The organism is Pseudoalteromonas aliena (assembly GCF_038155085.1).
Taxonomy (GTDB): Bacteria; Pseudomonadota; Gammaproteobacteria; order Enterobacterales; family Alteromonadaceae; genus Pseudoalteromonas; species Pseudoalteromonas aliena_A.
Map to the genome: position 1 here is coordinate 1 of NZ_JBAKAU010000003.1, position 57671 is coordinate 57671.

Below are 57671 nucleotides of genomic sequence, written 5' to 3' on the forward strand. Positions count from 1 at the left end.
ACCTGGCTACGAACCAGGCGGTCGGAGGTTCGAATCCTCCTGCGCCCACCACTTTCTATTACTATTTAAGTTAATAGAAAAGAAACCGACGAAAGTCGGTTTTTTTATGTCTAAAATAAAGTTATTACTCTCCTGTAGACGTAGAGTTTGCTCACGTGAGAAGCGCAGCTTCTAATTACTTATGTACCTACTCAAAACCATTCACTGCTCTTTAACTTAAGCTGTGGTATTTTAAACACCTTGTTTAAAAGGATCTTGCTGTATGTTTAAAGCCGTATTTATCACCTTTGTGTTACTATTTAGTTGCTTATTTAATGTAAGCGCTAAGCAAAGCGAAGCGCAAAATTTACCTGTTGTTGGCGCTGCGCAGTTCGCACATTATTTACCACAATTACAAAATAAACGCGTTGGGCTTGTAGTAAATCAAACATCACTTGTCGTAAATACGCATTTAGTAGATGCGTTACTCACTAAAAATATAAACATAACCAAAATTTTTGCACCTGAGCATGGCTTTAGGGGCGATCACGATGCCGGTACCCATGTTAAAAATGCAGTTGATAGCAAAACCGGTATCCCGCTTATTTCTATTTATGGCAAAAACAAAAAGCCAAGCGCAGAAGCCCTTAGCAATGTAGATGTTATTATTTTTGATATACAAGATGTGGGCGTGCGCTTTTATACCTACATAAGCTCTATGCATTACATGATGGAAGCCGCAGCGGAGCAAGGTACTGACTTTATTGTGCTTGATAGGCCAAACCCCAATATTGCCTACGTTGATGGGCCAATACTTGAGCGCGACTTTAAATCGTTTGTAGGCATGCACCCAATACCCGTGCTGCACGGCATGACGGTAGGCGAGCTTGCAAAAATGATCAAAGGCGAAAGCTGGATCAATAAAGCTGCTGATTTAAAGCTTACTGTGATCCCGGTTGATCATTACACGCGCTCAACATCCTACAGTTTACCTGTAAAACCCAGCCCTAATTTACCGAATGAGCAATCAATCGCGCTTTATCCATCGCTGTGTTTTTTTGAAGCAACGCCTATAAGTATTGGCAGAGGCACCGACTTTGCGTTTCAAGTAATTGGCTACTCGCCAGTTGCACTTGGGGATTTTAGTTTTACTCCACGTTCTATTAAAGGCGCAGCGGCTAATCCTAAATTTAAAAACACCCCTGTAAAAGGGCTCGACTTACGCACAATGCAAACGCATGGGCTTGATTTAAGTTATTTAATAACGACTTATAGTAAATTAACTAAAAATAATATCACCTTTTTTGAACGCGCTGATTTTATGGATAAATTAGCCGGCACTAATAAATTACGCTTTGCTATTGAAGCAGGACAATCAGAGGCACAAATAAAGCAAAGTTGGCAGCAAGGGCTTGAGGCATTTAAAAGGCAACGCTTGCCTTATTTATTGTACAAGTAAGGTTATAAATGGCGTTAGTAATAAACATAAAAATAAGCAGCTATTTTAAAACAGCTTTATTAGCAGTTATGAGCCTTACACTTGCAGCGTGTAGCAGCAACAAAGCTAATGATTTTACAGCGAGTGAGCTTAAACAAAGTAATTTGGTAACGCTTCCAAATGCGCAAGTGGTGGTTACCTTTCCTGAGGCTAACCCAAGTAGCCGTGAATACGTAAATAATCGAGGCACTTTTAAAGCCTACAAAGGGCGAGGGCAGTTATTAATTCAAAATAATAATGCCATAAGCGCCGATATTTTTATAAATAACCAAAAACTTAATATTACCAGCCAACTCGCTGCGAATACTTTATATGAGTATTCGCTCGCAAGGCGCACTCATAACGGGGTTAATACGTTTAAAGTTGAAAATATTAAGCCTGAGGGCGCAAGCCTTACCTTACGCTTTGAGTTTCCTACGTTAAATACCGCCGTGCAAAGCAATATAGACTTTAGCCAAGTAGATGCCCTTATACAAAAAGATGTAAAAGCAGGTTTTCCGGGGGCAGTATTGGCTGTTGTTAAAAGTGGCGAACTCATAAAGCTTAGCGCCTATGGCGATGCCAAGCAGTACCAACAAAATGACTTAATGCTACTACGCCCAGAGCCAATGCAAACACACACTCTGTTTGATTTAGCATCTAACACCAAAATATTTGCCACTAACTTTGCCCTTATGAAACTGGTAAGCGAAGGGCTTTTAAATATAAACAAGCCCGTGCAAAGTTATTTGCCCGAATACAAAGGTGAAGGGCGCGAACTGCGCACAGTAAAAGATTTACTAACGCATACAGCGGGTTACCCGCCCGTGTTTGATTTTCATCGTAAAAGCACTAAAAATGGTGATGCGTATTTTTCACAAAACAGCCAAACTACTAAGCAGCTGTTACTGACGCAAGTACCGCTAAGTAATAAATACCCCGCACAAGCCGTTTACTCTGATATTGATTACATGATACTAGGCGTACTGGTTGAGCGCATAACCGGGCAATCACTTGATGATTATCTAGAGCAGCAAATTTATGCCCCACTTAAACTAACCAATACGGTATTTAACCCACTTAAAAAGGCCTTTAAACGTTCTGAATTTGCAGCTACCGAGCTTAGCGGTAACACCCGTGATGGGCGAATTAAGTTTGATAATATTCGCACCAATGTATTGCAAGGCGAAGTGCATGACGAGCGGGCATATTATTCGTTTGATGGCGTAGCAGGGCACGCGGGTTTATTTAGTAACGCGCCTGATTTAGCCGTACTTAGCCAAGTGTTATTAAACCAAGGTGGTTTTGGCAATAACCAGTTATTTAGCGCATCAACCTTAGCGCAGTTTTTAACACCACAATTAAACAACGAAACCTACGGCCTTGGTTTTAGGCTTGCAGGTAATAACCAAGCAAGGCGTTGGCATTTTGGCCCTTATGCAAGTGCACAAGCGTATGGCCATACTGGTTGGACGGGGACTGTGACCGTAATTGACCCCGCTTACGATTTAGCTATTATTTTATTGACCAATGCGCGCCACACAAAAATAAAAGGAAGCCAAAAACATTACCAGTTTTTGGGTAAACAATACGAGACCGCACAATATGGCTCAGTGGTATCGCTTATTTACGAAGCACTACTAAATCAATAAGCTATCGTATAGGTTAAAACGTGCTAACAGTGCCACCTTAAGTGATTTATTTACAGGTGACTTGAGTAAGGCAATCCATTAAGCTAAGCGGTTTACAAATCTAAGCCAGTTTATGCTGCTAGGCTTAACAAATAAGCGATAAAACGCGTACAAAGCGAGAGTGGCTCGCTAATAATTAAGGTTAACTTTTTATGCATTGGTATTCTATTTTACCGCCGCTAATTGCGATTGCTATCGTGTTTTGGCGAAAAGAAGTGATTATGGCGCTACTTGTTGCTGTTGCTTCTTCTGAGTTTTTACTCGCCTTTCAGGGCGAAGGTAATAGCTTGTTTGACACTTTTTTAAATACCATAGAACGTATTATTTCGGTTGCTAGTTCGCCAGGTAATACACGCATATTAATATTTAGTATTTTAATTGGTGCCTTGCTTGCCTACATTCGCGAGTCTGGCGGTGTTGCAGCAACTGTTAATATGTTAATGAACAAAGGCATTGCAAAAAGTAAGCGCCAAGTTGGCTTTTTAACGATGTTTACTGGCATTGCAGTATTTATAGAATCAAACTTAAGTGTATTAACCTCAGGTATTGTATCGCGCGGCCTGTTCGATAAATTTAAAATGAGCCGAGCGCGTCTTGCTTATATTATTGATAGCACCAGTGCGCCTGTATGTATTTTAATACTGCTTAATGGCTGGGGCGCATTTGTGCTCGGCTTACTTGGCAATTACGAGCTAAGCGAATCGGCAGTTTCCATTTTATGGGGCAGCGTAGGGTATAACTTTTACGCCATTATCACCTTAGTCATTGTGTTTTACACCATCGCGTTTGATAAAGTGCACGGCCCAATGAAAGAAGCCGAACAAAAGCTAGAACTTCAAAAAACCGACCTTAAAGAAGAAGTAAAAGGTTCTAAAGCGCGTTACATGTTAGTGCCTTTAGTAACGCTTATTGTGAGCATGGTAGGCTTTATGTTTTACACCGGCAACGGTGTATTAGCAGAAGGTAGCGGCTCAAAATCTGTGTTATACGCAACGGTATTAGCCATTGTAGTAGCGTATGCTTTAATGATCAGCTCACGCCAATTTACTCACCATCAGTTAGTAGACACCGGCTTTAAAGGCATGGGCGAGCTATTACCGCTGGTAAGCATTGTATTGCTTTCACTTACACTGGGCGCAAGCTTAAAAGAGCTAGGCACTGGCGTATTTGTTGCATCGCTAGTAGGCGACTACTTACCTATTTATTTAATTGTACCGGTGCTGTTTTTAACGGGCGCGGTTATGTCGTTTACTACGGGTACATCGTGGGGCACATTTGCCATACTCATCCCAATTGGTGTGCCGCTTATTCAAGCATTAGGTTTACCGCCTTCACTTGTTGTAGGCGCTATTTTAGGCGGTGGTATATTTGGCGATCACTGCTCGCCTATATCCGACACCAGTGCTGTATCGGCACTCGCCTCGGGGTGTGATTTGCTCACCCACGTTAAAACGCAGCTGCCGTATGCATTATTCGGCGGCGCATTGACGTTTATAGCGTACTTAGTAACAAGCATAATTGTGCTATAAATACACGTTACTTTAATACTCAAAAGCCTGCATAACTGCAGGCTTTTTTGTTTAAAAACAAATAATCCAAATATTCAACTTAGTAATACTAGCTCTAATAACTCACTAACTTAATCTAAAGCATTTAATTATAGACTTAAGTACCCGTATTTATATTTTTTAGGTTATTGTATAGCATACGCTTTAAGCTTTTTAATAATAGGCAATTCTTACTTTTTAATACCAATTCGCTTAATTAAGTGATCTATTTTGAGGCTGGAAAAACGTGTTGATAGCTAGGCAAAAAATTCGCTATTTAGTTGTTCTCGGCAATTGCTCCTGCATTGCTCTACCTTCTGCATCCATGCAGTCGTAAATGAGAATTTTTTAACGCCGGTAGCGACACGTTTAGCCCCGCAAAATGATTAAGTATTATTGCGGATTGGTATAATTCATACAAGGCAGTAAACTCACACTATGTTTATAATAGATAATATCATTCTCGTTAGTGCCATTTTAATCCTACTTGGGGTAATTTCGAGCAAGCTCTCTGCACGCGTTGGCTTACCAGTGCTGGTGCTATTTTTACTGGTAGGTATGCTTGCTGGTGAGGATGGTATTGCAGGTATATCGTTTGATAACGCAGAGGCTGCACATGCTTTGGGTACTCTCGCACTTGCCATTATCCTATTTGATGGTGGCTTACAAACACCTACCAGTTCAATTAAACAAGTGTGGAAACCCGCATCGGCTTTAGCAACCGTCGGGGTGTTATTTACCGCTGTAATTACAGGCCTTGTTGCCACTTATATTTTAGACCTGCCCATATTACAAGGTGTTTTACTGGGGGCCATTGTTGGTTCTACAGATGCCGCAGCCGTGTTTGCGCTTTTACGAAGTGCCGGTATTCACTTAAATAAAAAGCTAAAATCAACCCTTGAAATAGAAAGTGCTTCGAACGATCCAATGGCTATTTTCTTAACGGTTGGTTTGCTCGAAATGCTTGTTAACGACATGCCAATAGGGCTGGGTTTACTGCAGTTATTTGCCCAGCAAATGGGTGTAGGCGCTGTGTGTGGCCTTTTAATTGGTAAGGCATCGGTTTGGTTTATTAATCGAATTAAACTAAATGCATCGGGTTTGTATTTAGTGATGGTAACCGCATTTGGGCTACTTTCATTTGGGCTTTCTGCAACGCTCGGCGGCAGTGGATTTTTAGCTGTATTTATAACGGGTGTTATTTTAGGTAACAGTAAATTTGTATATAAACGCGGTATTTTTCTGTTTCATGACGGCTTAGCATGGCTTGGGCAAATAACCATGTTTGTTGTATTGGGCCTGCTTATTAACCCGTCGTCGTTGGTTGACGTATGGCTAGAAGGATTGTTAATTGCACTGGCACTTATTTTTGTTGCTCGCCCTTTAGCGGTAGCGCCAATTTTAAAATTATTTGGCTTTAATAATCGCGAAACCTTGTTTGTATCTTGGGTGGGCCTTAGGGGCTCAGTGCCCATTATTTTAGCGATATTCCCATTGTTATTTGGCCTTTCAGGGGCTGAGCTAATTTTTAATGTTGTATTTTTCGTGGTGTTAATTTCAGCCACTTTGCAAGGTTCAACAATGCCTTGGATGGCTAAAAAGTTAAATCTAGTAGAGCCGCCACCTGATTTGGCTGCTGCAACACTCGAAATCACAGCGCTAAACGATATTGATATAGAAATTGTAGAATACACTTTAAGTGACATTTCTCGGGTTTCTGGGCGTAGCTTGTCACATGCGGCACTGCCTGAAAGTGTGGTTGTTGCTATGATCACTCGAGGCCCTTCAATCATACCGCCACGAGGCTCAACTAAGTTAAAAGCAAACGATCATTTATTTGTTGTTTTAAAACCAGACAACAGACCTTTTGTTGATTTAGTTTTTACAGCAACTGATAAAACAAACCATCAAGATAGCCACTTAGCCCACAACGAACTTAAAGTGAAAGGGGTAACGTTGGTAGGTGATATATTTTACTCTTACCACATGCACATAGATGCCCCAGAAGGCATAAGCTTGGAAGAAGTGATCAACCAAAAGCTTTCAGGAGAAGTCAGCAAAGGCGATATTGTTGTTATTGGCAATGTGCAAATACGCGTTATAACAATGGTACATACACGCATAGTTACCATTGGCTTAAAGTATTTGAGTAATCCTGAAAAGCGACTTTTAAAGCAGTAATCATTAAAAATGATTTATTAAATGGTGACAGCACATTTATAGCGGACGTAGGTTGGGTTGAGTGACACTAAACCCAACAGTTCTCCAATGCAATGAGCAGACCCAAAGCTAGTTATATGTAGTGTTTTTTGTAGGCGTACAGCTTGCTGGCGCGTCGGGCGTTAGCCCGAAATAAATGCAACTGTTGATAATTCGATATTACACTATGTGAAAAATGATTATTGTAAAGGGAATTAAATGCACGATATTAAAGACTTCCACTGGAAAACTAAAACTAACCGTAAGATAGAAGAATATTTTCCTGCTGATAAATTAGATAGAGCTCGCTACGCCACTTTCTTATCAAGGCTATTGGCTCAAGAAGGTTATGACGAAAGTAGGCCTGATGAAGAGCAAAAGAAAAATTATGTATTAAATCTCAATGCTGAATGGGGGGCAGGTAAAACCTATTTTCTTAAGCGTTGGTCACTAGAATTAATAGTAGATTACCCTGTAGTTTATATTGATGCATGGCAGCAAGATTATTCAGACGATCCATTTTTAACTGTAATTGCAGGCATCATTAAGCAGCTTGAACTTCAGGCTAAGTTTAATATAACTATACCTAAAAGTGCCGTTTCGATGTTTAAAGCTGTTGCACCTGCTATTGCACAAGGCTTAACTAAAAAAATATCTGGCATAGATTTAGATGAACTACACACATTACTATTTTCTGATGATGAAATAGATAGTGAACAAAATCAAAATTCCAATAAGCCAACTGGTAGCGACTTTGCCCCCGCAGTAAAGGCGCTTGCACAAAACTTAATTAAAGATCATGAAGCTAAAAATAAGAGTATTGAAGTAATAAAGTCTAAGTTGGCTGATTGGGTCAGTAAGTTTGAAAAGCAGGAAGGTAAGTCATTACCCATATTTATTTTTATTGATGAATTAGATCGTTGTCGCCCAAGTTATGCAGTCGAAATGCTAGAGACGATTAAACATATTTTCGATGTTAAAGGTATAGTATTTGTTGTGGCAACAGATACAGGACAACTCCAACATACGATCAAATCAATATACGGTGAAGGGTTTGACGCTAAGGTTTATTTAGGCCGTTTTTTTAACAGTCGTTACAGTTTAAAACGACCTGTTTTGAAGGATTTTTTATCAGTACATAGCGATACAACTAAATTTGAATCTGCGTATTTAGAAAGTAAAGATATTGAAATACTCCCTCGTACTGAAAATCCAGAAACTGCCTTAGCTAATATCTCAGTTGTATTAGATGCATTCCAGGTACCTCCAAGAACAGCTATTCAAATTACTGAACGCATTACTGCTATTATTGTAAATTTACCAAATGGTAAAAAAGTAGATTTACTCGTACTCGCTATTTTGTTTTGTATCTATGAAAAAGATCATCCGCTTTATGAAGAAATTATAAATGGTAGATTTAAGAGAACAAAATTAAATAAGAAAGGTGAAACACAAAATATAAGGTTATCTGATTATTTATCAGAAAAAATACTACCCGAAGACTTAGAAAGAGATGTTGTATTTTTTGTTGATTCAGAATTATATAGCAATGAGCCGAACTGTATAGTTAACCGCTACAAAGATACGGAGAACATAATTAAATTAAAACAGTATATTGAAAGCTTTTTTTGTAAAATTTTTATTGATGAAAGTTTATTTATTTTCAATGTATTCGGAAGAACAGATACAAGCAAATTAACTAAACTAGAGCAGGCTGAAAAAGAGTTACAGGAATGCAATTGTTCTGATCAGTATAAAGTGGCTAAGTCTTTGATTAAATATATTTATGTAAAAGATACATACAACAAAATTACCAAAGAGCAATATCGTGATTTTATAGAGCTTTCCTCACCATTAGATTACATGGGCGATAGTTAACTATCTCTGTGCAGCGCGAAGCGCCTCTGTGTTCTCGGTGGTAATATTTATCTAAATTATTACCAACCTTAACTGAGCTAAACCACCTAAGCCCCACATTGCCTAAACCCATCTCCTGCATGTTTAAGCCCAATAATCTGCCCTTTACCATTATGCGCCATTGCTAACATATCACCCATGTTTATATCGCTTTCTACTGCGTGCCTTCCCTTTAAATCACTCAATAGCGACTGCTTAATTTGTACGAGTACTTCGTCATTACAACTGGCTATGTACCAGTCGTTATCGACTTTTACGAGCGTGCCGTATTCTATGTGGCGTTGCTGGTGTAGGCGTAAGCTATTGGCATGTTGTGTATCGAGCATATGTTTTTGTTCGGTTATGGCGCTTGTGTAACTGCCTGATGGGTTTATTTCGTGTGTTTTTATAATTGAATAATCGTGAATGTCTATGGTGTTAAACACGCTGTTAAGTACGGTTTTAGGCTCTGTATTTATTACGTTGTTATTATCAAACACAATAAAAGCAAATACAGCCAGTGCGCAGGCAAGGCTGGTTAACTGTAGGGTAAAGCCAAGCTTTCTAGGTTTTGTGTGCATGGCTTTATTAAGTAGCGCTTTTTGCTGGGCAGCGCTGAGTGTAGTGCGTTTTTTTCGCTCTTTATAGTGTTGTGTGAGCTTTTGATCAAACTGCTCATCAGGCTTGTTCATTGCTTGCTCCTAATAAACGTTTAAGGTTTTGTTTGGCATAGCGCAGCCTTGTTTTTACGCTCTCATGGTTGCTTTGCGTTATAAGCGCTATGTCGGCAAGGCTAAAGCCTTCTTGTTGTAAGGTAATGGCTTCGCGCTGTACAAAGCTTAGCTGTTTGAGTGCATTATCGAATGCTTGATAACTTATATTGCTTTGCTCATTTTGCTGCGCGGGTAGATGAGTGTTTTCGTCAAGTTCTACAAAGCGCTGCTGTTTGCGGTATTCGTCTATTAATGTGTTGCGCGCGAGTTTAAATAACCATGCTTTTGGTGTGGTTTGCGCTTGGTAAAGGTGGCGTTTTTCGATTACCTTTAGCCATGTTTGTTGGCTTACGTCGTATGCTAAATGTGTATTAGATTGAGTAACAAGGTAGTGGTATAAGTCGTTACTATAGAGGGCAATAAGCTGCTCTAAGTAACGATTGTCGCCACTTTTTGCGTAACTTGCCATGCAGTCCTTGCTTGGCGTTTCAAATAACCATGACTTAATACTTAGTAGCATAGGCGTTTAGTCCGTTAAATAGAGTTATCTAATTTAAAATCGAGCTGTACAGTTTGACCTGTTTGTAATTGTGCCACACCTTCTATTACTTTGGGGCGATATTTCCAGCGTTTAATGGCTCTTATTGCTTCGCGGTCAAAGGTGCGTTTTGGCTCTGCGTTAATCACTACTGGGTTTATTACTTCACCGGTGGGCGAAATATTAAAGCTAAGTTGAACCCAGCCTTCTATGCCATCGCGGGCAGCAGACGCTGGGTATTTAGGGTTTATGCGCACTATGGGCGTTGCATCCCCGGTAGGGCGGTTAATAGTGCTATTTATATCATCACCAAAATCATCAATCGTAACTGGCGTAAAGTCGCTAATTGCTAGCACTGGATCGGTTGATGTATCAAGCGGTGGTGCTTTAGGTGGCATTTTAGGCACTGGCGGTGGTGGCTGAATTTTTTGTATATGCCTAAGCTTTGAATTCTCTGGCGCCTGAAAAATCTCTACAATAATATCGTCACCCGGTTTAATAGGCGCGCGCTGCTCGCCAGAGATTAAATATTGCATAAACGCAAAAGCCGCAAAGGTCATTACTGCACCGCCAATTACGGCGGTTGATGTTTTAATAAATGCTGAGTTATTAGGTACTTCAAGTGTGTGCATAAGCCGCTCCGAGTAAACTTATTTGGGTTATTTAAAAGCTATAACGGGGGGCAAATCAAAAAGGGGTTAAATAATTTTATAGTGCGAGAGGCTAAATAAATAAGCCTCTCGCTTGTTATTGGTTTAAAAAGCGAATGATACCGAAGCAAATACAGATCTAGGTGTGCCTATATTAATTCTTAAGTCGCCACCACTTGCTGAATAGTACTCTTCATCTAATAAGTTTTTAACGGCTAATTGAAATCTCACAGTGCCATCCTCTCCTAAACCTGGAGTAGCCAGCGTGTACCAAAGCGATAAATCAACTAAGCCATAGCTATCTAGCGTATAGCTATTGGCGTCATTACCAAATCGATCATCAACAAAAAAATAACCGCCACCTATACCTAAGCCTTCTAAGCTACCTTTTTGAAATTCATATGAAGCCCAAAGGTTAAATGTGTTGTCTGCAACATTACGAGGTTTATTACCTGTTACTCCATCAACTTCTATTTCTGCATCGGTATAAGCATATCCAGCAATAATGTTCATGCCTTCGGTTGGTTGCCCTGAAATTGAAAATTCAATACCTTCAGATGTTTGCCCGTCTCTTAACGTTGTTATACCGTCTTCGGTGCTTAATACATTCGTTTTTTCAATATTATAAATTGATACGCTTGACTGTAAACGGCCGCCAAAAAATTCAGCTTTAACACCTAGCTCTATTTGTTTTGAATCTTCAGGGTCAAATTGTTCGCTATTGCTCACTTCGGTATTGGCTGTATCAGCATTAGGCGCAAAAGACTCTGAATAACTTGCAAATAATGATGAGTTTGACGTCATTTTATAGTTAACAGCTATTTGAGGCGAAAACTCTGAAATAGAATCTAACTTAAGATCTGTTCCTGTAGTCTCACCGTTAGTGAATGCGGTTACACCGTCATTAAAGCCACTTTTAACAGAATCTAAGCGTCCACCAATTAATACACCAAGGTCATCGGTTAAAACAATATAATCATTAATGAAAAAACCGTAATCTTCAGAGCTAAATGTACGTCTTGCAAAGTCGCCTGTATTTAAGTCAGTTGGTAAGTTTCCGTAAACAGGATTACTAACATCAAATAAAGGGATACCACTAAAACCAAATGCGGCTGGTAAACCATCAGAGTTTGCTGAGTTAACAAAATTGTCTTTTCGTTCAAAGTCGCGATAACTGCCTCCAATAGCTATTTTATGTGTGATATTTCCGGTTTGTACTTCACCTGTGACAATTGCATTTAAATATAAAACATCAACATCGGCATTTTGGTTACCGTCTGTTCTGCGAATAAGAAATACTTGATCTGTTGGATCGTCAAATACACCGGTTAAACCTTCATTTATATTTGCGGAGATGTCGGCAGGGCTTTGAAACTCTATAAATCCGTCTTCGCTAATTGGCCCATCGGCATCAAAAATGGCAACGGCAAGCGGTCTAGCTTGAAGGTCATTTGCTGAACTTACTTCGTAAGCGGTGCTAAAGCGTAGGTTCCAATTATCTCCTAGTTCTTGCTCTAACGTTGCATCGAAGAAGTTAAAGTTACTTTCAAATACTTCGTATTGCTCGCCAAAACGAGTTGATAAAGGTATATCAAGTACTTCGTTAAGCACAGCACGACCATCTGGAGTAGGTACTGTGATAGTTCCTCGGTCAAGCGGTCTTGATTCATCTCGGTATTCGTACGATAAATTTAAACGTGTAGAAGGGGCGAGATCAAATGTACCAGAGATTGAAAGTGTGTCTCTATCAATATCGCTAAAGTCACGAAACGATTCGGCATCTTGTATTGAACCCACAACACGAATAGCGGCACTATCGTTAATAGGCGTTGACCAATCGAGTAGTGCAAATTGATCATTAAATGATCCAACACGTGCTTCACCAGCAAATCGTTTTTCAGCTAGCGGTTTTTTAGTGGCTATATCTACAAGCCCACCAGGCTCAACTTGACCATAAGTTATTGATGCAGGGCCTTTAACAACTTGGGTATATTCTATATTTGATAGATTAGTTTTAAAGTTAGTAGCACGGCGAAAGCCATCTCGGTAAACGGCATTGCGTCTAAATCCGCGAATTAAAAAATCGTCGTTAGTACCACCAAAACCATCGCCTAACGATACCCCAGGTGTGTTGCGTAACGCTTCTGATAAATCGGTAATTTTTTGATCAAGTATTAACTGCTCTGGAATAATATTAACGACACGTGGCAATTCTAAAAAATCTAAAGGAAACCCAGTTAACGATGATGACTCTTTAATGACGTAACGAGATTGAGCTGTTCCTGTTACGCTGATTCTTTCTATTGAGTCTTCTTTTGTTTTACTATTTATTTCATTTTGTGCGTAAGCTAATTGACAGCTACACATAAGTGCAGTTAGTGCGAATGTTTTTTGAATGGTTTTCATAAATCTTCCCAGAGATTATTGTTTAGTCGTTTTTGCAGTATTGTTAGTTAAATTAAGGATTTTATTTTCGTGTAAAATAAACTGTTTTGTCTCACCCGTTAAAAGCGTTACTTTTAAAGTAAGCTTTTTGTATTGCTCTGTATTTTTACTAGGTAATGTGGCGGCGAAAATAGTTGTTGATGAGAACGTTTTAGCCTTTAATTTGTATGTATTATTTAGCGTATCTGCCACGCTTATAGAGTCTATTATTGAGTATCCATTTGGGTGGGTAATATTTACTTGTAGATTGTATTTACCGCTATTTACTTTTTTATATAATGTATTTTTAAAAGTGTAATTTTTATATGATTCAACGCTTTGCGATATTTTTTTAACCGGTTCGGAGTCGCCATTTTGTTGTTTAACATAAAAGAATCCAGCGATCATTACGGCTACTATAACTGGAAATGTTTTAATTTGAGCCGGCGATAAGCGTGAGGTTTTTAGCCTGCGATAGGTCATTAACACACCTGTTACTGACATTCCGGTAAGAATAATGCCAAAAATAAACCATATAATTTTTGTAGTGAGATTTCCGAGCGTTCCAAAATGAATCGGATCTGCTGTTTCGTTTAAGTAAGCTACCGTGCCTATATTTTTGGATTTTTGAACTTTAATAATTGAGCCGTCAACGGGATCGATAAATACCCTGTTGGCTCTAGAACGCACTAATATATCACTTGTGTAACCAAGGACTGTTATTGCTTGTGATGCAGACCTAGGGTATTGAATTTGAGTTGGTTCCCAGTTAGGGAAAGCTAATTTTGAATTTTTTATTATTGTATCGGCTGGGATTATATTCATTGCATCCCCAAATTCTTGAATTCGCTCAACACTGGGGCCCGGTCGAGGAGGCTCGAAGCTATGCTTTGCAACAGCAAAACCAAATTCAATGAGATACCACATTGCTGTTATTACAATAAGAGCAATAAACCATATTGCCCATATACCAAAAACCTTATGTAAATCGCTTAGCATAACGCGAGTGCCTTTGTTTTTCCGTAAGCGAAATGCTGATTTTTTTAATCTTCCAGTTGTTTTTAATCCTGTATACAAAGAAATAATAAGCACAATAGCTAGAGAGCTCGTGATTGGTAAGCCAATAAAATTTGGCATAAAGAAGTAGCGGTGAAGGTCTCTAAAAAATCGCTGAACAGTTAAAAATGGAGTTGTACCAGTGACTTCACCAGTCCATTGATTAATATGAATAAAGTAACGAGTTCCATCGGCTCGTAAAAAGGTGGCTCGGTATGAAAAATAATCACTTTCGCCTTGGCTAAATGTTGTTAGCATATCTTGTGCTGGAGCCGCTTTTTTTACGGTATTTTCTAGCTCACCCCAAGGTACTTTAACCTCCGTAGGTGTTACTCGCATGTCGTCTTGTATGAGCCAATCTATTTCGTTTGATAAAGTCGCAATAGTGCCAGTTGCCAATAATAACGTCATTAAAAAGGCGAGGTTGAAACCTAGCCAAATATGTAAATCGTAAAGTTGACGCTTTTTATTTTTTGGCTTGGTAAAAGTATCGGTTTGAGGAACGCTACAGCTATTATCGTACATTTTTCACCTTAAATTTTTGATTAGAGCAAAGTAGCGATTCGGTCACTTCGATTTAGAGATATCAATAGGTAATAAATGTTAATGCAAACTCATATCATTATCAATTGTAAATAATAGAACGATTCTAATTTAAGGGGTAGTGGTGTGTTAATTTTGCTTTTTAAATACAAAGAGTGAAAAAAATTAAAATGAGTGGAATTAAAAAATGTTCTCTGGTTAATAAATAAAGTGCTCCTACTTAATAACCGCTATGGTGAGGCTATTTGAATATTTACAATAAGCTTATTAAAAGCAAATCAAAAAGGGGTTAAATAATTTTATAAAAATTGCAGGGTTTAGTTACAATAGCCATTCGCATTCTTTTACTTATTAACTTTTTAGGCTGTTATGCAACTCATTGAAATAAATAAAGCGCGTTACCGTAAACATTTAAACCGTGTTATTGCAGGGTGTGGTATTGGTTTGGCTGTAGGCAGCTTGGCTATATCGCAAACGCTGATTGCTTTATTTCCTGATGAAAGTGGTAGCCATTTTCATTGGAACTTAATAGGCGTTGCTATAACAAGTGTTGGGCTTGCGTGGTTACTTAATAAATACCGTACACATAGCTTTATGACTGAAGTTGTTTATGTGTGGGAGCTTAAAAAAGCACTTAATAAAATAACCCGTAAAATGGCTAAGTTAAAAGCCGCTGGCCGTGAAGGTAATGCTGATGCGTTATTAGCGATTCATTATAGCTACGCGGGCTCTCGGTTATTGTGGCAGCTAGACGATAACCTAATCACTCTGGACGATTTAGCCATTAAACAAGCTGAACTTGAATCTGTTGCAGCGCAACATAACGTAACGCTTAATGTTGAAGATTACGATGAAAGCATTTTAAAACAGTTTTGAAGCTTAGGTTTTTAAATTAGTTAAAGGAGCCTTAATGAAAAAAGTACTCATAGTGTGTTTAGGTAATATTTGCCGCTCGCCAACCGCAGAGGCGGTGTTAAAAGCCCGTGCTAAAAAATTAGGTGTTGAGGTAAAAGTAGACTCCGCAGGGACTATTGGTTACCACGAAGGTAAAACGCCAGATAGCCGCTCAATGGCTGCAGGCGAAAAACGCGGTTATAGTTTTAAAGGTATTTTTTCGCGCAAAGTGCGTACCAGCGATTTTACTGAGTTTGATTTAATTTTAGCGGCCGACACACAAAATTTAGCTGATTTAAAAGCGCAATGCCCTGAGCATTTACGCTATAAGCTATCACTGTTTTTAGAATACGGCGAGCAAAGCCAAAGCGCGATACCCGATCCTTATTACGGCGGCGATGATGGCTTTGAAAATGTGCTCGATTTAATAGAAGCGGCTAGCGATAAAATACTCGCTAAAATTTAGGACTAATTTATAAATTTAAAAAGCGCCAAACGGCGCTTTTATATTTTAGCTTAGCGGTTAATTTTAAAGTCGAGTTGTACCTGAGAAATAGCGCTAACAGGTTTGCCATTTTCGAACTTTGGCGCGTAACGCCATTGCTCAAGCGCTGCTTTGGCTGATTTTTCAAATGCGCTGCCGCCTTCAGAGCTAAGTACTTTTGGGTTTTTTACAAAGCCAGCTGCATTTACCTCAAACTCCATAACAACGCTACCATCGGTACTAAATCTGGCTTTGTTAACTGGGTATTTAGGATTAACACGGTAAAGCGGCGTTTGCTCTTGCGATTCTTTCCATGGCACCATTTTAGCAATAGCTAGGCAATGTTTAGTTGCTTCTTCGCTTTTACCTTGTTTTTCGTACAGGCCAATAAGTTTAGAGTGAGCGCTTAGCTCTGCACTGTGATCAAAGTTTAAGTTACTATCGAATACACTCACTATACGGTTTAGCCTTTCAATCGCTTGATTGTATTTTTTACGACCTTCTGCGAATGAGGCCATTAAAAAATCGGCTTTTATGCGCTCTAGTGAGTTTTCGGGTAAGTTTTCTTGATAATACTCGTCGGCTTCTTCTAGGTAGTTTTTAGCTTCACGGTATTTTTTGTGGCTATGCTTTTTAGCCAGTAGCGTTGCAGCTTCGAGCTTCATGTCGGCTACAAACTTAGGGTTGTTTTGTGTTTCAGCTATTTCAATTACTTGTTCTAAAAAGTTAGCTGCTTGATATGCCGATGTTGTGTAGTTAGCTTGGCCGAGTAATGCATCAACTGTTTCTATTGATTGTTTGCCGTGGTTTGCAGCTAAAATAGTATTGGCTTCGTTATAAAGGGTATAACGCTGCTCGTTTAGCTCATCGCCGAAGCCTTTAATGGCTTTAGCGTAGTTAATAGCTAAGTTAGCGGTGTTATCTGAGCTTTCACCATAAACAGTTTTACCCGATGTGTAAGCAAGCTCAGCAGTTTGTTGTACGTTCTCGTCTGCTTTAACTGCTGCTAAATAGCTTTGGTATGCTTGGTTAAATACCGCTTGAGGATCGCTTGCTTGGCTTGCAAGTGCTTTAGTACTTAAAGTGGTTGCGCTTAAAGCAGATAAAATTAAGCCTATAAATAAAGCGAGTTGTTGACGTTTCATAATAATCCCTATTAACTTTTAAATTGAAACTAGGTTGACGTAATTACAATAGTTTTCTTATCAATATAATTGTTGGCTAAAAGATAAAACACTTAAAGGCGTTCAAAATACAGTTCAGCTTGTGTTGTTGCATTTACAGGTTTTCCATTTTTAAACTTTGGAGCGTAACGCCATTGTTTAACAGCGGCTATCGCTGATTTTTCAAACGCTTTAGAACCCTCAGAACTAATAACCTTAGGACTTTGCACAAAGCCATGGGTATCAACAGTAATCTCTAATATAACTATTACATGACTTTTATATTCTCCGCGAGGGTATATAGGATCGATTATATAGAGTGGATTTTGCTCTGAGGCATTTTTCCACTGCGTATTTTTAGCAAAGGCTAAGGCGTGTTTAGTCGCTTTATCGCTCTCATCTTGTTTTTCATATAACTGAACTAAGCCAACATGCGCATTAAGCTCAAAGCTTTGATCTAAATTTTTATATTTATCAAATAAGCCAACTATACGGTTTAGCCTTTTAGTTGCTTTGTCGTAATCTTTACGGCCACTCTCAAATGAAACCATTAAGAAGTCAGACTTTATACGCTCTACTGCATTATCAGGTAGCTGGGCTTGGTAATACTTATCTGCGTCTTGAGCGTATATTTTCGCTAAAGAGTATTCGCTATGGCTAAACCTATAAAATAATGTCTTTGCAGCTTCAAATTGCATATTGGCGACAAGGCCTGGGTTATTTTGTAATTCAGCGATTTTAATGAGTTGCTTAAAGTTTTTGACTGCGGTATCTGATTTATTAGTATGAGTGGCTTTGGCTAGTAGCGTATCCATAGTCTCTATTGAGTTTTCGCCATAGTTTTTAACTAAAATACGGTGGGCCTGTGAATACAAATTAAACCGTTTCTTTTCATTGCCATTCCCTATAACCATAATGTTCTTTGCAGTATAATTATTAATAGCTTTGGCGTAGTTAATAGCAAGATTGGCCGTTTCATTGCTATTTTCTCCATATAGAGCGAGCCCCTTTTGATAGGCAAGTTGTGCTTCTTTTTCAGCTTGTTCTTTGGCTGCAACAAATGCTGAGTCAGTTTTTTCGGCGTTTGCAGATACAGTTTGAATGCTATTTACTTGGTTTGCGAAAGTGCAGTTAGCAAAGGCTAATAAGCTTAACCCTATCGATATGGTGAGCTGTTGGTGCTTCATAATAATCCCTATTATTTATTAGCCCATAAAATTACCAAAACTATCAAGGCCTGTCATTATTTTAGGTAAATTAAAGTAAACAAGCGAAGTTGTAATATTCGGGTTATTAATTGCTTAATAATCATTGAAAATAACGGCTGTCGTCGCCATATATTTGCCATAAACAGTCTTGTACTACGGTGTATTCATCCTATCTTGTGATATTATCACTCTATTGTCGTGTCGTAGTTATTTAAATATTTGGATTTGTCGTGGCGCATGTAAGAGCAAGAGTCCAGCTTAATGTTGGCAAAAACAGTGATATCCCTGCAGAAATAGTGTCATTTACTGACTTAAAAGATGGCCAAGAGCATATTGCTATGGTGTTTAATAACGCCGACACCGAGCAAAATGTGCCGCTTATCCGTATGCACTCTGAGTGTTTAACAGGGGATGTATTTCATTCGTCACGTTGTGATTGCGGTGAGCAGCTAAATGAATGTATTGAAATGATGCACGAAAAAGGCGGTATATTATTGTATTTACGCCAAGAAGGACGTGGTATTGGTTTGTACAATAAAATTGATGCTTATGTACTGCAATCGCAAGGTATGAATACCTACGAGGCTAATAACCATTTAGGCTTTGCAGATGATTTACGTGACTTTTCGGATGCGGTATTAATGCTCAATGCGCTTAATTTAAACCACGTTAAATTAATGACCAATAATCCTAAAAAGCTTAACGCATTAAAAGATGCCGGTATCAATGTTGACTCGGTTGTGGGCACACATGCACACATTAAAGCGGGTGTTGCGGGTAATAAATCGTACCTAGAAACAAAAATTAAGCATGGCGCGCATATGTTAGATATTAAGAAAATTAAAAAACCTTAATCATTTAATTACATTTCGTCTATTAATATCCCTTCACGCCAAGTTATACTTGGCGTGTTTCGTTTTAAATTAAGAGCAAGTATGTCTACACAATTACGAATTTTTAAAGCCGATGCAGGGCTAAAGTGGTTAAAAGCAGGATGGCTTATTTTTAAAACCCAGCCAGCAACCTTTATTTTTATGCATCTATTTATTGGCATTGTAGGACTGCTGTCTTTATTTTTACCGCTGCTGCAAGTAGTAGCTGCACTAGCTACGCCATTTTTAACTGCAGGCTTTTACCAAGCGGTGCTTAGTAAGCAGCAGGGCGGAAAAATTATGCTAGCCGATATTCTCAAGCCATTTACGGCTAAGGGAAATCGTTTAGGGTTATTGCGTTTAGCACTTTATCAAATGGGAGCGGGCATTTTAATGGCGTTACTTGCTAATGGCTTATTTGCCGATGCAGTGGCTGTTATGAGCCAACCAGGGCTAGATCCAAATGTAGCACTTGAGCAAATGCTTGAGAGTATTTCGGGCGCAAATGTTATTTTGTTTTTTATGGCAATGCTTATTTACTTAACGGCGTTTGCTTACGCAGTACCGCTTGTTTATTTTAGTAAAGAAACACGTATTTTAACGGCGCTTAAAAAATCGTTAATGGTGTTTTATCATAATATTTTTCCACTTGGCGTTTTTGGCCTTATTTGCGCATTATTTATGGCGCTTTCTATGTTCTTATCGTTCTTACCACTGTTGATTTTAATGCCAATTTGCTACATTAGCTTTTTTGTATCTTATCAAGCCATTTTCATGCCTGTTGTACCACCAAGTGACGACATTAATGTTAAGCCACTTAGCAGTGAAACAAGCGGGCGTTTTGACGCTTAATGGATGATAAATTAAAGCAAAAGCTAAAAAACTATGTACTTTGGTTATTAGGGCGCCAAGAATATTCGCGTCGTGAGTTAACGCTTAAGCTACAGCAAAAAGAAGCCACAGAAGATTTTATTGAAACGTTGCTTGATTGGTGCGAAAAGCACAATTTTATTAACGAGCAGCGATACTGTGAAGGCTTTGTAAGAAAACACATATTTAAATGCCACGGGCTTAAGCGAATACAAAGCGAAGCTATGGGCAAAGGGATTGACCGTTCGCTACTTGAATTGGTAGTTGAAGAGCTTGAAGTAGATTGGTTTGAGCTTGCGCAGGATGCGTACAATAAAAAATATTCGAATACACCGCCAAATCTCGATTACAAAGACAAAGCTAAGCGCGTGCGCTACTTAATGTATCGAGGGTTTAGCTACGATGAAATTAATTTTGCAATGCAAGCACAGTAAATACAGGTGAGACTTTCAAATGCAGCACATGACTACCGCACAAATTAGGCAACAGTTTTTAGACTTTTTTGCCAGCAAACAACATCAAGTTGTACCTTCAAGCTCGCTTATTCCGGGTAACGATGCCACGTTGTTATTTAACAACGCCGGTATGGTGCAATTTAAAGATGTATTTTTAGGCGCAGAAAGCCGCCCTTATACACGTGCGACAAGCTCGCAGCGCTGTGTACGTGCTGGTGGTAAGCATAACGATTTAGAAAACGTAGGCTACACTGCTCGCCACCATACATTTTTTGAAATGTTAGGTAACTTCAGCTTTGGTGATTACTTTAAGCAAGAAGCAATTAAGTTTGCTTGGGAGTTTTTAACTGAGGTTGTTAAATTACCTCAAGAAAAACTGCTTGTTACTATTTATCATGATGATGAAGAAGCATTTGAGTACTGGTCAAAAGATATTGGCTTAAGTGAAGAACGCATTATTCGTATTGCTACCTCAGACAACTTTTGGTCTATGGGTGATACAGGCCCGTGTGGTCCGTGTTCTGAAATATTTTACGATCATGGTGAGCACATTTGGGGTGGACCTCCGGGCTCACCTGAGGAAGACGGCGACCGTTTCATTGAAATTTGGAACCTAGTATTTATGCAGTACAACCGTCAAAGCGACGGCACTATGCTGCCTCTACCTAAGCAATCTGTTGATACGGGAATGGGCCTTGAGCGTATTTCTGCTATTTTGCAGGGGGTGCATTCAAACTACGAAATAGATTTATTCCAAGGCTTAATTTCCGCTGCTGCAAGTGTTACTAATGCACAAGACATGGACGATAAGTCACTACGTGTAGTGGCCGATCATATTCGTTCGTGTGCGTTTTTAATCTCAGACGGTGTTATGCCATCTAACGAAGGTCGTGGTTACGTACTTCGTCGTATTATTCGCCGTGCGGTTCGCCATGGTAATAAGCTTGGCGCACAAGGCGCGTTTTTCTTTAAATTAGTTGCTGCACTTATTGAGCAAATGGGTCAAGCGTACCCAGAGCTTGCTAAGCAACAAGAAATTATTGAAAAAGTACTTCGCATTGAAGAAGAGCAGTTTGGTAAAACACTTGAGCGTGGCTTAGCTATTTTAGAAGAAAGCTTAAGCGACCTTAAAGGCGATATTATACCGGGCGATTTAGTATTTAAACTTTACGATACATATGGATTTCCTGCCGATTTAACCGCCGATGTTGCGCGTGAACGCCAAATGACAATTGATCATAAAGGCTTTGAAGAATGCATGGCTGTACAGCGTAAAACTGCGCAGCAAGCGGGTAAGTTTGGTGCAGATTACAACGAGCAATTAAAATCAGAAAAACTAACTGAGTTTAAAGGCTACGACAGCACGCATTACAGCGCGACAGTGGTAGAAATTTTTGCTGGTGGCGAAGCTGTACAGTTATTGGAAGATGGCCAAGAAGGCATTGTAATATTAGACCGCACACCGTTTTACGCAGAATCTGGCGGCCAAACTGGCGATACCGGTACAATTACTGTTGCTGGTGGTGAGTTTGTTGTTACTAATACCACTAAGCTGGGTAATGCATTTGCGCACCACGGTACAGTACAAGGCCGTATTGGTGTTAACGATAAAGTGGATGCCACTATTGATGATGCTCGTCGTGAGAACATCAAGAAAAACCATACAGCTACGCATATTTTACATGAAGCGCTTCGCCAGTTATTAGGTGAACATGTAAGTCAAAAAGGCTCGCTTGTTCAAGCTGATCGTTTACGTTTTGACTTTTCTCACTTTGAAGCGGTTACAAAAGATGAGTTACGTAAAATTGAGCGTGTAGTAAATGACGAAATTCGTCGTAACTTTGCACTTAATACTGAGCTTATGGCAATTGATGATGCTAAAGCGAAAGGTGCTATGGCGCTGTTTGGCGAAAAGTACGACGACGAAGTACGCGTAGTAACTATTGGGGATTACTCAATTGAGCTTTGTGGTGGTACACACGTTGAGCGAGCTGGTGATATTGGTTTATTCAAAATTGTATCTGAGAGCGGTATTGCTGCAGGCGTTCGCCGAATAGAAGCTGTAACTGGCGCAGATGCGGTTGCTTATGTAAATGAGCAAGAAAAACAGCTGAACGATGTTGCAGTGCTTGTTAAAGGCGATAGTGCATCAGTACTTGAAAAAGTGACGGCCTTACTTGAGAAGTCTAAAGGCCTTGAAAAGCAAATTGCTCAGCTTAACGACAAGCTAGCAAGTGCTGCAGGTGCATCTTTACTTGATTCGATAGTAGAAATTAATGGCGTTAAGCTATTAGTTGCAAACGTTGAAGGCACTGAGTCTAAAGCGCTTCGCGGTATGGTTGATGACCTTAAAAACAAGATTGGCTCAGGTGTTATTGCCCTCGGTGTTGCTAGTGGCGACAAAGTAAGCCTAATTGCCGGTGTAACTAAAGACTTAACAGGCAAAGTAAAAGCCGGTGAGTTAGTTAACCACATGGCAGGCCAAGTAGGTGGTAAAGGTGGCGGTCGTCCAGATATGGCACAAGCCGGCGGTAGTGAACCACAAAACCTTGCTGCTGCACTAGATAGCGTTACAGCTTGGTTAACTGAGCGTACTTAAGCCTAAGTGGCACTTATTGTTCAAAAGTTTGGTGGCACTTCGGTAGGCTCAATAGAGCGAATTGAAGCGGTCGCCGACCTTGTTGTTAAAACCAGGCAACAAGGACATCAAGTGGTTGTGGTACTCTCGGCTATGTCGGGAGAAACCAACCGCTTAATTAACCTCGCCAAACAAATCGATACTCGCCCGAGTAGCCGTGAGCTCGACGTACTTATTAGCACCGGAGAACAGGTTTCTGTTTCGCTCCTTGCTATGGCTATTATTAAACGTGGCCACTCTGCTGTGAGCTTATTAGCCGATCAAGTCAATATTCTAACCGACAACATGTTTGGTAAAGCTCGTATTGAGGGCGTTGCTGCTACGCGTTTAAAACATGAGCTTGAACATAATCGTATTGCTATTATTGCTGGATTTCAAGGGCGTGACGTTGAGGGGAACATTACAACGCTTGGCCGCGGCGGCACCGATACATCGGCTGTAGAAATAGCAGCGGCTATAAAATCTGACGAATGTCAGATCTATACAGACGTTGATGGCGTATATACTACAGATCCTCGTATTGAGCCTAACGCACGTAGAATGAGCCAAGTCACATTTGCCGAAATGCTAGAGCTGGCAAGTTTAGGGGCGAAAGTTTTGCATATTCGCTCTGTAGAAGCGGCAGGTAAACACAATGTTCCGCTTAGGGTACTTTCGAGCTTTAATCCCGATGAAGGTACATTAATAAGTTTTGAGGAGAACTATATGCCAAGTAAGGTTGTATCGGGGATTGCGTCTAACCGTGACGAATGCTTAATTAAGGTACAAGGTGTACCAGTGGGTACGCAATATCTTTCAAAAATATTGAAACTTTTTGCTGAAAATGGCATCGAAATAGACATGATTAATCAAGTTAATCATAACTTTGAAAATATAGACTATGCTTTTACTGTGCACTTAAATGATTACCTTCAAGTACTCGAATTACTGAATGCACATCAAGCTCAATTAAGTGCTCAAAATATTTGTGGGTTAACTACAGTGGCTAAAGTTTCTGCTGTTGGTATGGGTATGAAATCACATTCAGGTGTCGCTAGTTTATTTTTTGATGCATTAGCACAGGAAAATATTAATATTGTTTTAGTGTCTACTTCAGAGATTAAAATTTCAGTTTTAATAGATGAAAAGTACCTAGAGTTGGCAGTTCGTGCATTACATAAAGCATTTTTAACAGAAAATAGATAGATTGGGAGTTTTTACTTACTTTTCAGTCTAATTTTCATTAGTATGTTCAAGCGGAATCTTATAATTTTTTATTGGAACATGGGAGCAATAGAATGCTAATACTAACTCGTAGAGTAGGTGAAACCCTAATGATTGGTGACGAAGTAACAGTGACCGTTCTAGGTGTTAAAGGAAATCAAGTTCGAATTGGTGTTAATGCACCAAAAGACGTATCAGTGCATCGTGAAGAGATTTACATGCGCATACAAGCTGAAAAGTCGAGCCCTAACCCGGGTAATGCTTAATCAACACGTATACGTAGTTGAGTAACTAACTCAACTAGACTAAAAGCCACTCACTGAGTGGTTTTTTTGTTTATAAAAGCGAGTGTTTCAGGGCTAAGAATTTGTTTTGATATGTACTGCATGCCGCTTTTGTTTTTAATAATAATACCTTGCTGGGTGTCTATTACTTCACTAATATTTTGCCATTCTAATTGATAGTTTTTGTAATGATTAGCAGATTTAATACCTTTCTCATCAAAGGTAAGTGTTACCTCAGAGCCTGACGCTTTGCTGAGCATTTGTCTGGTTACCCACCATGGTCTGCGATAGTAAAAAGCGACGCACTCGAGTACCGCTAGCATGATCATAAACGATCCTAAGTAATGATCGTCTAAACCATAAATACCAAACAAACCAAGCGCAACTAACAACACAAGTAAAAAGTATTTAGGTTTTGCACGCTTACTATAAGGGAGTGACTCATCAAAACACTCGTAGAAGTAGGGTTTATCAAGCGTGTAGGTAGTAGTGAATTGCATATTGTTTCATTTAAAACATAATTTTCTATATTTTAACAGCAAGCTATTAAATGAGCAGCTTTATAATCAGTTTTAAGCTGTATTTCTGTCTCTATAACTTATTAACCAAAGCTAAGATTAAATTAATAACCATGTAGCAGTACCTAAAAAAGCAAATATACCGACAATATCTGTCACTGTGGTTAATACTACACTACCCGCAAGAGCTGGATCTATATCCATTTTTTTGAGGATGATTGGAATACTGGCACCTGCTACTCCTGCAACAACTAAGTTCATGAACATTGCAAAAGCCAGTACGCCACCGAGCATAAAGTCCCATTGCCACAATGCAATCACACTTGCGATTAATAGTGACCATAAAACGCCATTTAATGCGCCAATTGCAAGTTCCTTCATCATTAAAAAACGCTGATTTGTTTGATTTATATGGCCTACGGCTATACCACGAATAACCAATGTTAATGATTGGCTGCCAGCGACGCCACCCATTGAAGGAACAATGCCGTTGAGTACGGCTAAAATGGGGAGTACATCTAGAGTACCTTCAAAAAAGCTAGCTACAAAAGCGGCAGCAAGGGCTGTTAATAAGTTTACACCTAACCACACTGAGCGTTTTTTTGAGCTTTTTAAAACGGGAGCAAAGGTATCTTCTTCATCATCAAGACCAGCTAGGCTCAATAGACTATGTTCAGCATCTTCTCGTATTACATCAACAATATCATCGATTGTTACACGGCCAAGAAGCTGATCGTTGTCATCCACAACGGGTGCTGATATCCAGTTATGACGCTCAAATAACTGTGCTACCTCACTTTCGTCCATTGAAATTGGAATTGATTCACATTCTTCATCCATTAAATCGCGCACAATTTTTTCTGGCGGATTAGTTAATAAAGTACTTAATGACAAAGCACCAATAAAGCAATTATGTTTATCTACTACGTAGAGATCATCAGTACCTTCAGGAAGATCGCCACGCAGTCTAATATAACGAAGTACAACATCGAGTGTTACATCAGGGCGAATGGTGACCGTATCGGTGTTCATTAGCGCACCAGCTGAGCGCTCTTGATAAGAAAGTGCTTGTGTTGCACGTTCACGGTCTTGAATGTCCATCGCGCTAACAACGTCTTTGTAGACGGTATCTGGCAGACTACGTAATACTTCACCTAAGTCATCGTGGCCCATATCTTCAGTTGCGGCGGCAATGTGCTCTGGTGCCATTTGGGCGATAATGCCTAAACGTACATCTTCAGATAGTTCTTCAAGAACATCCCCCTGCACATCAGGGTCAACTAATTGCCAAAGTAAGCGGCGGATTTTATGTGGTGATGATTCTAATAAAAGTGCAGTATCACAAGGAGCTGTTTTTGCGAGCATGCGCCTAACTTGAACAAATTGACCACTATTAAGTGACTTAGTCACTTGTTTTAGTTGCTGCAGTGGGTAATCTTGTTCAAAAGCTTCTGGCATTGGCGTCCTTTATAAATTTTTACTACTGTATGGGAGGAGATGAGTAATTGATATTACTAACCGTGTTCAATTTCTCTTTTTAAGTAAACTAAATCTGTTAAGAACATCAGTTTTCGTTATTAACAAATTGATTTTTATTATTCTTGCTCATTAAAGCGTTGTGCTATTAATTCACCAACAGCATGTAAAGCCTTTTCTGAATCAGGTCCTTTGCATACGACTTTAACTTCTTTTCCTTGGCTGCTTTCAAGTAACATTAAGGCGAGTACGCTATCACCAGCGGCTTCTTTATCATCTTGAAATAAAGTGATTGTGGCATCGAATTGTATTGCTAGTTGAGCAAGTACAGTCGCGGCTCTAGCGTGTAAGCCTAATTTGTTTTTTATTAAAAAAGTATCTTCACAATACATAACTTACTCTACCCAAGCTGAACAGATTATTATTTAGTTATATTACTTTTCTTGTTCGCGGTGACGAATTTTTACATTGGGATGAGTTATTGCAAAGCTTTCACCAATCGTTTGTGCTAAATACACAGAGCGATGTTGTCCGCCGGTACACCCAATAGCAATGGTTAAATAACTACGGTTATTTCTTTCTAAGTGCGGTAACCAAGTTTGTACAAATGTTTGGATCTGCCATGTAAACTTTTGGACTATGCTGTGACTCGCTAAGTAATCTTTTACGGGTTGATCAAGGCCTGTCAATGGCTTTAATTCAGGTTCCCAATGTGGATTTGGTAAAAATCGAGCATCAAATACATAGTCGGCTTCTTTTGGTATGCCATGTTTAAAGCCAAATGATTCAAACGTTACAATAAGTTGCTTATCTTTTTTCCCAAGTATTTTCTCTCTAATAGACTCCGCTAATTGATGGACACTTAAATCAGTTGTGTCGATCATGAAATCGGCGCGAGTAATTAATGCATCAAGTAATTGTTTTTCTTTTTTTATGGCTAAGTCAAGTGGTAATGAGTCAATCGAAAGAGGATGTAATCTGCGCGTTTCAGAAAAACGTTTGATCAATGTTTGATCATCACTATCTAGATAAAATAAAGTTGGATTTGCAAAACCAGGTAAATACTCAAAAATTTCGTTAAACTCGTCTTTCTCTTTTGGGATGTTACGCACATCAATGCTCACAGCAATTTTATCATAGCTACCTGATACGCTGCGTACTAAAGAGGGGAGTAGGTTTACTGGAATATTATCTACGCAATAATAACCCAAATCCTCCACCACGCGTAAAGCAACCGATTTACCAGAACCTGATCGGCCACTTATGATAATTAATTCCATTTATCATCCTTATTAAAACTACGATTGACTAACAATAACTTGATAAAGTTCTGCATCGGATTTTGCAGTGCGCAATTGCTTACAAAACTCTTTATTATTTAGTTTATCAGCTATGGTTGCTAGAGTCTTTAGATGCTGCTGGTTATCACCATCTGGTACGATGAGTGCAAGGAATATATCAACAGGACGATTATCAATGGCATCAAAATTTATTGGCGTTTTGCTAACAAGTACTACGGCTAAGGGCTCTTCTACATTGTTCATTCTTCCGTGCGGGATAGCAATACCGCGGCCAATTCCTGTGCTCCCTAATTTCTCTCTATTCAATAAGGCACTAAGGATATCTTGTTGAGGAAGGTGAGGAAGCTTCTCATGAGCGAGTTCGCTAATAAATTCTAAAATTCGTTTTTTGCTATTAAAAAGGACCGCAGCTTTGCTGCAGTCCTGGCTGATAAGTGAACTTAATTTCATAATATTAATGTCGAGCAAGCTTCTCTTTGTGTTTAATAACTTGACGATCGAGCTTGTCAATCAACGAGTCTATGGCAGCATACATATCTAAATGTTCTGTAGATGCAAATAATTCTGCGCCATTAACATGAATAGTTGCTTCTGCTTTTTGGTTAAGTTTTTCTACATCGAGAATAACATGAACATTATTAATGTGATCAGAGTGTCTTTCTAGCTTCGCAAATTTATTATTTACATACTCTCTTAATGAATCAGTAATTTCTACATGACGACCAGTTAAGTTTAGTTGCATAAGCGTTTTCCTCTTTGTTTTGCGTCTTAAATCAAACTCTTTCGTTGATTTGACGGTGGAATAGCCAGAGATTCGCGATACTTTGCGATTGTACGTCTGGCTACTTTAATTCCTTGCTCAGCCAATATATCTGCAATTTTGCTATCACTCAATGGTTTTGCTGAGTTTTCTGCAGCGATTAATTTTTTGATAAGCGCACGTATTGCTGTAGATGAACATTCACCTCCATTTTCGGTGCTTACATGGCTTGAGAAAAAGTATTTAAGTTCAAATATGCCGCGTGGTGTATGCATGTATTTTTGGGTTGTGACGCGCGAAATTGTTGATTCATGCATTTCTACCATTTCAGCAACATCATTTAATACCATTGGTTTCATGGCTTCAGGGCCATGCTCAAAAAAGCCTTGCTGTTGCTTAACTATACAATTAGTTACTTTTAATAGCGTGTCGTTTCTACTTTCTAAGCTTTTAATAAACCATTTAGCTTCTTGTAAGTGGGAGCGAATAAATTGGCTGTCGCCACTTGATTTTACAGTGCGAGACATTGCCGCGTATTGGCTATTAACACGTATTTTAGGCATGCTATCTGGATTTAATTCAACAACCCAGCGGCCTTTTATTTTTTTTACCGACACGTCAGGTATCACATACTCAGACTCTTCTCTTACAATAGTATCTGCAGGTTTTGGGCTGAGAGTATGTATTAGTGTCATTACTTCTTTAAGCTCTTCTTCTTTGAGCTTAGTTTTTTTCATTAATGTACGATAGTCACGAGCAGCTAGTAGGTCAATATGATCGGTTAGAATCATTTTGGTTTCATTGATATAAGGAGTATCTTTATCAAATTGATTCAACTGAATACATAAACACTCTTGTAGACTACGAGCTGCTATCCCTACTGGATCAAATAGTTGAATGCGCTTTAGCACTGCCTCTATTTCATCGAGTTCAACTTCGTCCTCACTTTCGTCATTTTCTTGATTAAAACTCTCTAAAATTTCTTCACAACTGAGCGTCAAAATACCAGAGTCATCAACGGCTTCGACAATCGCAATGGCGATGGCTTCATCTGTAGGGCTAAATGGTGTTAATTGAAGTTGCCACATTAAATATTCGTGGAGTGTTTCTGTAGAGGCACCTTGATATATAGATTCGTCTTCAGGCATAGGGCCTGATGACGAGGCTGGCGCTGCACTCATGTACTCATCCCAGCTAACATCCATAGCCATGTCGTCACTTAGTGTCTCTTTAGCAAGTGCTTCACCGCTATCTTGTTCGTATTCACTAGGGGTATCATCAGCAGATGCGCTAACAGTTATGTCATCGGTATCAGCTTTTTGCTCGTTTTTACCTGCAGCATCTTCAGAATAGTCTGGCTCTTCAACCTCTAATAGCGGATTACTGTCCAGAGCTTCTTGTATTTCTTGCTGTAGATCCAATGTACTGAGTTGTAACAAACGAATAGCTTGTTGCAATTGTGGAGTCATTGTAAGTTGCTGGCCCATGCGCAGCTGTAGTGATTGCCTCATGTATCTCTAACAATCCTTTTATGTTGTTATAATTAATACTAGCAGATGCTTAAAGACATGGCGTAAATGTTACAGCCTAAATTGCTCGCCTAAGTAAACATCCCGTACTGTTTTATCATTTAATACGTGTTCTGGAGTACCTGATGCAATCAGCTCCCCATGAGAAACAATGTAGGCTTTTTCACAAACATCAAGGGTTTCCCTTACGTTATGATCGGTAATTAATACACCAATACCACGATTTTTAAGATGTTCTATTATTTTCTTTATATCTAATACCGAAATAGGGTCAACACCCGCAAACGGCTCATCAAGTAATATAAATTTAGGATCTGCTGCCAGCGCTCGTGCTATTTCCACGCGGCGACGTTCTCCACCCGATAATGCCATACCTTGACTATCACGAATGTGTTGAATGCTAAATTCATCTAATAAGTTATTTAGAGTGTCTTCACGAGCTTGCTTATTTAACTCTTTACGCGTTTCTAAAATAGCCATTAAGTTTTGATAAACAGTCAGTTTTCTAAAAATTGATGACTCTTGTGGTAAGTAGCCTATGCCTAATCTAGCACGACTATGCATGGGTAAAAGAGTAATATCGTTATCATCAATGGATATTTTACCTTTGTCGCTAGGAACAAGACCTACAATCATATAAAAAGTCGTTGTTTTACCTGCACCGTTAGGGCCAAGTAAGCCAACGATACTGCCAGCTTGTACTTCAAGGCCAACGTTTTTTACAACTTCACGACCTTTGTAGCTTTTTGCCAATAGTTCTGCTTTTAATGTGCTCATGGTTGACCTTTATCGCTTTTTTTACTTTTTTTAGCTTCGATTGGTACTAAAATTGTGTGAACGCGGTCAGTTGAGTTTTCATCTTTTTCGGCACTGATGAGCTGCTGCTCTATATCGTAGGTAATGCTTTTCGCATTTATTTTTTGTCCGGCTTGTGATATTTGTGCATTACCAACAAGCGTTAAAAACCGCTTAGATACATCGTAGCGTACTTCATTTGCGCTGGCGCTCATTATGGTGCCATCTGCTTGCTTCTCTTCAAAATAAGCCGGGTTACCAGTAGCTATTAATAATTGTTTGTTATCACCAAGTTCATCCCGCTTATGTACTTCTAAACGATCGGCTGTTATCCGACGATTACCATGAATAATTTCTACGTTTTTTTCAAAAATACCCACATTCGCTTTTAGTTGACCTTCTTGTTTGTCTGCGCTAATAGAAATTTGATTAGCAGCAGGTTGAGCTTCTAGTTCTGCTGCATTGCCGTTAAAAACAAAGATAAGTGTAGGAATAATAAGTATTTTCGAAATTTTATTGGTCATAATATATGGTTCGCGTATGGTTAATTAGTTTTATTACATCGGTTTTTAAGTCGGCTTCTAAGCCTTTACCGGTGATTTTTAAATTGGGGCCAGTAATAATAACCGGTTGCTCTGAGCGCATAGTTAGTCGTTTTATATCAACCTGTATATTATCTGCATTGATTTTATCTATCATGTCATCGTCAGTTAGATTTTTGGCAACTACATTACCTTCTAAAATTAACTGTTTGTCTTCATACAATGTTGCTTCATCTGCATTTATACGCCACGTTTGTTTTTCGTTGTATAAGGTAAAAATAGGTTTTTCAAAAAAAGTAAACCCTAATTGTTGATATAACTCCATTTTAACCGCAGTGACCTTGTGACTAATTTTGCCATTTTCATCATAAGCAGTTTGTTTTAACTCTATTGCAATGTAATCGGGCTTAGCTATAACTTCAGGTTCTGTCTGAGGTGTTGTATTTGTTTGTGCAAAATAAGGATACCAGAGCCAAACCATACAGCTAATGAATAAAATGCTAAGTATTATTCGAGCTGCATTCATGAGCTAGTGCCTTTACTTGTAAGAGTTTTACCATTTTCCAACATTAGTAAGTCGGTTAACTCACGCACAGCACCAAAACCACCTGGCATTTGTGTAATATAATGTGACAAGCGCTTAATAAGCGGGTGAGCGTCATTAACTGCAACAGCAAAGCCAACTAATTCCATGACAGGCATGTCTGGCCCATCGTCACCAATGTAAGCAATTTCATCATCAGTTAAATTGAGCTTGTTTTTTAGTTCTTCGTAAGCGGTGAGCTTATTCTCTTGGCCTTGATAAATATGTTGGACAGTTAGGCTGCTCATTCGAGTTTGTACTATTTTGGAGTGACGCCCCGTTATAATGGCTACTTCAAAGCCACTGTTTATAAGTGCTTTAATCCCAAATCCATCTTTGGTATTAAATGCTTTTAGCTCTTCACCTTGGTTTCCTAGGTAGATTCGCCCATCAGAAAAAACACCATCAATATCGCATATAAGTAATTTTATTTTTTTAGCGCGTGCTTTTGCATCATCGCTTAGCGGCTGATAGAGATCTTCAAACTGCATTTATAAAACTCCTGCTTTTAATAGGTCTTGCATATTCAGAGCGCCAATAGGGTAGTTTTTTTCGTTAACGACTATTAACCCATTAATACGTTTGTTTTCCATTATATTAAGCGCTTCAGCAGCGAGTATATCTTGTGTAGCAGTTGTGCATGATTTGGTCATTACTATATTAATTGGTGTAGTATGAATATCAATGCGCTGCTCTAAAATTCGGCGTAAGTCACCATCAGTAAATATACCTGCGAGCTCTTTGTTGTCATTAATTACAGCAGTCATACCTAAACCTTTAGCTGACATTTCAATTAATGCATCTTTTATCGTTTGTGAAATAGTAATAATAGGTGTGTTTATACCACTGTGCATTACATCTTTTAGAGTAAGTAGTAGTCGTTTTCCTAAGCTACCACCAGGATGAGATAAAGCAAAGTCATCAGCTGTAAAGCCGCGAGCTTCTAAAAGTGCAACGGCCATAGCGTCGCCCATCGCAAGTGTGGCTGTAGTGCTCGCTGTTGGTGCTAAGCCTAATGAGCAGGCTTCTTTTTTTACTTTTATGCACACATGTACATTGGCAAGGGTCGCCATGGTTGATTGCGTATTGCCAGTCATAGCTATCATTTTGGCACCAAGTCGTTTTAAAACGGGAATGATATTTAAAACTTCACTGGTTTCCCCTGAGTTTGAAATAAGTATAACCACGTCATTTTTAGTGATCATACCTAGATCGCCATGACTTGCTTCACCAGGGTGAACAAAAAAGGCTGGGCTACCCGTACTTGCAAGTGTGGCGGCTATTTTATTGCCAATATGACCTGATTTACCCATCCCAATGACAATAATACGGCCTTCGCAGTCGAACATTAACTGACATGCTTGATGAAAGTTTTCATCTACATACTGAGTGATATCATTTAATGCTTGGCGTTCAATATCAAGAACACGAAGGCCTTGTTCAATAAAGTTTAACTGCGTCATATTTACCCTATTTGATAAAAAATATAACCTTGATAGCCTAAAAACGCCATTAGTAATAAGCCGCCTTCTACTCTATTGATACGTTGAGAACCTTTAAAGTTCAGCGACATAATAATAAGAGCAAGCGTTGCACCAATCATAATTAATACATCTCGGCTTACTAACGATGGATCAATTGCAGAAGGGTTAATAATACCAGCGAGAGGTAATACCGCTAAAATATTAAAAATGTTTGAACCGACAATATTGCCTAATGCTAAATCGTCTTCATTTTTTAAAACACCAGCTATAGAAGCTGCAAGCTCTGGTAAGCTAGTACCAATAGCAATAATAGTTAAACCAATAACTAGATCGCTCAAACCAAAGTACTTAGCAATATCAACGGCTGAGCCAACTAAAAAGTGTGAGCTTACAGGTAATAAAATCATCCCGATAATTAACCAAAATACTGCTTTTCTTGTTGATACATTTTTAGGAACATCATCGCAGGCTTCTGAGACAAATGGATCATCTTGGCTTTTAGCACGCATTGATACGATAATTAACCCGCCGATGAATACAATAAATCCAACTAGAAGCGCAATGCCTTCGCTAAATGAAAAATAGTTATCAGAAAAAACATACCAAGTAGCAAGCGATACTAGCATTACTAATGGCATTTCACGCTTTAACGTACTAGATGAAACTGCTAGGGGACGAAATAGGGCTGTAATACCTAACACTAGTAAGATGTTTGTAATATTTGAACCAACTGCATTTCCCACGGCCGTGTCTGTTTTGTTAGCCAATGCTGCAGAGGCTGAAACCATCATTTCAGGAGCAGAGGAGCCCATGGCTACAACGGTTAAGCCAACTATAAGAGTGGGTACGCCAAAGTTTTTAGCAAGCGCTGCTGCTCCATAAACAAACCTGTCTGCACTCCAAACTAGAGCCGCAAAACCAAGAATCAAAATAACAAACGAGGTAACCATTGTGTTAAGCCAGTTATTCAAAATACATATTGCGCGAATAGTAACAAAAGCCAACATGAAAGTATAAATAAAAGAGTCGGGTCTGCTCTAAAGTGGTTGATGTTTTTAGATTATATTTAAAAACTTAAGCATACATTAAGGAGAGTTACTTCAGCCTTAGAGCACTTTTTATAGGTGTATTACAAAATCTTACGAATTGTTTTTTCCATATTGGGCGAAAAACCCTTAAAATAGGATCACTAGTGAACATTGTTATGGAGAGCGACTTGTCGCAATCAATAGTAGAAGTCAAGGATGTGAGCTTTTCGCGTGGCGATAGAGTCATATATAAAAATATGAGTTTTAGCGTACCTAAAGGTAAAATCACTGCCATCATGGGGCCAAGCGGAATTGGCAAAACCACCATGCTACGCTTAATCGGCGGTCAGCTTAAGCCTGATTCAGGTGACATTTTATTTGAAGGTGACAGTATTCCAAGCATGTCACGCAAAGAGCTGTATGCCGCACGAACCAAAATGAGCATGCTTTTTCAAAGTGGTGCATTATTTACTGATATGTCAGTATTCGATAATATTGCTTTTCCAATACGGGAGCATACCGACTTAAGCGAAGATATAATTCGTTTAATCGTATTAATGAAGCTTCAAGCTGTTGGACTTCGAGGTGCAAAGGACTTAATGCCATCTGAGCTATCGGGCGGTATGGCAAGGCGGGCGGCTTTAGCGCGCTCAATCGCACTTGATCCAGAGCTAATAATGTACGATGAGCCGTTTGCTGGACAAGATCCTATTTCAATGGGTGTATTAGTCAAATTAATTAAATCTTTAAATGAAGTACTAGGCTTATCATCTTTAATTGTAACTCACGACGTTACCGAAGTTATGAGCATTGCTGATCATGTAATTATTATTGCAGATCAAGGTGTAATAGGTTTTGGCACACCTGATGAAATGCGTAATCATGAGTCTCCTTTAGTGCAGCAGTTTTTAAATGGTTTGTCGGATGGCCCTGTCCCGTTTCATTTTCCAGCCCAAACGTATGCAGACGAGTTACTTGGAGAAAAAGCATAATGTTGGATTTACTTCAGAAGCTAGGGCGTAAAACGTTAGGGCGTTTTGCAGCTCTTGGTCGATCGGCTCATATGCTATTTAGCGCATTGGCACATGTGCCAAATTTAAGAAAAGGCACGCCTTTACTTATTCGCCAGTTATATATGGTGGGCTCCCAGTCTTTACTCATTATTATGGTGTCTGGTTTATTTATTGGCATGGTATTGGCATTACAAGGCTACACCGTATTAGTTGGCTATGGTGCTGAGGATAGTTTAGGGCCGTTAGTGGCACTGAGCTTATTGCGAGAACTGGGGCCGGTTGTTACTGCATTATTATTTGCAGGACGCGCAGGTAGTGCACTTACAGCTGAAATTGGTTTAATGAAAGCAACAGAGCAACTATCATCCTTAGAGATGATGGCAATAGACCCTCTAAAACGTATTATTGCACCGCGCTTTTGGGCGGGTTTTATAAGCATGCCACTACTTGCTTTAATATTTTCAGCTGTAGCAATCATAGGTGCTCACTTGGTCGGAGTAGATTGGCTGGGTGTTGATACAGGTAGTTTTTGGTCAATCATGCAATCACAGGTATCGTTTCAGCAAGACATACTAAACGGTATTATTAAGAGTTTTGTATTTGCCATAGTGGTGACTTGGATTGCGCTTTATAAAGGATATGACTGTGTGCCGACCTCAGAAGGGATCAGCAAAGCAACCACTGAGACGGTTGTGCATTCGTCATTAGCAGTTTTAGGTTTTGACTTTATTTTGACAGCGGTAATGTTTACCAGCTAATAGGGTATAGATAATGAATTCACGGAAATTAGAAATTTTAGTTGGCTTTTTTGTAGCACTTGGCATTTTAGCATTTGCTATGCTGGCACTTAAAGTAGCTAACTCAGGCATAAGCGGCTCAGGCGAAACATATACGCTTAATGCCAAGTTTGAAAACATTGGCTCGTTAAAAGCACGTGCACCGGTAAAAGTTGGTGGGGTTGTAATTGGTCGTGTTGAATCAATTTATGTTCATCCACAGGAGTTTTTACCAGTAGTAAATATGACTATTGACGCACAGTACTTATGTCGTTTTTCAGACACAAGCTCAATCTCTATTTTAACCTCAGGTATTTTGGGTGAGCAGTACTTAGGTATTCACCCAGTTATTTCTCCAAATTCGGCTAAGCAACGCTGTTTAGGCGAAACAGTTACTGAAAACAAGCAAGACGAAGCAATTGATGACTTGTTTGGTGTAGAAAGTAAAGCGCTAGGTGATGGTGATTCAATCACTGATACTAAGTCTGCCATTGTACTTGAAGAGTTGATTGGGCAGTTTTTATTCAACCAAGGTAGTGAGTGATTATTATGTTGAAAAAGTTTTTAGCTATTGTAGCAATTAGCACTATGACGCTAACTCAAAGCGTAAGTGCTGCAGATGTTAAGCTGGTCGACCCTAACAAAATGGTTCGTCAAGTTGCCGATAATACGTTTGCGCGTATTAAAAAAGATCAGCCATTAATTATTAAGGATAAAGAGTACCTTCGCGTAATAGTTGAAGAAGAATTGATGCCTTATATTGACTATAAATATGCAGCTTTACGTGTGTTAGGTGGTGAAGTATCTAAAGTACGTGCAATCACCGACGAAGCTGAAAAAGCCAAAGCGATCAAAGATATTCAACGCTTTATAAGTGTGTTTAGAGAATACTTGGTAGCTACCTATGCTGGTGTATTTACACAGTACACAAATCAAAAGGTTGAGTTTGGCGCAGAACAAGCATTTAAAGGCAAAGATGTAGTTGTAGTTAAAACTAAAATTATTGAAGATGGTAAACCAGATATCAGAATTGATTTTAAAGTACGTGAAGACCGTAATGGTCAATGGCGTGCGTATGATATGATTGCAGAAGGTATTAGCTTACTAGATGCAAAACAAAGTGAGCTTCAAGGTATTTTACGTCAGCAAGGTATTGATAATGTAAGTAACCTTTTAGAGCAAAAGAGTCAGTTACCGGTCCAGTTTAGAGGTAGCAATTCGAATGACTAAATTGGCGATAAGCCAAGTTGATGAGCAGCACTTTCGAGTAAGTGGTGAACTTACTCGAAATTTAATTGGCAATGAACAGCTTCTGAACGATAAGCTATTAAGTAAGCATAAAACTACCTATTTTGACCTTAGAGAGGTATCTAGGGTTGACACAGCCGGCTTAGCTTGGTTAATTCACTCTTTTGCAGAATTTAAGCAACAAGGCATTCGTCTTGAATTGCAAAACCCACCTGAACAATTGCAAAATTTAATGCAATTGGGTCAAGTTACAACTTTATTTGAGTGAGAGTTATGGAAACTAGCCAAGTCGAAACATTACTACGCGACGAACTTCAATTAGCCGAAGTACATGTAAAAGCCAACGGTAGCCATTATGAAGTGATTGCCGTTGGTGAATGCTTTGACGGTTTAAGCCGAGTTAAAAAACAGCAGTTAGTTTATGCTCCATTAATGAATATTATTTCAGATGGAACTATTCATGCCGTATCAATTCGTGCTTTTACTCCAACTGAGTGGAAACGTGAACAAAAATTTATTTTACCTCAATAGTTAAGGCTTCCTAATGGATCAATTTGTAATTCAAGGTGGCACTTCACTTGCTGGTGAAGTAACTATTTCTGGCGCTAAAAATGCCGCTCTGCCTATCTTATTTGCTTCACTACTTGCCGACGGAAAAAGTATATTTAGCAATGTGCCACGCCTTCGCGACATAGTAACTACTGAAGCTTTATTAAAAACTTTAGGTGCTGATGTTAATTGGCATGGCGATACACTAGTAATTGACGGAGCAACGGTTAATAAAACATTAGCGCCTTATGACTTAGTAAAGCAAATGCGCGCCTCTGTACTTGCATTAGGCCCTTTAGTTGCACGTTTTGGTGAGGCTCAAGTCTCTTTACCTGGTGGGTGCGCTATTGGTGCTCGCCCGGTTGATATCCATATTCAAGGTTTGGAGCGTATGGGCGCACAAATAAACGTTGAGAATGGCTATATTAATGCCAAGGTAAATGGTCGCTTAAAAGGCGCTGAAATTTTTATGGAAATGGTGAGTGTAGGCGCTACCGAAAACCTATTGATGGCTGCTGCGCTTGCTGATGGTAAAACTGTACTTGATAATGCTGCACGCGAACCTGAAATTATCGATTTAGCTAACTGCCTAATTGCCATGGGGGCTAAAATCACAGGTGCAGGAACTAGCCGTATAGAGATTGACGGTGTTGAGCGCTTAGCAGGATGTGAACATAGCATCTTACCTGATCGAATTGAAACCGGTACGTTTTTAGTCGCTGCAGCAATGGCCGGTGGTGAAGTACTTTGTAAAAACACTGACTTTCATTCTCTTGAGCCTGTGATTGAAAAGTTACGTGCAACGAATGCACACCTAGAGGTGCATAACGACAGTATTTATCTTGATATGCGTGGCCGAGAACTTAGAGCCGTGAATATTAAAACAGCTCCACACCCAGGTTTTCCTACTGATATGCAAGCTCAGTTTACGGCGCTAAATGTAGTGGCTAATGGTAGTGCAACAATTACAGAAACTATTTTTGAAAATCGTTTTATGCACGTACCTGAATTACAACGTATGGGCGCGAATATTCGCTTAGAAGGGCATACTGCAATTTGTGGTGAGACTGAAAGCTTAAGCGGAGCGCAAGTAATGGCAACCGATCTACGCGCTTCAGCTAGTTTAATTTTAACGGGTATAGTGGCGCAAGGTGAAACGGTTGTTGACCGTATTTACCATGTTGATAGAGGTTATCAGCGTATTGAAGGTAAGCTAAGTTCGTTAGGCGCTAATATTAAGCGCAGAAGTAGTTAACATTAGTGCGTTGCGTTAGTTTTGCTTAAAAACTAAAAAAGGTCGGATAGGCGTATGCTCTCCGACCTTTTTTAATGCTACGAGCCAATTACAGTTTTGTTTCTAGCTCTGCCACTGTAACCATAATTTTTTCTATTTTACCACTACGGTAAAGTTCAAATTCAATTTCTTTACCCGGTTCAGTATTACCTATTTTTTCTAATACTTTTTGTGGATTCTCTACTGAAAGTCCCGCTATTTTAATTACGATATCCTGTTCTTCAATACCGGCTTGCCATGCTGGTCCTAAAGGGTCTAAGTTGGTAATACGCATACCAGCAACAGGAGTTAGGCTATCGTTAACTTCTTTACCAGTACTGTCCACAGCAGTACCTTCAAAACCTAAATAACCACGTACAACACGACCATGGCGAATTAATTTTCCCATTACTTTTTTAGCAAGTGAATAAGGAACAGCAAAAAATATTCCTTGAATATTTAAGTTCTCACGTGTTTTAAACTGTGCAGAAGTAATGCCGACTAAATCACCATTAGAATTAACTAATGCGCCACCTGAGTTGCCTACGTTAATAGCTGCATCCATTTGCAATAAGTTGTTGTACGGGCTATCCGTAATTTTTTGCTTACCCGTTGCGCTAATGATGCCTTGGGTGATTGTTTGACCTAAATTAAGCGGATTACCTATAGCAAGTACCACATCGCCTACGCTCGATACATAGCTATCGTTTACAGGAATTACCGGAAGGTGATCTGCATTTATTTTAAGTAAGGCTAAATCAGTAATGGTATCAAAGCCTATTAGTTGTACATCAAAGAAACGTCGACCATCAGTTAGAATAACCATAATTTGATCAGCATTATTAACAACATGATAGTTAGTAAGAATATAGCCATCTTGTGACATGATAACGCCTGAGCCGAGTTCTTGTACTGTATTTTTTCTTTTATAGCGAGGCTCTTTAGAAATACTTTCTGAAAAAATAGTGACTACAGAAGGGGCTGCTCGCTTTACTGCATCAGAAAAGCTTAAATGACTAGCACTCATAGCACTTGGTAAAGGAACATTTGGAAGCAAAGATGCTCGCATATTAGGGCTGAAAAAAATCACTAAAAAAGCAATACTAAGACCTGCAAGTAAAGGAGGGAGAATAAATTTTATTAATTTCAGCACGGGTTTCTTATTATGTAAGTTGGCAATCTCTTTATGATGACATAAAAAAAATAACAGCGGCAAGTGCCACTGTTATTTTTATTACTCTAATAGTGTTATTTATTACTGAATTAAAATAAATATAGACTCACGACCACGTTGCACGCCAAGTACGATATTACCTTTAGTGTTTTCGATTATTTTATTCATATCACGAATGGTCTCAACTCGTTGACGATTCACTTGCATAATAATATCGCCTTCCTCAAGGCCAACACGGGCAGAAGGTGAACGAGGGTCAACAGAAGTAACCTCAACACCTTTATTACTATTTTTTTGCACGTTTTCAAGTGTCGCGCCTTGGAACGCAGGATGAAGCTCTTCGCCTGTCGCTGTAACACCAGATGCACCATCAAGGGTTACTTTTACCGTTTTAATTTTACCATCGCGGTAAATGCCAAGTTTTATTTCGCGGCCTTCACCTAGCGTAGCAATTTTGCTGCGCAGCTCGTGGAAACCACTAATATCACCGCCATTAATGCTAACAATTACGTCACCGGCTTTTATACCTGCCTTACTTGCGGCAGTGTCGTCCATTACTTGCATCACGTATGCACCTTGTTTAACGTCAAGTTGCTGTGCTTTAGCAAGGCCAGCATCAAGTGGGCGGCCAGAAATACCTAGTGAGCCTCGGCGTACTTCACCGTGTTCAATAATTTGATCAACTAAGTTTTTCATCATGTTTGATGGAATAGCAAAACCAATACCTACGTTACCGCCAGAAGCACCTAAAATAGCAGTGTTAATACCAATCAATTCACCGTTTAAGTTAACTAATGCACCACCAGAATTACCTTGATTAATAGCTGCATCGGTTTGAATGAAATCTTCGTAACCCTCAATATTTAAACCACTACGGCCAAGGGCACTAACAATACCAGATGTAACTGTATGGCTAAGTCCAAATGGGTTACCAATAGCGACAGCAAAGTCACCCACTCGTAAACTATCTGAATTTGCGAGTTTTATTTCAGTTAAGTCATCAGCGTCTATTTGTAAAAGAGCGATATCTGATTCTGTATCAGTACCAACTTTAGTTGCTTCAAATTCACGGCCATCTTCGAGGGTTACTACCATTTTTTCGGCATCTTGGATTACGTGGTTATTAGTGACTACATAGCCCTCATCAGCATTAATAATTACCCCAGAGCCTAATCCGCTAAATTGACGCTTTTGACTGCGAGGTTGTTGCTGTCCAAAAAAGTATTCAAGCGGATCTGCACGGCGGCGTACTTCTTTCGATCCAGAAACTTGGATACTTACCACACCTGGAGATATTTTTTCTAGCATGGGAGCAAGAGTTGGTAGTTGTTGACCATTTACTGCAATTGGCATTTTTGCATAAGACGCTACAGGGCTCATTAACAAGCTTGTAGATAGAATAGCTGCGCTGATAAGTGATAATTTCATTTTCATAGTCAGGGATAACTCCACTTAAGATAAAGCCAAACAAAAAGGGCTACTTTACAGCAGCCCTTTTCGGTTTATTAAGATAAAACAACAAAGCTGTTATATCTAAAGACTATGGGGTCAAAAAAAAGTTCATCAAGATGCTTTAGAATGTTCTGAAACTTTATTTTGACCAGCAAATAAACCAGATTCGCCTGATACATAATCAGCGGGTTGTGCTTTTGCAGAAGAGCGGTCTGAACGACGTTCTTTTAAAGACGCTTGTAGTTGTTCTGTTGTTTCTTTAGAAAAATAAGGTTCTGCTGGTGCTTTATTTCTATCTTCTAAAAGAAGTTGGTTTGTGTCCTCAACGTGACTAAGCAGTTGATCATAGTTTTCTTTCATTTTATTTACGAGCTTACCTGTATTCGCTAAATGATCAGCTACATCTTGACGATACTGCTCTAACGCATTTTGTGCTTGCTCCGCCTGCTCTTTTAATTCATCTTGTTTGAATTGTTTTTTAGTAACAAATACACCAATAAAAAATGCTACAACAGCAACAATAACAATTAAACCTACCCACATAACTGTGCCCATAAAAACTACCCCTTTGGGAAAATAACTAACGAATGCCGATTCAATTATAAATCATACTAAGTGTAATATACCCCGAGTTATGATGCGTGTTAATATGCTTTACAAATTAAACTGTGTTTTGACTGTAAATTGATATGACTCCTTGGCAAACATACCAACAAGACTTAAAGCGAGATGACTTTGTACACGACGCAGCACAAGAAAATGCTGTGCGCCATTTACAACGTCTATACGATGACCTAACTCAGACAGAGACAAAACAAAAAGGTTTTTTTGCTAAGTTATTTAGTAAAGATGAACCTGCACCTATAAAAGGTTTGTACTTTTGGGGCGGAGTAGGACGTGGTAAAACTTATTTAGTTGACACTTTTTACGAATCATTACCGGGCACACGTAAAATGCGCGTGCACTTTCATCGATTTATGCACCGAGTGCATAATGAGCTTAAAAAACTAAACAATACGGCTAATCCATTAGAAAAAATAGCTGATATTTTCAAAGCAGAAACAGATATTATTTGCTTTGATGAGTTTTTTGTACAAGACATTACTGATGCTATGCTATTAGGTGGCTTAATGGAAGCGCTATTTGCAAGGGGTATAGTACTTGTTGCTACATCTAACATAGTGCCTGATGATCTTTACAGAAATGGCTTGCAGCGTGCCCGCTTTGTCCCTGCTATAGAATTGGTTAAGCTCAATACAGAAATAGTTAATGTAGACTCTGGTATTGATTACCGGTTACGCACTTTAGAGCAAGCCGAAATTTTTCATAGTCCGTTAGATGAAGATGCGGATAAAAACCTATTTGAATACTTCGATAAGCTATCGTCAGAGCCAGGGCAATTAGATAAGCAGATAGAAATAGAAGGACGAAGAATCAAAACGCGAAAAGTAGCTAAATGCGTGGTGATGTTTGAGTTTAGTGAATTGTGCGAAACAGCACGTAGTCAGGTTGATTACATGGAAATTAGCCGCTTATATAACACGGTGATTATTTCTAACGTAAAACAGCTCGGGCAAACTAATGACGATGCTGCTAGACGTTTTATTGCTTTAGTGGATGAATTTTACGAACGCCACGTAACTTTAATTATTTCAGCAGAAAAACCTATTACCGAACTTTATACCCAAGGTAATTTAAACTTTGAATTTAAACGCTGTATAAGCCGACTTCAAGAAATGCAATCTCTAGAGTATTTAGCAAAAGAGCATTTATCTTAAATTTAGTTAATTTAAACAATTCGTTTTCACTCATAGTTTAGGATGTTTAGATTAATACTAAATTTCTTGTGGAAAAAACAAGCGCCCAGTAGCAATATAGATTAAGTGCTGGTATACTCCCGCGTCTGCCACGTTGCGTTCTATGTCCTCATATAGTTTAGCCACTTGTGAGCGGCGCAAAAGTCTAAAACTCGAAGGGGTTGTAGCAAACTTAGAGCGGTAGTTAATGTTAACTACCTGTGGTTTTAATTGAAAAACATTGGATTTTTATAAATGAAAACGTTTGTTGCTAAACCAGAAACAGTAAAACGTGACTGGTACGTAGTTGACGCTGAAGGTAAAACTTTAGGTCGCATCGCTACTGAAATCGCTCATCGCCTACGCGGTAAGCATAAAGCTGAATACACTCCACACGTAGATACTGGTGATTACATCATCGTTATCAACGCTGAAAAAGTTACTGTAACAGGTAATAAATTCAAAGATAAAGTGTACTATGCTCACTCTGGTTTCCCAGGTGGTCTTAAGTCTACTACTTTTGATAAACTTCAAGCTGCAAAGCCTGAAATGATCATCGAGAAAGCTGTAAAAGGCATGTTGCCACGTGGTCCTTTAGGCCGCGCTATGTACCGCAAACTTAAAGTTTACGCGGGTACTGAGCATAACCATGCTGCACAACAGCCTCAGGTTCTAGACATTTAAGGAGCACTATCATGGCAAATCAATACTACGGTACAGGTCGTCGTAAAAGTTCAAGTGCTCGCGTATTCTTACGCCCAGGCACTGGTAACATCGTAATCAACAAGCGCTCTTTAGAAGAGTACTTTGGTCGCGATACAGCACGCATGGTTGTTCGTCAAGCTCTTGAGCTTGTAGATATGACTGAAAAATTTGACCTTCACATCACCGTTTCTGGTGGTGGTACTACAGGTCAAGCTGGTGCTATCCGTCACGGTATCACTCGTGCACTTATGGAGTTTGACGAGTCACTACGTCCACAACTTCGTAAAGCAGGTTTTGTTACACGTGATGCACGTAAAGTTGAACGTAAGAAAGTGGGTCTTAAGAAAGCGCGTAAGCGTCCACAGTTCTCAAAACGTTAATCTATACGTTATCAAGAATTCAAAAACCCAGCTTGTGCTGGGTTTTTTGTTTTTATAATCAAAAGATTTACATTTTTAACTGAGTATAAATTTGTTTAAAACGACTGTTATACTTAGTTATTGCAGTAAATAAAGATGATCAAAGTTATTAATAACTACGTATTAATCATACTTAAGTTAAAAAATACTCAGATAGCTGCAAAAAAGTTAAATAATTATCGTAATTAGTTTAAATCCATCAGTTAATTGGTGGAATTTTTTGCTACAATTGACTGGCAAGTAAAATGAGTGAGTTTAACCACACTATGTACAGTTTTTACTGTTTCCTCTTAGTGGTGTTGATCTCGGTCAGTATATTGTTTTTACAGAAGCGGTATTATAGTCGTTCGGCTTTATTCTCGAGCTAGCTTAATCAAATGTTTGATCAAGTCAGGCTTATTCGAGTATGGGGCTGTGAATAACCTTGTTTTAATCAAGGGTTTTAATTATGATCGCTTCTATTTTAAAATTTCGAATAATTAACCTGCTGTAACTGATGTTCTCAATATAGCAAGTGTTGAGAATCATAGTGGAGATAAGTGGATGAGCAATGCGCCTGTAGACAATGGCCGACGTCGCTTTTTAACCATAGCTACCTCTGTTGTAGGTGGTGTTGGTGCGGCTGGGGCTGCTGTTCCTTTTATTGCGTCTTGGAATCCAAGTGAGCGAGCTAAATCTGCGGGTGCGCCTGTAGAAGTAGATATCAGCAAGCTTGAGCCGGGACAATTAATACGTGTCGAGTGGCGTGGTAAACCTGTATGGGTTGTATCACGAACCCCTAAAATGCTTGAGCAGATGAAAGAACATGAAGGTCAACTTCGTGATCCGCAATCGCAAGAGCCACAACAATTAGAATCATCAACGAATGATTACCGTTCATTACGCCCAGAGATTTTTGTCGCTGTTGGTATTTGTACGCATTTAGGTTGTTCTCCAGGCTTTTTCCAAGGTAACTTTGGTGAAAAAGTTGAAGGGACAGATGATGGTTTTTACTGTCCATGTCACGGTTCTAAATTTGATATGGCTGGCCGAGTATTTCAATCGGTTCCTGCACCATTGAACTTAGAAATACCACCTTATACTTTTCTTGATGAGACCACTATTTTAGTGGGCGAAGAAAAAGGGGTAGCCTAATGTTTGGTAAAATTGTTAGTTGGATCGACGATCGTATCCCAATGACACGTGTTTGGAACATGCATATTGCACAGTATCCAGCACCTAAAAACTTTAACTTCTGGTACTTTTTTGGCTCTTTAGCTATGTTAGTACTAGTAAACCAAATCCTGACGGGTATTTGGTTAACGATGAACTTTGTTCCGTCTTCTGAAGGCGCATTCGCTTCAGTAGAGTACATCATGCGTGATGTAGAGTACGGCTGGTTATTACGTTACTTGCACTCAACAGGTGCTTCAGCGTTCTTCATCGTTGTATATATGCACATGTTCCGTGGCATGATCTACGGCTCTTATCAAAAACCGCGTGAGCTATTGTGGTTGTTTGGTATGTTTATTTTCTTAGCGCTAATGGCTGAAGCATTCATGGGCTACTTATTACCATGGGGTCAAATGTCATTTTGGGGTGCACAGGTAATCATTTCATTATTCGGGGCTATTCCGGTTATTGGTGATGACTTAACACTTTGGATCCGTGGTGACTACGTAATATCAGGTGCAACGCTTAACCGCTTCTTTGCATTACATGTTATTGCACTACCATTGGTTATTGTAATCTTAGTATTTTTACACATTGTTGCTTTGCACGAAGTGGGTTCTAACAACCCTGAAGGCATTGAAATTAAACGTAAGAAAGGCTCTGTTGCAGAAGAAGATAAGCCTAAATTTAAATTCCATGAGTATTACACTGACAAAAAAGATATTGTTGATGCGATACCGTTCCACCCGTACTACACAGTAAAAGATATTGTGGGTGTGGTTGGTTTCTTAATCTTGTTCTGTTGGGTTGTATTCTTTATGCCTGCGATGAATGGTTTCTTCCTAGAGGCGCCAAACTTCGAAGCGGCGAATCCACTTAAAACACCAGAGCATATTTTCCCGGTTTGGTACTTTACACCATTCTATGCAATCTTACGTGCAATCCCTGATAAGCTTATAGGTGTTGCAGCAATGGGTGCATCAATTGTGGTATTAGCATTATTACCATGGATTGACCGTGGTCGTGTTAAATCGGTTCGTTATCGTTGTGGTTTCCATAAATGGAACATTGCAGGTTTTGTTGTAACTTTCGTTCTTTTAGGTTGGGTGGGTGCAACTCCACAAACTGATATGAAAACGATAATTTCTCAAATCTGTACTGTGACTTACTTTATGTTCTTCGTACTGTTATTTGTATACAGTAAGAATGAAAAAACTAAGCCATTGCCTGAGAGGTTAACGAAATGATGAAAAAGCTAATTATCGGTTTATTTGCTTTATCAGTAAACTTGTTGCCGAACATGGTAATGGCAGCAGGTCCATCGGTTCCTTTAATGGAAGCGAACAACGACCTTACTGATCAACCATCTTTACAGCGCGGCGCAAAGTTGTTCATGAACTACTGTCTTGGTTGTCACCAAATGCAGTATCAACGTTATGAACGTACTTTCCGTGATATTGGTATTCCAACTGAAGTTGGTCAAGAACAGTTGATTTTTGATGGTTCTAAAGTAGGTAGCCATATCAAAAACGCGATTGCTAAAGAAGATGCTGCTAAATGGTTTGGTGCGGCTCCGCCAGATCTAACAAATGTTGCGCGTGTGCGCGGCAGTGATTGGATTTACACCTATTTAAAATCATTTTATAAAGATGAATCTCGACCATTTGGCGTAAACAATACGTTATTTCCATCGGTAGGTATGCCTCACGTTCTTCAAGAACTACAAGGCTTACCAACACCTATCACTGAAGAAGTAGAAGAACATGGTCACACAGTGACTAAGGTTATTGGTACTGAAACAGATGGTACGGGTGAACTAAGTGTAGATGAATATGACCAAGCGGCTCGCGATTTAACGAACTTCCTTGAGTATGTAGGTGAGCCTACACGCCTTGAATCGGAAGCACTAGGTATTAAGGTAATAGGGTTTTTAATCATCCTATTTATCTTGGCATTTATGCTTAAGAAAGAATACTGGAGAGATGTTCATTAAGTTGAGCATTTTTAAAGGTAATTTTGCAATAGGGGCTTAAGCCCCTATTGCTGTTTTAGTTATTTAATGGAGGTATAGGCATGGCCGTAGCTGCCAATAAGCGCCCTGTAATGACCCTTTTTTCTGGTGCTAACTGTATGTATAGCCATCAAGTACGTATTGTACTTGCGGAAAAAGGTGTAAGTGTAGATATTCATTTGGCTGAAAAGGATAACTTGCCAGAGGCACTTCACGAAATTAACCCTTACGGTACAGTGCCAACACTGATTGACCGTGAGCTTGGTTTATACCAGGCAAACATCATCATGGAATACCTTGATGAGCGTTTTCCTCATCCTCCACTAATGCCTGTTTACCCGGTAATGCGTGGTCGTAGTCGTTTAATGATGCACCGTATTGATACTGATTGGTACAGCCTAGCTGAAAAAATCACTAACAACGCGCCAGATGCTGCACAAGCTCGTAAAGAGCTAACTGAAGCACTACTTGCTGTAGCACCTATTTTTAGTGAAGCACCTTACTTTATGAGTGAAGAGTTTAGCTTAGTAGATTGTTACTTAGCTCCACTATTATGGCGTTTACCAGAGTTTGGTATTGAGCTTAATGGTGCAGGTTCTAAAGAGCTAAAAGAGTATATGATTCGTTTATTTGAACGTGAGTCATTCCAAGCATCTTTAACCGAAGCTGAGCGTGAGATCCGTTTATAATGACGCCTAATCGTCCTTATTTATTACGTGCTTTTTTTGATTGGATAGTCGATAACGAGTGTACACCACATTTGGTGGTAGACGCAGATTACCCTGCTGTACAAGTGCCAACACAGTTTGTTCAAGACGGACAGATTGTCTTAAACATTAGTCCTTCGGCAGTAACACAGTTTTCGTTAGACTTAACCCAACTTAGCTTCAATGCGCGCTTTGGTGGTCAACCAATGCAAGTATATGTACCTTTAGGTGCTGTGCTCGCAATATATGCGCGTGAGAATGGTGAAGGAACAGTCTTTACTACAGATGAGTTTTTAGAGGACGAAAACGAATTTGTACCAGAGCTTGAAGGTGTTGATTCATCAGCTGAGTTTATTGATGATAAATCGCTAGAAAAGCCACAGAAGAAAAAAGGCTCACATTTACGTGTTATAAAATAATACGTAAATACAAAAAAAACCGCTTTTTAAGCGGTTTTTTTATGTCTGTATTTTGTGTTTACAAGTATTCAAACACTTTAATTACACGTTCTACACCTGATACATTGCGAGCAATATTTACAGCTTGATTAGACTCAGAATCTGATACTAAGCCCATTAAAAATACTTCCGCATTTTCTGTAACTACTTTAATATTATTACTGCTAATATTTTTTTCTGTTAGTAGTTGGGCTTTTACTTTCGACGTAAGCCAGGAGTCGTGGGTTTGTGTCGTGATACCGATATTAGAGCCAATACGAATTTGGTTATGTATTTTACGAATACCTGAAATGCCCTCAACAGTACGCAGTGCTTCGCTTCTCATTTCTTCATTTGCCACCTGGCCTACAAGTAAAACAATGCCATTGACGCTTACAGCGCTTATGTTGGCAAACTTTTCAAGCCGTTCTACTTCACTCAGTGCAATACTTGCTTTTATTTCAATATTGTTATCATCAATTTGTGAGCCGATGGTACGACGGTCATTTGCTGAAGTCACCGCGCTAGCAGTACCGGCAACAACTGCGGCAGCGCAGCCTTGCAGTAATACAACAGCACTTAAAACAATAAGAGAACGTTTAAACATAATTTTCATCCTGAGGGAAAAGCGTTAAATCAACAAGTTCACTTAAGCAATGTAAGTTAACTAAATGAGATTCGATTATTCGACTTGGGCGCTTAGAGGGGGTTCTAATTTCTACATCATTAGGGCCAAGTAAGCCGACTAATTCACCGCCATCATCACCAACCATAACGATAACCTTCATATCTTTAGTTAGTGCGGCTTCAACAGCGGAAATGACCTGTTTTTCATTACCGTTAATAGCTAAAGCAAGTAATAAATCACCTTGCTGGGCAAAAGCACGTACTTGACGAGCAAAGGTATCATGGTCATCAATCTGAGTGCTTTGACCTAGATTAATATTTTCTTGTGATAGTGCAATAGCTGGCAAGCATGGGCGCTCAGTTTCATAATGATTAACTAGTACACCAGCAATATGCTGAGCGAGCATATGACAATTTGCAGTGCCACAACAAATGAGTTTATTTCCGTTGATCAGGCTTTGTGCAATAGTAAATGCGGCGGATTCGAGAGCGCTCGGTAGTACTTCACCTGCAGCGATTTGAACTTGAATGCTTTCTGTAAAAATTTCTTTAATTGTGTCTTGCATAGCTTACCAATAATTTATCTTTGTATTTGCGTTTAAAATACATTTTTAAGCCAATTTATATTAGGAGATGCTTCTCCTGTAATGGCTACATAATCAATTCTTAGTGCTTGGTTAGTTAAATTTTTAGCTGCTAAGTAATGATAAATACTACGTTTTAATCGAGCTTTTTTTTGCGGACTAAGCGCATAGTTTGCGCCACCTCGAGCATTGTTTTTGCGAAACTTAACCTCAACGAATACAAGGATGTCGCCTTCTTTCATAATGACATCAAGCTCGCCAAAGGGGCAGTAATAATTCCGTTCAATGGGGGTTAACCCTTGAGTTACTAAATATTTTTGCGCTTCAAGCTCATAATACTGGCCTTTTTCACGACTATTGTGCCACAGCTCTTTAAACCACGACATGTCGCCCCCTTAATTAATGTAAAGTTTGTATATCCCCTGCTGATTGCATAAATAACGGTACAGGGCGCTGTGTTTTTAATTGCACCGATTTAATACGACGATTTGTGTATTGAGCCCAGTCGAGCATACGCTCTATATGGCCGCTAGTATTAACTGATAATTTACCGCTTAGACCATTGTATTGATTACCTGGCATTACGCTTAACTTCCTAATGTCAGGTAATATAGATACCGCATCATATGCCATTGCAAATAAGCGTTGGCTAATATCTATTTGCTCTGGCCACAATGAATTGTATTGCTCACGTAAACTATGTTGTTTTACCTGAGAGTCGAGCATCCACGGTAATTCGGTAAAGTATAGACCATCTAAATCACCTTTATCTGTGCGGTCTATCTGTTTGCTGTGACTTTTTGAGCTCGCATAAAGAGGTATTCGCTTTGCAAAGGTACTCACATTTACATCAAGGTAGGGTTTTATTAAACGAGTTTCTATTGCATCACCTAAAATATAAATAACATCAATATCGCTACGTGAGCGTGTTTCGTTTTCTACTTCTTGCTTAAATAATGCTTTAACCGTTTTTATTCGATCTTTTGATTTATCAACTTCTAGCAAGCTGGTAATTGTATTAGGCATATCTTTTTTATCATTATAAAAACCTATTTGCGGCTTGGTTTCGCTATAGCGTTGCCATTGCAAGTTAAAGTAATCAACTAAACGTTGGCCATTTGCATTATTTGGCGCAAGTAGCATTGGTTTTTGATAGCCCTTAGTTAAAAAGTGTTCCAGAGCTTGTTGTACTTCGTGCTCGGGGTTTAGTGCAAAGTAATAATGCTGAAGCGAAATGCGTTCACCATCAAAGGTGTTTAAATGTAATGCCGGAGTATCAATAAGAGTTTGTGCACTGGCTAGTTTATCAATGTTTGCTTTGAGTAGGGGACCAATTACAAAGTCAGGCTTTATTTCTTCAAGTTGTGTTGCGATTTCTTCTGTACTTAAGTTTTCATCAATAAAAATAGTGTCGTTGATATTTTGCGTATCGAGCGCAGCCAATACACCTGCTTTAAGCGCATCACCTAAACGTTCGTTAGGGCCTGATTGTGGCAATAGCACAACTAAACGCTCTATATTGATAGGAGCGAGCTCAGTAAGCATTTCATCTTTTTTGGGTAATACAGTAAAAGCTGGATGCCCAATATAGCGTCTGCGCCAATTGTTGATCGCTTGATCTAACTCGACGCCACTAGTTGCATATACTTGATAGTATAGACCAAGGTTTACCCAGCCTTGCTGAATAACCGAACCACGGTTAAAACGCTCAAGCGCATATGAAGAGAGCTGTTTTAAGTTATCCCACAAATTTTGATTGAGCTGAGGGATTTCTATATTGTTCTTTGTTGCTGTTTCAGAGGCTCTAAAGAAATAGGGGGCAGCTTTTTTTGGAAAATTTTGCGATGCGTAAATACTGGCGGTTAAAAACTGGTGCCAAGCAAAATGTTCAGGTTGGGTAAGTTGTCCATCTAGTGATTGCAAAATTACTAAAGCTTGATCATTCTTATTTTGTTGTTTTTGTGCAAATGCAATATAAAGACGATTTTGAATTTGATCAACACTAGCGGTGTGTTCAAGCTCATTACCGATTTTCTCTAACAAAGGCCAGTTTTGCTCACTAATTGCAGCATCTCGGGCGCTATACAATAACTGTATTTTATCGGCACCTTGGCGGTTTTGCGCCAATTGGTAGATAGATTGCGCACTGTTAGCCTGATTTTGCAGTGCATTAGTGCGGTTACTTACGTTATCGCTGTTTTTAGTTGGTTTTTCGGTTGTGCTACACGCCGATAACCCTGACAATATAATTAATAGACTAACTAGTTTAAGTCGCACAAATGATTTCCCAATACGTTAACGCGATTTGCTTATATTACTGACTGACGCAGGAGACCTCAATGTTAAATGAGGAGAATTCACAGAAAATTGGCACTCTTTACATTGTTGCCACCCCAATTGGCAATTATGACGACTTAAGTCACCGTGCCATCGCGACATTATCGCAAGTTGACTTAATAGCTGCTGAAGACACTCGCCATACCGGCAAGCTACTTAGCCACTTTGGAATTAAGGCAAAAACGTTTGCATTACACGACCACAACGAAAAGCAAAAAGCACAACAAATTATTGATCAACTTAATCAAGGTTTAAATATTGCGTTAGTATCTGACGCCGGTACACCTCTAATTAGTGATCCAGGCTACGCTGTTGTAAATTTATGCCGCGAACAAGGTGCTCATGTTACACCTGTACCCGGTGCATGTGCTGCAATTACAGCCGTATGTTGTTCAGGCTTACCAACCGACCGCTTTCAGTTTATTGGTTTTACACCTGCTAAAAGCAAAGCAAGGCAAGACTTTTTCATTGAAGCGGTTAATTCAGGTATTACCAGCATAATGTACGAAAGTACGCACCGCATTATGGCAAGCCTTGATGATTTAGCGCAGGCGCTAGGTGATGAGCAACAAGTGGTGTTTGCTAAAGAGCTAACTAAAACCTTTGAAACCTTTTTTAATGGTAGCGTAAGCGAGTTAAAGCAGTTTTTAACAGATGACCCTACTAAGCAACGCGGTGAGATTGTATTAATGTTGCCGGGTAAACCAAAGTTAGTAGACGGTATACCGCCTGAGGCGCGCAAAATGCTGGCACTTCTTGAAAGTGAAATGCCAATGAAAAAAGCCTGTGGCGTTGTAGCCGAATACTTTGGTATGAAGAAAAATGCTTTATACAAAACAATTATTGAAGAAAAAGAGTAAATTTTACTGCGCTTGGTATTCGCCTCATGTATACTGCGCGCCGAGTCAGCCAAGATAATCGCTGCCTGTGACGAAAATGATCAGGGGGAGGAAAGTCCGGGCTCCACAGGGCAGAGTGCCAGCTAACGGCTGGGGGGCGTGAGCCCACGACAAGTGCAGCAGAGAGGAGACCGCCAACCTCGGTTGGTAAGGGTGAAAGGGTGCGGTAAGAGCGCACCGGGCCGCTAGTAATAGTCGGTTGCAAGGTAAACTCCACTCGGAGCAAGACCAAATAGGGTTCTATCATTTTAAATAATGAACGCGTGGCCCACGTCAGAACCGGGTAGGTTGCTTGAGCCATAGAGCGATTTATGGCCTAGACGAATGATTATCACTTTCTTCGGAAAGGACAAAACCCGGCTTACCGGCTGACTCACTCATTCAATAAAAAGCCCGCAGTTAACGCTGCGGGCTTTTTTGTGTTTAAATTTTAGAGGAAGTTATTAGTTTTTAAGTACCGGCTTATTGTACTCGTTAGAATTTCAATAAAGAGTAATAATCGGGCTGTGATAAATTATGATGTATGAAGTCAAGATTTGACCTGTCGGTCCCCTTTTCAAAATTCAAAAGCGTGCTAAATGAACTCAATGCGTTACTTACACATAGGTAACTTAATGAGACATATTAAACTCCCCTAATACCTCATACTACGAAAAGAACGTTACTATTTTTCGTTATGTTTTCCGTCGTAAATTTATCTGCTCCGATATACGCATTTCACTTAAAAGCAAACTATGAAAAGTCCAGTTTTGTTCTCATTTTTCTTTAAATTTTATTGCTAAATTCTGCTTTTTAACGTCTCATTTGCGCATTTACTTTACATGAATGAGAACTCCTCATTTAGTTACCTATGTTAATTATATATTTCTTGTCGACGAAAAAGGGAATATAATAAAAATAGTTATCATTTATAATTATTAATGTGGAGTTTAGTTTTATGGGTTTTTATCCATCGAAATCGTTATTAGCGTGTGCTATTTCGTTCGCTTTTTCAGGTTTGGCATTTAGTAGCATGGCGCATGCTGATGACATTAAAAAAATAGAAAAAATAATGGTGAAAGGTCAAAAAATAGACCGTACTTTACAAGATACGCCAGCAAGTGTGGCGGTTTTAACGAGCCAAACTATTGAAAATGAAAACTTAAACGACTTTTTTGATGTATTAGCACGTACGCCTAATACTTCTGGCACTGATGGTTCGGGTTTTAATATTCGTGGTATTGATGCTTTTGGCGTTACTGATGGCGGCTCTGGTGGTCTTGCTAGTGTTTATGTTGATGGTGCGCCTACACCGTTTCGTATGATGCAACAAGGTGCATTTTCAACGTGGGATATTGGTCAGGTTGAAATTTTACGTGGCCCGCAATCTACATTACAAGGGCGTAACTCACTGGCCGGTGCCGTGGTAATGAAAACCCGTGATGCAGTGCAAGAATATGATTTTAAAGCGCGTGTTGGTATGGGGGAATACGGTAGAAAGGAAGCGGCAGTTGCCTTTGGTGGTGGGTTAATCGAGGATGAGCTTGCATTTCGTGTGAGCGCTGAAAAGCGTGACTTTGATGGCTACAATACCAATGTTGGTACGGGTAAAGAGTCAGACCATGATAATAATGAATTTTATCGCGCTAAGCTTCGTTATACACCTTCTGCATTGCCTGAATTTGAAGCACAACTGAGCTTTATGCACAGTGAAAACGACAAAGGCGTTCCTTGGGTCGCGCAGCAAAGTGGTGATGCGGCATTTCCTATTAATAACATTTACGATGACCGCTACGTGTATTTAGACTCGCCAACATTTGAAACAACAGATACTGATTTATATATTTTAAATCTTAATTACGATATCTCAGATGAGTGGTCTTTCTCTTCAATTACGACTTACTCAGATGCTCAATACAGTTATGAATGGGACGGAGATGCAAGCTTACTTCTACCGCAATCGGTATTAACTGATACACGTACAGATGAAACGACGACTCAAGAGCTTCGCTTTACTTATGAAGGCGATAAGTTAACAGGTTTAATAGGTGCTTATTACTCTGATTTAGATGTGTTTGATAGCAGTACGGGTGAACGAGGTATTACATTTGAACAGCTTGGTGTGCGTACGTTATTAACTGCGCCTGCTGAGTTTGGTGGTTTGGGGCTACCGAGTGCGTTGGCTGATCAGGTACTGCAATTTTATGTAGGTGCTGATCCCGTTTTTATTGGCCAGTCTTCTGACTTTACACAAAAAGTAAAAACAAAAGCATTATTTGCTGATTTTACGTATGAAATAAACGATGCGTGGGATGTTTTTGCTGGTGTTCGTTACGATAAGGAAGAGCAATCAAACGGGACGATTGCTGACGTTTATATTACCGATGAAACCAAAAATGCTTTACCTAATCCAAGTGATTTTGCTACAAATCCTGTACTAGCGCAGTTAATTACAGGTATTAATCAACAGTTGTACGCTATGGCTGATGGTGCTTCAGGTGACGAACCTGTTGAGGATGCGTCTTTTTCTGCTTGGTTGCCGAAGCTGGGCGTAACGTACCGTTTTAACGATGATGTGTCGAGTAGCTTTACTGTTCAAAAAGGGTATCGCTCAGGTGGCGTAGGTACCAATGTTGCCCAAGCAACTGCGTTTACGTTTGACCCTGAATATACATGGAACTATGAGTTAGCATTACGCTCTGTTTGGCTTGATGATTCATTAGTTTTAAATACAAATATATTTTATCTAGATTGGACCGATCAGCAGGTATCCGTTTATTTATCAGGGAACCAGTATGATCGTGAAACGCGCAATGTAGGTGAGTCGCATGTTCAAGGGTTTGAAACTGAAATTAGTTATGATTTATCACCAACAATAAATGTGTACGGTGGTATTGGTTATTCAAAAACAGAATTTGATGAGTTTAGCGCCAGTTTTAATGGTGAGGAGCAAGACTACAGCGGCCTTTCGTTTGCAGGCGCGCCAGAATGGACCGCTTTGTTTGGTTTTGATTATGCAAATGACGCTGGGTTTATAGCAAATATAAATGCTAGTTACACAGGCAGCTCGCAGCGTCTTGCTACGAGTAATGACCCTCGAAATGACGCGTACTGGTTAGTTAATACACGTGTTGGTTACGAATGGAGTAATTATGGTGTATACGCGTTAGTAGATAATGTATTAGATGCTGAGTATATCGCGTTAGCCCCGGCTGGTTTTGGTAATCAAACACTTGGTGATCCACGTACTGCAAGCGTTCGGTTTGAAGCTAAGTTTTAATGTAAAAAATGGTTGCTCATTGAGTAGCCACTTTAGGAGCTATAATGAATATAAAACGCACTTTCTCAGCCTCTAAGCGGCGCCATTTAATGGCTTGTGTGCTGGCATTAATAACCGCAGTGGTTATGATCCCCGGCATGACTACTTATTTGCCATTTGCGATGGAGCAGCAAATATTAATACCCATTATGTTATTTCCGCTTATTTGGGCGGGGTTATTTATATATGCCTACATGGCTGAAAAAGCATGGGTACCTTTTGTGCTTATGCTGGCAATTATTGCAAGCCATGCGGGTTTAAGCTTTTTTGCATTATCAGGAGCGCAAGGATGAAGTCTATTTCGTTAAAAAAGCTATTTTTACTGCATAGCTGGGTAGGCGTTGTTACCGGGATTTTACTTTTTATTGTATGTTTTAGTGGTGCAATTGCTGTGCTTAGCCGCCCGGAGCTAAA

At 39.4% G+C, this 57671-nt stretch carries 59 protein-coding genes and 1 other RNA gene (1 of these 60 running past the window's edge); 33 read left to right on the forward strand and 27 right to left on the reverse strand.

Translation table 11 applies throughout. From position 1 onward, the window contains the following. Positions 1-262 precede the first annotated feature (262 nt). From V6260_RS04250 to V6260_RS04270, 5 genes are all read left to right on the forward strand, one after another. Positions 263-1438 carry a DUF1343 domain-containing protein gene (locus V6260_RS04250; protein WP_341592832.1) on the forward strand — a complete coding sequence of 392 codons (1176 nt, stop codon included), beginning with the start codon at positions 263-265 and terminating at the stop codon, positions 1436-1438. Between the two features lie 8 nt (positions 1439-1446). Continuing rightward, a complete protein-coding gene (pbp4b, locus tag V6260_RS04255; protein ID WP_341592833.1) occupies positions 1447-3108 on the forward strand; it encodes a penicillin binding protein PBP4B in 1662 nt (553 codons plus the stop codon). A 191-nt stretch (positions 3109-3299) separates the two neighbouring features. After that, complete coding sequence (locus V6260_RS04260; RefSeq protein ID WP_341592834.1) at positions 3300-4676, forward strand: Na+/H+ antiporter NhaC family protein; 1377 nt, start codon at positions 3300-3302, stop codon at positions 4674-4676. Between the two features lie 456 nt (positions 4677-5132). Beyond that, positions 5133-6875: a potassium/proton antiporter gene (locus tag V6260_RS04265; protein WP_341592835.1), complete on the forward strand. Its 1743-nt coding sequence runs from the start codon at positions 5133-5135 to the stop codon at positions 6873-6875. 237 nt (positions 6876-7112) lie between these two features. Next, the gene (locus V6260_RS04270) at positions 7113-8771 is read left to right on the forward strand and encodes a KAP family P-loop NTPase fold protein (RefSeq protein ID WP_341592836.1); all 1659 of its coding nucleotides are present in this window, start codon (positions 7113-7115) and stop codon (positions 8769-8771) included. Positions 8772-8857: 86 nt separating this feature from the next. On the opposite strand, the gene V6260_RS04275 is transcribed toward V6260_RS04270, so the two are convergent. From V6260_RS04275 to V6260_RS04295, 5 genes are all read right to left on the reverse strand, one after another. Continuing rightward, the gene (locus V6260_RS04275) at positions 8858-9481 is read right to left on the reverse strand and encodes a hypothetical protein (RefSeq protein ID WP_341592837.1); all 624 of its coding nucleotides are present in this window, start codon (positions 9479-9481) and stop codon (positions 8858-8860) included. Further along, positions 9468-10022 carry a sigma-70 family RNA polymerase sigma factor gene (locus V6260_RS04280; protein WP_341592838.1) on the reverse strand — a complete coding sequence of 185 codons (555 nt, stop codon included), beginning with the start codon at positions 10020-10022 and terminating at the stop codon, positions 9468-9470. The genes V6260_RS04275 and V6260_RS04280 overlap by 14 nt, the downstream gene beginning before the upstream one ends. A 14-nt stretch (positions 10023-10036) precedes the next feature. After that, on the reverse strand, positions 10037-10672 hold the full coding sequence (locus tag V6260_RS04285) for an energy transducer TonB (protein WP_341592839.1): 636 nt from the start codon (positions 10670-10672) through the stop codon (positions 10037-10039). 123 nt (positions 10673-10795) lie between these two features. Beyond that, positions 10796-13096, reverse strand: a complete 2301-nt coding sequence (locus V6260_RS04290; protein ID WP_341592840.1) for a TonB-dependent siderophore receptor — start codon at positions 13094-13096, stop codon at positions 10796-10798. A gap of 15 nt (positions 13097-13111) precedes the next feature. Next, positions 13112-14695, reverse strand: a complete 1584-nt coding sequence (locus V6260_RS04295; protein WP_341592841.1) for a PepSY-associated TM helix domain-containing protein — start codon at positions 14693-14695, stop codon at positions 13112-13114. 387 nt (positions 14696-15082) lie between these two features. Between V6260_RS04295 and V6260_RS04300 the strand changes: the two genes are divergently transcribed. Together V6260_RS04300 and V6260_RS04305 are read left to right on the forward strand one after the other, a co-directional pair. Beyond that, the gene (locus tag V6260_RS04300) at positions 15083-15589 is read left to right on the forward strand and encodes a DUF3087 domain-containing protein (protein ID WP_341592842.1); all 507 of its coding nucleotides are present in this window, start codon (positions 15083-15085) and stop codon (positions 15587-15589) included. 34 nt (positions 15590-15623) lie between these two features. Continuing rightward, positions 15624-16073, forward strand: a complete 450-nt coding sequence (locus V6260_RS04305; protein ID WP_341592843.1) for a low molecular weight protein-tyrosine-phosphatase — start codon at positions 15624-15626, stop codon at positions 16071-16073. A 50-nt stretch (positions 16074-16123) separates the two neighbouring features. Here the strand turns inward: V6260_RS04305 and V6260_RS04310 are convergent, their stop codons facing one another. Beyond that, complete coding sequence (locus V6260_RS04310; protein ID WP_341592844.1) at positions 16124-17236, reverse strand: energy transducer TonB; 1113 nt, start codon at positions 17234-17236, stop codon at positions 16124-16126. Between the two features lie 92 nt (positions 17237-17328). After that, positions 17329-18441, reverse strand: a complete 1113-nt coding sequence (locus V6260_RS04315) for an energy transducer TonB (RefSeq protein WP_341592845.1) — start codon at positions 18439-18441, stop codon at positions 17329-17331. Between the two features lie 251 nt (positions 18442-18692). Here V6260_RS04315 and V6260_RS04320 point away from each other — a divergent pair, with 251 nt between their 5' ends. From V6260_RS04320 to csrA, 6 genes are all read left to right on the forward strand, one after another. After that, on the forward strand, positions 18693-19316 hold the full coding sequence (locus V6260_RS04320; protein ID WP_341592846.1) for a GTP cyclohydrolase II: 624 nt from the start codon (positions 18693-18695) through the stop codon (positions 19314-19316). 81 nt (positions 19317-19397) lie between these two features. Beyond that, complete coding sequence (locus V6260_RS04325; protein ID WP_341592847.1) at positions 19398-20186, forward strand: BPSS1780 family membrane protein; 789 nt, start codon at positions 19398-19400, stop codon at positions 20184-20186. Beyond that, positions 20186-20638, forward strand: coding sequence for a regulatory protein RecX (locus tag V6260_RS04330; RefSeq protein WP_341592848.1), 453 nt, complete (start codon positions 20186-20188; stop codon positions 20636-20638). Before V6260_RS04325 ends, V6260_RS04330 begins: the two co-directional genes overlap by 1 nt. A 19-nt stretch (positions 20639-20657) precedes the next feature. Then, the gene (alaS, locus tag V6260_RS04335; RefSeq protein ID WP_341592849.1) at positions 20658-23258 is read left to right on the forward strand and encodes an alanine--tRNA ligase; all 2601 of its coding nucleotides are present in this window, start codon (positions 20658-20660) and stop codon (positions 23256-23258) included. A gap of 6 nt (positions 23259-23264) precedes the next feature. Further along, on the forward strand, positions 23265-24482 hold the full coding sequence (locus V6260_RS04340) for an aspartate kinase (RefSeq protein WP_341592851.1): 1218 nt from the start codon (positions 23265-23267) through the stop codon (positions 24480-24482). Positions 24483-24574: 92 nt separating this feature from the next. After that, entirely contained in the window at positions 24575-24766 is a 192-nt protein-coding gene (gene csrA, locus V6260_RS04345; RefSeq protein WP_341592852.1) for a carbon storage regulator CsrA, read from the forward strand. Positions 24767-24816: 50 nt separating this feature from the next. On the opposite strand, the gene V6260_RS04350 is transcribed toward csrA, so the two are convergent. From V6260_RS04350 to V6260_RS04410, 13 genes are all read right to left on the reverse strand, one after another. Then, positions 24817-25284, reverse strand: coding sequence for a YcxB family protein (locus V6260_RS04350; protein WP_341592853.1), 468 nt, complete (start codon positions 25282-25284; stop codon positions 24817-24819). Between the two features lie 117 nt (positions 25285-25401). Continuing rightward, a complete protein-coding gene (gene mgtE, locus V6260_RS04355) occupies positions 25402-26760 on the reverse strand; it encodes a magnesium transporter (RefSeq protein ID WP_341592854.1) in 1359 nt (452 codons plus the stop codon). Between the two features lie 137 nt (positions 26761-26897). After that, positions 26898-27170 (reverse strand): HPr family phosphocarrier protein, encoded by a 273-nt coding sequence (locus tag V6260_RS04360; protein ID WP_341592855.1) that lies wholly within the window; start codon positions 27168-27170, stop codon positions 26898-26900. A gap of 42 nt (positions 27171-27212) precedes the next feature. Then, a complete protein-coding gene (rapZ, locus tag V6260_RS04365; RefSeq protein WP_341592856.1) occupies positions 27213-28058 on the reverse strand; it encodes an RNase adapter RapZ in 846 nt (281 codons plus the stop codon). Positions 28059-28076: 18 nt separating this feature from the next. Beyond that, positions 28077-28529, reverse strand: a complete 453-nt coding sequence (ptsN, locus tag V6260_RS04370; RefSeq protein WP_341593068.1) for a PTS IIA-like nitrogen regulatory protein PtsN — start codon at positions 28527-28529, stop codon at positions 28077-28079. A gap of 4 nt (positions 28530-28533) precedes the next feature. Further along, positions 28534-28821 (reverse strand): ribosome hibernation promoting factor, encoded by a 288-nt coding sequence (gene hpf / locus V6260_RS04375; RefSeq protein ID WP_341592857.1) that lies wholly within the window; start codon positions 28819-28821, stop codon positions 28534-28536. A 26-nt stretch (positions 28822-28847) separates the two neighbouring features. After that, entirely contained in the window at positions 28848-30350 is a 1503-nt protein-coding gene (locus tag V6260_RS04380) for an RNA polymerase factor sigma-54 (protein WP_341592858.1), read from the reverse strand. Positions 30351-30419: 69 nt separating this feature from the next. Continuing rightward, a complete protein-coding gene (lptB, locus tag V6260_RS04385) occupies positions 30420-31145 on the reverse strand; it encodes an LPS export ABC transporter ATP-binding protein (protein WP_002957942.1) in 726 nt (241 codons plus the stop codon). After that, positions 31142-31687 (reverse strand): lipopolysaccharide transport periplasmic protein LptA, encoded by a 546-nt coding sequence (lptA, locus tag V6260_RS04390; protein WP_341592859.1) that lies wholly within the window; start codon positions 31685-31687, stop codon positions 31142-31144. Before lptA ends, lptB begins: the two co-directional genes overlap by 4 nt. Then, entirely contained in the window at positions 31677-32231 is a 555-nt protein-coding gene (gene lptC, locus V6260_RS04395) for an LPS export ABC transporter periplasmic protein LptC (RefSeq protein ID WP_341592860.1), read from the reverse strand. Before lptC ends, lptA begins: the two co-directional genes overlap by 11 nt. After that, positions 32228-32779 (reverse strand): 3-deoxy-manno-octulosonate-8-phosphatase KdsC, encoded by a 552-nt coding sequence (gene kdsC / locus V6260_RS04400; protein WP_341592861.1) that lies wholly within the window; start codon positions 32777-32779, stop codon positions 32228-32230. Before kdsC ends, lptC begins: the two co-directional genes overlap by 4 nt. Continuing rightward, the gene (locus V6260_RS04405) at positions 32780-33751 is read right to left on the reverse strand and encodes a KpsF/GutQ family sugar-phosphate isomerase (RefSeq protein WP_341592863.1); all 972 of its coding nucleotides are present in this window, start codon (positions 33749-33751) and stop codon (positions 32780-32782) included. 2 nt (positions 33752-33753) lie between these two features. After that, positions 33754-34722, reverse strand: coding sequence for a calcium/sodium antiporter (locus tag V6260_RS04410; RefSeq protein ID WP_341592864.1), 969 nt, complete (start codon positions 34720-34722; stop codon positions 33754-33756). 254 nt (positions 34723-34976) lie between these two features. Here V6260_RS04410 and V6260_RS04415 point away from each other — a divergent pair, with 254 nt between their 5' ends. From V6260_RS04415 to murA, 7 genes are read left to right on the forward strand one after another with little or no spacing between them, the layout of a single operon-like run. Further along, complete coding sequence (locus V6260_RS04415; protein ID WP_341593069.1) at positions 34977-35792, forward strand: ATP-binding cassette domain-containing protein; 816 nt, start codon at positions 34977-34979, stop codon at positions 35790-35792. Next, positions 35792-36571 carry a lipid asymmetry maintenance ABC transporter permease subunit MlaE gene (gene mlaE, locus V6260_RS04420; RefSeq protein ID WP_341592865.1) on the forward strand — a complete coding sequence of 260 codons (780 nt, stop codon included), beginning with the start codon at positions 35792-35794 and terminating at the stop codon, positions 36569-36571. The genes V6260_RS04415 and mlaE overlap by 1 nt, the downstream gene beginning before the upstream one ends. A gap of 13 nt (positions 36572-36584) precedes the next feature. After that, complete coding sequence (gene mlaD / locus V6260_RS04425) at positions 36585-37133, forward strand: outer membrane lipid asymmetry maintenance protein MlaD (protein WP_341592866.1); 549 nt, start codon at positions 36585-36587, stop codon at positions 37131-37133. 5 nt (positions 37134-37138) lie between these two features. Continuing rightward, the gene (locus tag V6260_RS04430; RefSeq protein WP_341592867.1) at positions 37139-37819 is read left to right on the forward strand and encodes an MlaC/ttg2D family ABC transporter substrate-binding protein; all 681 of its coding nucleotides are present in this window, start codon (positions 37139-37141) and stop codon (positions 37817-37819) included. After that, positions 37812-38105 carry an STAS domain-containing protein gene (locus V6260_RS04435; protein ID WP_341592868.1) on the forward strand — a complete coding sequence of 98 codons (294 nt, stop codon included), beginning with the start codon at positions 37812-37814 and terminating at the stop codon, positions 38103-38105. The genes V6260_RS04430 and V6260_RS04435 overlap by 8 nt, the downstream gene beginning before the upstream one ends. A gap of 5 nt (positions 38106-38110) precedes the next feature. Continuing rightward, complete coding sequence (locus V6260_RS04440; protein WP_341592869.1) at positions 38111-38368, forward strand: BolA family protein; 258 nt, start codon at positions 38111-38113, stop codon at positions 38366-38368. A gap of 13 nt (positions 38369-38381) precedes the next feature. Further along, a complete protein-coding gene (murA, locus tag V6260_RS04445) occupies positions 38382-39641 on the forward strand; it encodes a UDP-N-acetylglucosamine 1-carboxyvinyltransferase (protein WP_341592870.1) in 1260 nt (419 codons plus the stop codon). Positions 39642-39729: 88 nt separating this feature from the next. On the opposite strand, the gene V6260_RS04450 is transcribed toward murA, so the two are convergent. From V6260_RS04450 to V6260_RS04460, 3 genes are all read right to left on the reverse strand, one after another. Further along, a complete protein-coding gene (locus tag V6260_RS04450) occupies positions 39730-40812 on the reverse strand; it encodes a trypsin-like peptidase domain-containing protein (protein WP_341592871.1) in 1083 nt (360 codons plus the stop codon). Positions 40813-40914: 102 nt separating this feature from the next. Next, entirely contained in the window at positions 40915-42267 is a 1353-nt protein-coding gene (locus V6260_RS04455; protein WP_341592872.1) for a Do family serine endopeptidase, read from the reverse strand. A 129-nt stretch (positions 42268-42396) separates the two neighbouring features. After that, positions 42397-42840, reverse strand: coding sequence for a YhcB family protein (locus V6260_RS04460; RefSeq protein WP_341592873.1), 444 nt, complete (start codon positions 42838-42840; stop codon positions 42397-42399). Positions 42841-42974: 134 nt separating this feature from the next. Here V6260_RS04460 and zapE point away from each other — a divergent pair, with 134 nt between their 5' ends. The 8 genes from zapE to V6260_RS04500 all read left to right on the forward strand — a co-directional run bounded on the left by zapE (position 42975) and on the right by V6260_RS04500 (position 49494). Then, the gene (gene zapE, locus V6260_RS04465) at positions 42975-44063 is read left to right on the forward strand and encodes a cell division protein ZapE (RefSeq protein WP_341592874.1); all 1089 of its coding nucleotides are present in this window, start codon (positions 42975-42977) and stop codon (positions 44061-44063) included. 273 nt (positions 44064-44336) lie between these two features. Further along, positions 44337-44765 carry a 50S ribosomal protein L13 gene (rplM, locus tag V6260_RS04470; protein WP_002957960.1) on the forward strand — a complete coding sequence of 143 codons (429 nt, stop codon included), beginning with the start codon at positions 44337-44339 and terminating at the stop codon, positions 44763-44765. Between the two features lie 8 nt (positions 44766-44773). Further along, positions 44774-45166: a 30S ribosomal protein S9 gene (rpsI, locus tag V6260_RS04475; protein ID WP_341593070.1), complete on the forward strand. Its 393-nt coding sequence runs from the start codon at positions 44774-44776 to the stop codon at positions 45164-45166. Between the two features lie 582 nt (positions 45167-45748). Next, positions 45749-46339 carry a ubiquinol-cytochrome c reductase iron-sulfur subunit gene (gene petA, locus V6260_RS04480; RefSeq protein ID WP_210998962.1) on the forward strand — a complete coding sequence of 197 codons (591 nt, stop codon included), beginning with the start codon at positions 45749-45751 and terminating at the stop codon, positions 46337-46339. Next, positions 46339-47604, forward strand: a complete 1266-nt coding sequence (locus tag V6260_RS04485) for a cytochrome b (RefSeq protein WP_058546992.1) — start codon at positions 46339-46341, stop codon at positions 47602-47604. Before petA ends, V6260_RS04485 begins: the two co-directional genes overlap by 1 nt. Further along, on the forward strand, positions 47601-48350 hold the full coding sequence (locus tag V6260_RS04490; RefSeq protein WP_341592875.1) for a cytochrome c1: 750 nt from the start codon (positions 47601-47603) through the stop codon (positions 48348-48350). Before V6260_RS04485 ends, V6260_RS04490 begins: the two co-directional genes overlap by 4 nt. 80 nt (positions 48351-48430) lie before the next feature. Further along, positions 48431-49057 carry a stringent starvation protein SspA gene (sspA, locus tag V6260_RS04495; protein ID WP_341592876.1) on the forward strand — a complete coding sequence of 209 codons (627 nt, stop codon included), beginning with the start codon at positions 48431-48433 and terminating at the stop codon, positions 49055-49057. Further along, entirely contained in the window at positions 49057-49494 is a 438-nt protein-coding gene (locus V6260_RS04500; RefSeq protein WP_341592877.1) for a ClpXP protease specificity-enhancing factor, read from the forward strand. The genes sspA and V6260_RS04500 overlap by 1 nt, the downstream gene beginning before the upstream one ends. A gap of 58 nt (positions 49495-49552) precedes the next feature. Here V6260_RS04500 and dolP read toward each other — a convergent pair whose 3' ends face one another. From dolP to V6260_RS04520, 4 genes are read right to left on the reverse strand one after another with little or no spacing between them, the layout of a single operon-like run. Continuing rightward, positions 49553-50119, reverse strand: a complete 567-nt coding sequence (gene dolP, locus V6260_RS04505) for a division/outer membrane stress-associated lipid-binding lipoprotein (protein ID WP_341592878.1) — start codon at positions 50117-50119, stop codon at positions 49553-49555. Beyond that, positions 50112-50705, reverse strand: a complete 594-nt coding sequence (locus V6260_RS04510; protein ID WP_341592879.1) for an SIS domain-containing protein — start codon at positions 50703-50705, stop codon at positions 50112-50114. The genes dolP and V6260_RS04510 overlap by 8 nt, the downstream gene beginning before the upstream one ends. A 32-nt stretch (positions 50706-50737) precedes the next feature. Next, a complete protein-coding gene (locus tag V6260_RS04515) occupies positions 50738-51109 on the reverse strand; it encodes a YraN family protein (RefSeq protein WP_341592880.1) in 372 nt (123 codons plus the stop codon). Positions 51110-51122: 13 nt separating this feature from the next. Continuing rightward, positions 51123-53000 (reverse strand): penicillin-binding protein activator, encoded by a 1878-nt coding sequence (locus tag V6260_RS04520; RefSeq protein WP_341592881.1) that lies wholly within the window; start codon positions 52998-53000, stop codon positions 51123-51125. Between the two features lie 62 nt (positions 53001-53062). On the opposite strand from V6260_RS04520, the gene rsmI reads away from it, so the two are divergent. The 5 genes from rsmI to V6260_RS04545 all read left to right on the forward strand — a co-directional run. After that, positions 53063-53920, forward strand: a complete 858-nt coding sequence (gene rsmI / locus V6260_RS04525) for a 16S rRNA (cytidine(1402)-2'-O)-methyltransferase (RefSeq protein ID WP_341592882.1) — start codon at positions 53063-53065, stop codon at positions 53918-53920. A 41-nt stretch (positions 53921-53961) separates the two neighbouring features. Next, positions 53962-54339, forward strand: an RNA gene (gene rnpB, locus V6260_RS04530) — RNase P RNA component class A. A 557-nt stretch (positions 54340-54896) separates the two neighbouring features. Continuing rightward, positions 54897-57218, forward strand: coding sequence for a TonB-dependent receptor (locus tag V6260_RS04535; RefSeq protein ID WP_341592883.1), 2322 nt, complete (start codon positions 54897-54899; stop codon positions 57216-57218). Positions 57219-57262: 44 nt separating this feature from the next. Then, entirely contained in the window at positions 57263-57550 is a 288-nt protein-coding gene (locus V6260_RS04540) for a hypothetical protein (RefSeq protein ID WP_341592884.1), read from the forward strand. Then, positions 57547-57671, forward strand: partial view of a PepSY-associated TM helix domain-containing protein gene (locus V6260_RS04545; protein ID WP_341592885.1) — the beginning only. It continues 1486 nt past the right edge of the window; the window shows 125 of its 1611 coding nt (coding positions 1-125); the start codon lies at positions 57547-57549; the stop codon falls past the right edge of the window. Before V6260_RS04540 ends, V6260_RS04545 begins: the two co-directional genes overlap by 4 nt.

What these genes read in the sequence shown, in the direction of transcription:
- V6260_RS04250 (WP_341592832.1), top strand. Translation starts at nt 263, where the DNA reads ATGTTTAAAGCCGTATTTATCACCTTTGTGTTACTATTTAGTTGCTTA.
- pbp4b (WP_341592833.1), top strand. Translation starts at nt 1,447, where the DNA reads ATGGCGTTAGTAATAAACATAAAAATAAGCAGCTATTTTAAAACAGCT.
- V6260_RS04260 (WP_341592834.1), top strand. Translation starts at nt 3,300, where the DNA reads ATGCATTGGTATTCTATTTTACCGCCGCTAATTGCGATTGCTATCGTG.
- V6260_RS04265 (WP_341592835.1), top strand. Translation starts at nt 5,133, where the DNA reads ATGTTTATAATAGATAATATCATTCTCGTTAGTGCCATTTTAATCCTA.
- V6260_RS04270 (WP_341592836.1), top strand. Translation starts at nt 7,113, where the DNA reads ATGCACGATATTAAAGACTTCCACTGGAAAACTAAAACTAACCGTAAG.
- V6260_RS04275 (WP_341592837.1), bottom strand. Translation starts at nt 9,481, where the DNA reads ATGAACAAGCCTGATGAGCAGTTTGATCAAAAGCTCACACAACACTAT.
- V6260_RS04280 (WP_341592838.1), bottom strand. Translation starts at nt 10,022, where the DNA reads ATGCTACTAAGTATTAAGTCATGGTTATTTGAAACGCCAAGCAAGGAC.
- V6260_RS04285 (WP_341592839.1), bottom strand. Translation starts at nt 10,672, where the DNA reads ATGCACACACTTGAAGTACCTAATAACTCAGCATTTATTAAAACATCA.
- V6260_RS04290 (WP_341592840.1), bottom strand. Translation starts at nt 13,096, where the DNA reads ATGAAAACCATTCAAAAAACATTCGCACTAACTGCACTTATGTGTAGC.
- V6260_RS04295 (WP_341592841.1), bottom strand. Translation starts at nt 14,695, where the DNA reads ATGTACGATAATAGCTGTAGCGTTCCTCAAACCGATACTTTTACCAAG.
- V6260_RS04300 (WP_341592842.1), top strand. Translation starts at nt 15,083, where the DNA reads ATGCAACTCATTGAAATAAATAAAGCGCGTTACCGTAAACATTTAAAC.
- V6260_RS04305 (WP_341592843.1), top strand. Translation starts at nt 15,624, where the DNA reads ATGAAAAAAGTACTCATAGTGTGTTTAGGTAATATTTGCCGCTCGCCA.
- V6260_RS04310 (WP_341592844.1), bottom strand. Translation starts at nt 17,236, where the DNA reads ATGAAACGTCAACAACTCGCTTTATTTATAGGCTTAATTTTATCTGCT.
- V6260_RS04315 (WP_341592845.1), bottom strand. Translation starts at nt 18,441, where the DNA reads ATGAAGCACCAACAGCTCACCATATCGATAGGGTTAAGCTTATTAGCC.
- V6260_RS04325 (WP_341592847.1), top strand. Translation starts at nt 19,398, where the DNA reads ATGTCTACACAATTACGAATTTTTAAAGCCGATGCAGGGCTAAAGTGG.
- V6260_RS04330 (WP_341592848.1), top strand. Translation starts at nt 20,186, where the DNA reads ATGGATGATAAATTAAAGCAAAAGCTAAAAAACTATGTACTTTGGTTA.
- alaS (WP_341592849.1), top strand. Translation starts at nt 20,658, where the DNA reads ATGCAGCACATGACTACCGCACAAATTAGGCAACAGTTTTTAGACTTT.
- csrA (WP_341592852.1), top strand. Translation starts at nt 24,575, where the DNA reads ATGCTAATACTAACTCGTAGAGTAGGTGAAACCCTAATGATTGGTGAC.
- V6260_RS04350 (WP_341592853.1), bottom strand. Translation starts at nt 25,284, where the DNA reads ATGCAATTCACTACTACCTACACGCTTGATAAACCCTACTTCTACGAG.
- mgtE (WP_341592854.1), bottom strand. Translation starts at nt 26,760, where the DNA reads ATGCCAGAAGCTTTTGAACAAGATTACCCACTGCAGCAACTAAAACAA.
- V6260_RS04360 (WP_341592855.1), bottom strand. Translation starts at nt 27,170, where the DNA reads ATGTATTGTGAAGATACTTTTTTAATAAAAAACAAATTAGGCTTACAC.
- rapZ (WP_341592856.1), bottom strand. Translation starts at nt 28,058, where the DNA reads ATGGAATTAATTATCATAAGTGGCCGATCAGGTTCTGGTAAATCGGTT.
- ptsN (WP_341593068.1), bottom strand. Translation starts at nt 28,529, where the DNA reads ATGAAATTAAGTTCACTTATCAGCCAGGACTGCAGCAAAGCTGCGGTC.
- hpf (WP_341592857.1), bottom strand. Translation starts at nt 28,821, where the DNA reads ATGCAACTAAACTTAACTGGTCGTCATGTAGAAATTACTGATTCATTA.
- V6260_RS04380 (WP_341592858.1), bottom strand. Translation starts at nt 30,350, where the DNA reads ATGAGGCAATCACTACAGCTGCGCATGGGCCAGCAACTTACAATGACT.
- lptB (WP_002957942.1), bottom strand. Translation starts at nt 31,145, where the DNA reads ATGAGCACATTAAAAGCAGAACTATTGGCAAAAAGCTACAAAGGTCGT.
- lptA (WP_341592859.1), bottom strand. Translation starts at nt 31,687, where the DNA reads ATGACCAATAAAATTTCGAAAATACTTATTATTCCTACACTTATCTTT.
- lptC (WP_341592860.1), bottom strand. Translation starts at nt 32,231, where the DNA reads ATGAATGCAGCTCGAATAATACTTAGCATTTTATTCATTAGCTGTATG.
- kdsC (WP_341592861.1), bottom strand. Translation starts at nt 32,779, where the DNA reads ATGCAGTTTGAAGATCTCTATCAGCCGCTAAGCGATGATGCAAAAGCA.
- V6260_RS04405 (WP_341592863.1), bottom strand. Translation starts at nt 33,751, where the DNA reads ATGACGCAGTTAAACTTTATTGAACAAGGCCTTCGTGTTCTTGATATT.
- V6260_RS04410 (WP_341592864.1), bottom strand. Translation starts at nt 34,722, where the DNA reads ATGGTTACCTCGTTTGTTATTTTGATTCTTGGTTTTGCGGCTCTAGTT.
- V6260_RS04415 (WP_341593069.1), top strand. Translation starts at nt 34,977, where the DNA reads ATGGAGAGCGACTTGTCGCAATCAATAGTAGAAGTCAAGGATGTGAGC.
- mlaE (WP_341592865.1), top strand. Translation starts at nt 35,792, where the DNA reads ATGTTGGATTTACTTCAGAAGCTAGGGCGTAAAACGTTAGGGCGTTTT.
- mlaD (WP_341592866.1), top strand. Translation starts at nt 36,585, where the DNA reads ATGAATTCACGGAAATTAGAAATTTTAGTTGGCTTTTTTGTAGCACTT.
- V6260_RS04430 (WP_341592867.1), top strand. Translation starts at nt 37,139, where the DNA reads ATGTTGAAAAAGTTTTTAGCTATTGTAGCAATTAGCACTATGACGCTA.
- V6260_RS04435 (WP_341592868.1), top strand. Translation starts at nt 37,812, where the DNA reads ATGACTAAATTGGCGATAAGCCAAGTTGATGAGCAGCACTTTCGAGTA.
- V6260_RS04440 (WP_341592869.1), top strand. Translation starts at nt 38,111, where the DNA reads ATGGAAACTAGCCAAGTCGAAACATTACTACGCGACGAACTTCAATTA.
- murA (WP_341592870.1), top strand. Translation starts at nt 38,382, where the DNA reads ATGGATCAATTTGTAATTCAAGGTGGCACTTCACTTGCTGGTGAAGTA.
- V6260_RS04455 (WP_341592872.1), bottom strand. Translation starts at nt 42,267, where the DNA reads ATGAAAATGAAATTATCACTTATCAGCGCAGCTATTCTATCTACAAGC.
- V6260_RS04460 (WP_341592873.1), bottom strand. Translation starts at nt 42,840, where the DNA reads ATGGGCACAGTTATGTGGGTAGGTTTAATTGTTATTGTTGCTGTTGTA.
- zapE (WP_341592874.1), top strand. Translation starts at nt 42,975, where the DNA reads ATGACTCCTTGGCAAACATACCAACAAGACTTAAAGCGAGATGACTTT.
- rplM (WP_002957960.1), top strand. Translation starts at nt 44,337, where the DNA reads ATGAAAACGTTTGTTGCTAAACCAGAAACAGTAAAACGTGACTGGTAC.
- petA (WP_210998962.1), top strand. Translation starts at nt 45,749, where the DNA reads ATGAGCAATGCGCCTGTAGACAATGGCCGACGTCGCTTTTTAACCATA.
- V6260_RS04485 (WP_058546992.1), top strand. Translation starts at nt 46,339, where the DNA reads ATGTTTGGTAAAATTGTTAGTTGGATCGACGATCGTATCCCAATGACA.
- V6260_RS04490 (WP_341592875.1), top strand. Translation starts at nt 47,601, where the DNA reads ATGATGAAAAAGCTAATTATCGGTTTATTTGCTTTATCAGTAAACTTG.
- sspA (WP_341592876.1), top strand. Translation starts at nt 48,431, where the DNA reads ATGGCCGTAGCTGCCAATAAGCGCCCTGTAATGACCCTTTTTTCTGGT.
- V6260_RS04500 (WP_341592877.1), top strand. Translation starts at nt 49,057, where the DNA reads ATGACGCCTAATCGTCCTTATTTATTACGTGCTTTTTTTGATTGGATA.
- dolP (WP_341592878.1), bottom strand. Translation starts at nt 50,119, where the DNA reads ATGTTTAAACGTTCTCTTATTGTTTTAAGTGCTGTTGTATTACTGCAA.
- V6260_RS04510 (WP_341592879.1), bottom strand. Translation starts at nt 50,705, where the DNA reads ATGCAAGACACAATTAAAGAAATTTTTACAGAAAGCATTCAAGTTCAA.
- V6260_RS04515 (WP_341592880.1), bottom strand. Translation starts at nt 51,109, where the DNA reads ATGTCGTGGTTTAAAGAGCTGTGGCACAATAGTCGTGAAAAAGGCCAG.
- rsmI (WP_341592882.1), top strand. Translation starts at nt 53,063, where the DNA reads ATGTTAAATGAGGAGAATTCACAGAAAATTGGCACTCTTTACATTGTT.
- V6260_RS04535 (WP_341592883.1), top strand. Translation starts at nt 54,897, where the DNA reads ATGGGTTTTTATCCATCGAAATCGTTATTAGCGTGTGCTATTTCGTTC.
- V6260_RS04540 (WP_341592884.1), top strand. Translation starts at nt 57,263, where the DNA reads ATGAATATAAAACGCACTTTCTCAGCCTCTAAGCGGCGCCATTTAATG.